Origin of the sequence: Actinomadura rubrisoli (genome assembly GCF_004349215.1) — a bacterium.
Classification (GTDB): Bacteria; Actinomycetota; Actinomycetes; order Streptosporangiales; family Streptosporangiaceae; genus Spirillospora; species Spirillospora rubrisoli.
Genome location: NZ_SMKU01000016.1, coordinates 1 through 57671, shown reverse-complemented (window position 1 = coordinate 57671; position 57671 = coordinate 1). Strand labels below are relative to the sequence as shown.

General features: G+C 73.8%; 34 protein-coding genes (1 of these 34 running past the window's edge). 20 read left to right on the top strand and 14 right to left on the bottom strand.

The features are described 5' to 3' along the window. A protein-coding gene (locus tag E1298_RS06210; RefSeq protein ID WP_131889842.1) for a TauD/TfdA dioxygenase family protein crosses the window boundary here: on the bottom strand, positions 1–671 show its 5' portion. Its footprint begins 238 nt before the window's first position; 671 of the gene's 909 nt are visible here — the first part of the coding sequence; its start codon is at positions 669–671; its stop codon lies off the left edge, out of view. 153 nt (positions 672–824) lie between these two features. On the opposite strand from E1298_RS06210, the gene E1298_RS51735 reads away from it, so the two are divergent. Genes E1298_RS51735 through E1298_RS06190 form a run of 5 tightly spaced genes read left to right on the top strand, consistent with a single transcriptional unit; the run spans position 825 to position 4192 of the window. Further along, positions 825–947, top strand: coding sequence for a putative leader peptide (locus E1298_RS51735; RefSeq protein ID WP_424923071.1), 123 nt, complete (start codon positions 825–827; stop codon positions 945–947). Beyond that, complete coding sequence (locus tag E1298_RS06205) at positions 944–1984, top strand: ABC transporter substrate-binding protein (RefSeq protein ID WP_131889840.1); 1041 nt, start codon at positions 944–946, stop codon at positions 1982–1984. The genes E1298_RS51735 and E1298_RS06205 overlap by 4 nt, the downstream gene beginning before the upstream one ends. After that, a complete protein-coding gene (locus tag E1298_RS06200) occupies positions 1981–2802 on the top strand; it encodes an ABC transporter ATP-binding protein (protein WP_131889838.1) in 822 nt (273 codons plus the stop codon). Before E1298_RS06205 ends, E1298_RS06200 begins: the two co-directional genes overlap by 4 nt. Continuing rightward, the gene (locus tag E1298_RS06195) at positions 2795–3643 is read left to right on the top strand and encodes an ABC transporter permease (protein WP_131889836.1); all 849 of its coding nucleotides are present in this window, start codon (positions 2795–2797) and stop codon (positions 3641–3643) included. Before E1298_RS06200 ends, E1298_RS06195 begins: the two co-directional genes overlap by 8 nt. A 54-nt stretch (positions 3644–3697) precedes the next feature. Then, on the top strand, positions 3698–4192 hold the full coding sequence (locus tag E1298_RS06190) for a beta-class carbonic anhydrase (RefSeq protein ID WP_131889834.1): 495 nt from the start codon (positions 3698–3700) through the stop codon (positions 4190–4192). Positions 4193–4198: 6 nt separating this feature from the next. On the opposite strand, the gene E1298_RS06185 is transcribed toward E1298_RS06190, so the two are convergent. The 4 genes from E1298_RS06185 to E1298_RS06170 all read right to left on the bottom strand — a co-directional run bounded on the left by E1298_RS06185 (position 4199) and on the right by E1298_RS06170 (position 8986). Next, positions 4199–4942, bottom strand: a complete 744-nt coding sequence (locus E1298_RS06185; RefSeq protein WP_131889832.1) for a DUF4097 family beta strand repeat-containing protein — start codon at positions 4940–4942, stop codon at positions 4199–4201. A gap of 52 nt (positions 4943–4994) precedes the next feature. Next, positions 4995–5639: a response regulator transcription factor gene (locus E1298_RS06180; protein WP_131889830.1), complete on the bottom strand. Its 645-nt coding sequence runs from the start codon at positions 5637–5639 to the stop codon at positions 4995–4997. Continuing rightward, complete coding sequence (locus tag E1298_RS06175) at positions 5627–6910, bottom strand: sensor histidine kinase (protein WP_207944472.1); 1284 nt, start codon at positions 6908–6910, stop codon at positions 5627–5629. The genes E1298_RS06180 and E1298_RS06175 overlap by 13 nt, the downstream gene beginning before the upstream one ends. A 294-nt stretch (positions 6911–7204) precedes the next feature. Then, a complete protein-coding gene (locus tag E1298_RS06170) occupies positions 7205–8986 on the bottom strand; it encodes an AfsR/SARP family transcriptional regulator (RefSeq protein ID WP_165975325.1) in 1782 nt (593 codons plus the stop codon). Positions 8987–9990: 1004 nt separating this feature from the next. Here E1298_RS06170 and E1298_RS06165 point away from each other — a divergent pair. The 7 genes from E1298_RS06165 to E1298_RS06135 all read left to right on the top strand — a co-directional run bounded on the left by E1298_RS06165 (position 9991) and on the right by E1298_RS06135 (position 36748). Continuing rightward, the gene (locus E1298_RS06165; RefSeq protein ID WP_131889826.1) at positions 9991–10203 is read left to right on the top strand and encodes an MbtH family protein; all 213 of its coding nucleotides are present in this window, start codon (positions 9991–9993) and stop codon (positions 10201–10203) included. A 28-nt stretch (positions 10204–10231) separates the two neighbouring features. Next, complete coding sequence (locus tag E1298_RS06160) at positions 10232–30148, top strand: non-ribosomal peptide synthetase (protein ID WP_131889824.1); 19917 nt, start codon at positions 10232–10234, stop codon at positions 30146–30148. A gap of 33 nt (positions 30149–30181) precedes the next feature. After that, positions 30182–31126, top strand: a complete 945-nt coding sequence (locus E1298_RS06155) for an ornithine carbamoyltransferase (RefSeq protein WP_131889822.1) — start codon at positions 30182–30184, stop codon at positions 31124–31126. A 1-nt stretch (position 31127) separates the two neighbouring features. Beyond that, positions 31128–32387, top strand: coding sequence for an MFS transporter (locus E1298_RS06150; protein ID WP_131889820.1), 1260 nt, complete (start codon positions 31128–31130; stop codon positions 32385–32387). 34 nt (positions 32388–32421) lie between these two features. After that, positions 32422–33333, top strand: a complete 912-nt coding sequence (locus tag E1298_RS06145; protein WP_131889818.1) for a TauD/TfdA family dioxygenase — start codon at positions 32422–32424, stop codon at positions 33331–33333. A gap of 143 nt (positions 33334–33476) precedes the next feature. Next, a complete protein-coding gene (locus tag E1298_RS06140) occupies positions 33477–34250 on the top strand; it encodes an ABC transporter ATP-binding protein (protein WP_131889816.1) in 774 nt (257 codons plus the stop codon). Beyond that, a complete protein-coding gene (locus E1298_RS06135; protein WP_131889814.1) occupies positions 34247–36748 on the top strand; it encodes an ABC transporter permease in 2502 nt (833 codons plus the stop codon). The genes E1298_RS06140 and E1298_RS06135 overlap by 4 nt, the downstream gene beginning before the upstream one ends. Positions 36749–36908: 160 nt before the next feature. On the opposite strand, the gene E1298_RS06130 is transcribed toward E1298_RS06135, so the two are convergent. From E1298_RS06130 to E1298_RS06100, 7 genes are read right to left on the bottom strand one after another with little or no spacing between them, the layout of a single operon-like run. Further along, positions 36909–38408: a class I adenylate-forming enzyme family protein gene (locus E1298_RS06130; RefSeq protein WP_131889812.1), complete on the bottom strand. Its 1500-nt coding sequence runs from the start codon at positions 38406–38408 to the stop codon at positions 36909–36911. A gap of 32 nt (positions 38409–38440) precedes the next feature. After that, a complete protein-coding gene (locus E1298_RS06125) occupies positions 38441–39286 on the bottom strand; it encodes a hypothetical protein (RefSeq protein WP_131889810.1) in 846 nt (281 codons plus the stop codon). An 11-nt stretch (positions 39287–39297) separates the two neighbouring features. Continuing rightward, positions 39298–40236 carry a 3-oxoacyl-[acyl-carrier-protein] synthase III C-terminal domain-containing protein gene (locus E1298_RS06120; protein WP_131889808.1) on the bottom strand — a complete coding sequence of 313 codons (939 nt, stop codon included), beginning with the start codon at positions 40234–40236 and terminating at the stop codon, positions 39298–39300. Next, a complete protein-coding gene (locus E1298_RS06115; RefSeq protein WP_131889806.1) occupies positions 40229–41338 on the bottom strand; it encodes an acyl-CoA dehydrogenase family protein in 1110 nt (369 codons plus the stop codon). The genes E1298_RS06120 and E1298_RS06115 overlap by 8 nt, the downstream gene beginning before the upstream one ends. 31 nt (positions 41339–41369) lie before the next feature. Beyond that, positions 41370–42050: an acyl-CoA dehydrogenase family protein gene (locus E1298_RS06110; RefSeq protein WP_131889804.1), complete on the bottom strand. Its 681-nt coding sequence runs from the start codon at positions 42048–42050 to the stop codon at positions 41370–41372. Positions 42051–42052: 2 nt separating this feature from the next. Further along, positions 42053–42307: an acyl carrier protein gene (locus tag E1298_RS06105; protein WP_131889802.1), complete on the bottom strand. Its 255-nt coding sequence runs from the start codon at positions 42305–42307 to the stop codon at positions 42053–42055. Next, positions 42265–43638 (bottom strand): type III PLP-dependent enzyme, encoded by a 1374-nt coding sequence (locus E1298_RS06100; protein WP_243725418.1) that lies wholly within the window; start codon positions 43636–43638, stop codon positions 42265–42267. Before E1298_RS06100 ends, E1298_RS06105 begins: the two co-directional genes overlap by 43 nt. A 46-nt stretch (positions 43639–43684) precedes the next feature. Between E1298_RS06100 and E1298_RS06095 the strand changes: the two genes are divergently transcribed. The 8 genes from E1298_RS06095 to E1298_RS06060 all read left to right on the top strand — a co-directional run bounded on the left by E1298_RS06095 (position 43685) and on the right by E1298_RS06060 (position 55409). Continuing rightward, complete coding sequence (locus tag E1298_RS06095) at positions 43685–44638, top strand: beta-ketoacyl-ACP synthase III (protein WP_131889800.1); 954 nt, start codon at positions 43685–43687, stop codon at positions 44636–44638. Positions 44639–44671: 33 nt separating this feature from the next. After that, positions 44672–44911, top strand: a complete 240-nt coding sequence (locus tag E1298_RS06090) for an acyl carrier protein (protein WP_131889798.1) — start codon at positions 44672–44674, stop codon at positions 44909–44911. Between the two features lie 2 nt (positions 44912–44913). Next, a complete protein-coding gene (locus E1298_RS06085; RefSeq protein WP_165975324.1) occupies positions 44914–46287 on the top strand; it encodes a condensation domain-containing protein in 1374 nt (457 codons plus the stop codon). Positions 46288–46366: 79 nt separating this feature from the next. Further along, on the top strand, positions 46367–47407 hold the full coding sequence (sbnA, locus tag E1298_RS06080; RefSeq protein ID WP_243725417.1) for a 2,3-diaminopropionate biosynthesis protein SbnA: 1041 nt from the start codon (positions 46367–46369) through the stop codon (positions 47405–47407). Between the two features lie 23 nt (positions 47408–47430). Next, positions 47431–52359, top strand: a complete 4929-nt coding sequence (locus E1298_RS06075; protein WP_131889796.1) for a non-ribosomal peptide synthetase — start codon at positions 47431–47433, stop codon at positions 52357–52359. Further along, positions 52356–53357 carry a TauD/TfdA family dioxygenase gene (locus E1298_RS51125; RefSeq protein ID WP_207944470.1) on the top strand — a complete coding sequence of 334 codons (1002 nt, stop codon included), beginning with the start codon at positions 52356–52358 and terminating at the stop codon, positions 53355–53357. Before E1298_RS06075 ends, E1298_RS51125 begins: the two co-directional genes overlap by 4 nt. A 13-nt stretch (positions 53358–53370) precedes the next feature. Continuing rightward, on the top strand, positions 53371–54306 hold the full coding sequence (locus E1298_RS06065) for a TauD/TfdA family dioxygenase (protein ID WP_131889794.1): 936 nt from the start codon (positions 53371–53373) through the stop codon (positions 54304–54306). A gap of 248 nt (positions 54307–54554) precedes the next feature. Next, a complete protein-coding gene (locus tag E1298_RS06060; RefSeq protein WP_131889792.1) occupies positions 54555–55409 on the top strand; it encodes a S1 family peptidase in 855 nt (284 codons plus the stop codon). A gap of 88 nt (positions 55410–55497) precedes the next feature. Here the strand turns inward: E1298_RS06060 and E1298_RS06055 are convergent, their stop codons facing one another. Together E1298_RS06055 and E1298_RS47760 are read right to left on the bottom strand one after the other, a co-directional pair. Beyond that, a complete protein-coding gene (locus E1298_RS06055) occupies positions 55498–56976 on the bottom strand; it encodes a DHA2 family efflux MFS transporter permease subunit (protein WP_243725416.1) in 1479 nt (492 codons plus the stop codon). A 105-nt stretch (positions 56977–57081) separates the two neighbouring features. Beyond that, the coding region (locus E1298_RS47760) for a hypothetical protein (RefSeq protein WP_207944469.1) at positions 57082–57671 on the bottom strand (590 nt) is incomplete at its 5' end.

Sequence of the window (57671 nt, the reverse complement as noted above, 5' to 3'; positions counted from 1 at the left end):
GCCTGGAAGATGTCCAGGACGGCCCTGCTCTCCCGGTCGGACAGCCCGACGATGCTTTTCGCGAACCCGCCGATGTACAGGTTCCGCTCGTCCGACTCCGGGTGCACCCGCACCACGGGGTGGGCCGTCTTCCACCTGCGGGACACGAAGATCTTCCGGTGCTCGCTCGCCTTCTCGGGGTCGACTCCGGAGTCCTTCGCCCGGACGTAGTCGTAGTCGTTGGAGTGCACGGCCCACAGGCGGTCGGCGAAGGCGCGCAGCTCGTCCGGCAGGTCGCGGTAGGCGGCGGCGGTGTTGGCGATCAGCGTGTCGCCGCCGTAGGGCGGAACGACGAGGCTGCGCAGCGTGCTGAGCTTCGGCGGGCTCTGGACGAAGGTGACGTCGGTGTGCCACTGGTTGGCCCGGCCGGTCTCGCTGTCGACCGGCAGGACCTGGGGCTGCCCGTCGACCGACGGCACCGTCGGGTGCGCGCCGGTGAGCGGCCCGAACCGGGCGGCGAAGGCGAGCTGGTCGTCGTCGGTCAGGCTCTGGCCGCGAAAGCCCAGCACCTTGTGCTCCAGCAGGGCGGCGCGGATCTCGGCGAACACCTTCGCGGACAGGTCGCGGACGTCGACGCCGACGACCTCGGCTCCGATACGGCCGCCGATCTTGCGGACATCGAACTCGGACACTGGGCTACCTCTTCTCCTGGGGCCTGGCGCGGGACGGGACGGGGACGAGGACGGAAGCCGGATGGCCGTAGCGAAGCACGAGGCCGGAGGCTAAATCAACTATTTCTACCGTTTAACTAGGAAATACCGCCGTTTCCCTTTAGGCTCCACCGCGTGAGCCGTCGCGTATCCCTCGTCACGCGCCTGCACGTCGACCTCCGGCGGCAGGCCAGCGCCCTGTGTCGGCCCGGGGACACCAAGCAGCGTCCAGTCCGTCCGGCCAGGGAGACCTCATGAGCACGACCGGCAGCACGTTCACGACAAGACGGCGATTCATCTCGATCCTCGCGCTGGCGACGGCCGGCACGGCCGCGGCCGCCTGCGGCAGCGCGGCGGGCAGCCCCGGGCGCACCTCCACGCTGCGCTACCAGGGCTCGGTCGGCCAGGTCACGCCGCCCGAACTCGCCCAGGACCTCGGCTATCTCGGCGGGGTCAGGCTGAAGTGGGTCGGCAACACCATCAGCGGCCCGCAGGACATCCAGTCGGCCGCCACCGGCCAGACCGACTTCGGCGGCGCCTTCAACGGCGCGGTGATCAAGCTCCAGGCGGCGGGCGCGCCGCTCACCTCGGTCATCGGCTACTACGGCGTCGACAAGGGCTACCACAGCGGCTTCTTCGTCCCGGACGACAGCCCGATCCGGGGCCCGCGCGACCTCATCGGCAAGAAGATCGGGATGAACACGCTGGGCGCCCACTCCGAAGCGGTGCTGGACATCTACCTCCAGCGCGGCGGGCTGTCCGCGTCCGACATCGAGCGGGTCGAGCCGCTGGTCGTGCCGCCGATCACCACCGAGCAGTCGCTGCGCCAGAAGCGCATCGACGTGGGCGTCCTCACGGGGATCTTCCAGGAGAAGGCGACCGCGGCGGGCGGGCTCCGCAAGGTGTTCAGCGACCACGACCTGCTCGGCTCGTTCACCGCCGGCACCTACGTGTTCCGCGACGACTTCGTCAAGCGCAACCCCGAGACCGTGCGGGCCTTCACCGCCGGGGTGGCCAAGGCGATCGAGTGGACGCGGACCACGCCGCGCGACCAGATCGTCGCCCGCTTCACGAAGATCATCCAAGCGCGCGGGCGGAACGAGAACGCCGCCGCGCTGAAGTACTGGAAATCGTGGGGCGTCGCGGGCAGGGGCGGCGTCATCGCCGACAGGGAGTTCACCACCTGGATCACCTGGCTGGAGCAGCAGGGCCAGATCCGCAAGGGCAAGGTCCGTCCCGGCGACCTCTACACCAACGCGTTCAACCCGTACGCGGCGGACGGGGGCCGGCGGTGACCGCGAAGATCAGCGTCTCGGGGGTCGGCAAGGACTTCCCGATCCGGGGCGGCGGCGCGTTCACCGCGCTCCACGACACCAGCATCGACATCGCCGACGGCGAGTTCCTCGTGGTCGTCGGCCCGAGCGGCTGCGGCAAATCGACCCTGCTGGACCTGCTCGGCGGCCTGACCAGGCCCACCACCGGCCGGATCCTGCTCGACGGGAGGGAGGTGACCGGCCCGGCGCTCGACCGGGGCGTCGTCTTCCAGCAGTACGCGCTGTTCCCCTGGCGCACGGCCCTGCGCAACGTCGAGTTCGGCCTGGAGGCCAAGGGGCTGCGGCGCCGCGAGCGGACGGAGGTCGCCGGGCACTACCTCGCGCTCGTCGGCCTGTCCGGCTTCGAGGACCGCTACCCCCACGAGCTGTCCGGCGGCATGAAGCAGCGCGTCGCGATCGCCCGCAGCCTCGCCTACGACCCCGACGTCCTGCTCATGGACGAGCCGTTCGCCGCGCTGGACGCCCAGACACGCGACCTGCTGCAGGACGAGCTGCTGCGGATCTGGGAGCGGACCGGCAAGACCGTCGTCTTCATCACCCACGGCATCGACGAGGCCGTCTACCTGGGCGGACGCGTGGCGGTGCTCACCTCGCGGCCCGGCCGGGTCAAGGAGGTCGTCGACATCGACCTGGGCCCGCGCCACGAGACCGAGGACCTGCGGTCGAGCCCGGAGTTCGCGGCGCACCGGCACCGCGTCTGGTCCCTGCTGCGCGACGAGGTCCAGGCCGCCCAGCGGCTCGACATCCCCAAGCCCAGAGAGGCGGTCCTCCGTGGCTAGCACCGTAGAGGCACCCGTCGTCGAGGCCGCGGCGGCACCGGCGCGTCCTCCGTCCAGGCATCGGGTCCGCCGCGTCGCCGGTGCGGCGGCCACCGTCCTGCGGCGCACGATCGCGGTCATCGCGTTCCTCGCCCTCTGGGAGCTCGCCCCCCGCGCGGGGCTGGTCGACCGGACGTTCCTGCCGCCGGTGTCGGAGATCGCCCCCGCGTTGTGGGAGCTGGCGCGCAGCGGGCAGCTCTGGAGCAACACCCAGGCCAGCCTGACCCGGTCGCTGACCGGCTTCGTCCTGGCGATTGCCATCGCGGTGCCGCTCGGGCTCCTCATCGGCTGGTACCGCCCGATCGCCGAGCTGCTGGGCCCGCTGCTGGAGCTGTTCCGCAACACCGCCGCGATAGCGCTGCTGCCGGTCTTCATCCTGATCCTGGGCATCGGCGAGACCTCGAAGATCTCGATCGTCCTGTACGCCTGCACGTGGCCGATCCTGCTCAACACGATCAGCGCGGTGCGCACCGTCGACCCGACCCTGGTCAAGTCGGCGCGGTCGCTCGGGCTGCCCGCGCCCCGCATCTTCCAGAAGGTGGTGCTGCCGGCCGCCGTGCCGACCGTGTTCACCGGCATCCGGCTGGCCGGCGCGACCGCGATCCTCATCATGGTCGTGGCCGAGATGGTCGGCGCCAAGGAGGGCCTCGGCTACCTGATCAACGCCTCCCAGCAGAACTTCGCGATCGACGACATGTACGCGGGCATCATCGCGATCTCGGCGATCGGGCTGGCGTTCAACCACCTGCTGGTCCTGATCGAACGCCGGCTCACCCGCTGGCAGACCCCCGTCCAGCGTTGACGCGGTACGTGACTTTTCCTATCGTTTCAGTTATCTACAGTGGGGAGCAGTCCGGTGACCGTCACAGATGAGCTGCTGCGGAACGCCCGGCGGTATGCCGCCGACTTCGACAAGGGGGACCTGCCGCTGCCTCCGGCGCGGCAGATCGCGGTCCTGGCCTGCATGGACGCCCGCCTCAACCCCTACGGCCTGCTCGGGCTGTCCGAGGGCGACGCCCACGTCATCCGCAACGCGGGCGGTGTCGTCACCGCCGACGAGGTCAGGTCGCTGTCGATCAGCCAGCGGCTGCTCGGCACCCGGGAGATCGTCCTGATCCACCACACCGACTGCGGGATGCTGACCTTCTCCGACGACGAGTTCCGCGCGCAGGTCCTGGCCGACACCGGCATCAAGCCCGAATGGGCGGCCGAGGCGTTCGCCGACCTCGACCAGGACGTGCGGCAGTCGATCGCGCGGATCAAGGCGAGCCCGTTCATCCCGCACAAGGACTCCGTCCGCGGCTTCGTCTACGAGGTCAAGAGCGGCGAGCTCCGCGAGGTCCATCCCTAGGACGCGCTAGTTGCTGTAGCCCACGCGGACGTCGCCCGCCGAGCTGCGCGCGATGATCAGGTGGCCGGCGGACGGCGACTGCGGGACCTGGACGCTGGTGCCGCCCTCCTTGGCGCCGGTCTGGACGAGGTAGCTCTGGCCGCGCGGCACGTTCACGTCCACCTGGCCGGCGGTGGAGACGGCCTCGACCCGGGCGGGGGCGCGGCCGAACGCCAGCTGGACGTTGCCGGCCCCGGTGGCCGCGGTGATCTGCGCCCCGGCGAGGCCGGTGCCGCTGATGTCGCCGGCGGAGGTGTTCATGGCGAGCGCGCCGGACAGGTTGTGCACGGTGATGTCGCCCTCGCGGGTGCGGGCGGTCACGGTCACGTCGGGCGGGAGCGCGACCGCGTAGGTGATCGAGCATTCCGCGTCGGACGGGCAGCGGTCGCCGACGTGGAAGGTGTCGCCGTTCCACCGCTCGTCGAAGACCGGCAGGGACCCCGACCACTTGATCTTGCGCTGGACCTGGAGGACGCCGGGGGCGCCGGGGGTCAGCGCGATGTCGCCGGTCGACAGGTCCAGGGCGAGCTGCCGGACCGGATGCCGGAAGGTCTGCCGCTGCGTCTGGTAGTGCGTCTTCCAGTTGTGCGGCCAGGACCGCATGCCCACCAGGACCCCCGCGGCCGCGAGCGCGATCAGCGTGACCCCGGCGGCCGTCCAGACCCGGCGCTGCCGCTGGTCGGCCGAGCGCCTTGCTTGCACCTTTGTCACTTGCGGGACTCCTGCCGCTTCGGGGGACGTACGGGTGGCCTGCGGGGACGCGTCAGGCTTCCAGGAACTGCAGGACCGCCAGCACGCGGCGGTTGTCCTGGTTGTCGGAGAAGGCCAGGCCGAGCTTGGTGAAGATGCTGTTGACGTGCTTGGCGACCGCGCTCTCGCTGACCGTGAGCGCGCCGGCGATGCCGGAGTTGGAGCGCCCCTCGGCCATCTGCGCCAGCACGTCCATCTCGCGGGGGGTCAGGGCGTCCAGCGGGCCGTGGTCCTGCCGGATGAGCAGCTGGGACACCACGTCCGGGTCGAGCGCCGTGCCCCCGGAGGCGATCCGGCGGACGGTGTCGAGGAACTCCTCCACATCGGCGACGCGGTCCTTGAGGAGGTAGCCGACCCCGCGGGTGTCGCCGGTCAGCAGCCGCCGCGCGTAGCGCTCCTCCACGTACTGCGAGAGCACCAGGACGGCCACCTCGGGACGGCGGACGCGCAGCTCCAGCGCGGCGCGGAGCCCCTCGCTGGTGTGCGTCGGCGGCATCCGGACGTCCAGCAGCGCGAGGTCGGGCCGGTGCTCCTCCACGGCGGCCAGCAGCGCCTCGGCGTCGCCGACCGCGGCCACGGGATCGAACCCGCCGCGCTCCAGCATGCGGATCAGCCCCTCGCGGAGCAGTACCGAGTCCTCTGCGATCACGACGCGCATGGCAGCTCCACTGAGAGAACGGTCGGTCCGCCGACCGGGCTGTCGATCCGCATCGTCCCGTCGACGGTGCCGACGCGGTGCCGCAGGCCGCTGAGGCCGCCGCCGCCCGTGACGGCGCCGCCCCTGCCGTCGTCGGTGACCGCGATGCTGAGGCGGTGCGGGTCGCCGTGCTCGACGGAGACGACGACCCGCCGCGCCTCCGCGTGCTTGGCCACGTTGGTCAGCGCCTCGGACACCACGAAGTAGGCGATGGCCTCCACCGGCTTGGGCGGGCGGTGCGGCAGGTCGATGCGGAGGGTCACCGGGACGGGCGAGCGGGCGGCGATCCCCGACAGGGCCGCGTCCAGTCCCAGCTCGTCGAGGACGGCCGGGTGCAGCCCCCGCACGAGGTCGCGCAGCTCGGTGAGGGCGCGCTTGGCGTCGTCGTGGGCCGTCCGGACGGCCTCCCGGAGCGAGTCCGGGGTGCCCTCGGGCAGCGACATCCGGATCAGCCCCAGGTTCATGGCCAGCGACACCAGGCTCTGCTGGGCGCCGTCGTGCAGGTCCCGCTCGATGCGCCGCCGCTCCTGGTCGGACGCCTGGACGGCGGCCGACCGGCTGGCCGCCAGCTCCTCGACGCGCCGTCCGAGGACGGCCAGCTGGTCGGCGCCGGACGGCTGGAGCAGCGCCTTCGCCGAGCGCACGTCCAGCGCCGCCGCCCCGCGCGTCACCCAGGACGCGGCGAGCAGGCAGGCCAGCCCCGCCGCGCTTCCGCTCAGCACGGCGGCCGGCGCCTGCGGGTGCAGGCCCGGGACCGGCCGGACGGGCAGCACCCAGACCGTCAGCGGCAGTGTGACGAGGACGAACCCCGTCACCCACAGCAGCAGGGCCAGAAGGAACCCGGCCACGCAGATGAGGCAGGAGAGCAGGTGGCAGCCGATCTGCCGCCACACCGGCCGCGAGATGAGCCGCGTCCCGAGGGGGCGCCGCCACCCGTCGCGCGGGCCGGTGACGGCCGAGTCCGGCGGGAACGGCGCCAGCCGCACGCCGAAGAAGATCCTGTGCCTGGTGCGCTGGAGGTCGGTGAGCCGCCGGGTGAGCCGCACCGTGGCGTTCGCGAACGGCACGGGCAGGACGGCGGTCACCGACAGGCTCAGCAGCACCGACAGCGGGCCGGTCAGCGCGGCGGTCGCCGCCACCCCGATCGCCGCACCGGTGCTCAGGTACGCGGACTCCGTGAAGGTGGTCCGCGACCAGCGTGCGGCGGCACGGCCCACCGTCATCCCCGCCATGCCACCACCGTATGGTCCGGGCGAGTCCGCGGGCCATGGCCGCAGTGCCCGGAGTAGGGGTGCAACTTTGTGCACCCCAAGTCGGAAGCCAGCGTTACAGACGCTGTCAGGCCCGCTGGGGGATGCTCTCTCATATGCGAACCCATACGGGACGCCGGGGGTCCGAGCCGCCTCCCGCCGGCGCCGGAACCGGGGCTGGGCCCGGTCTCCGGCGCCGGCGGAGGCTTCGCCGAAGTTCCGCCGCCGACCCGCCGCCGTCCTCGCTGGCCGGGTCGTTCTTCCTCCTCTGCCGGATCATGCGAGCTGCTCCTTGGCGAACATCATGAACAGGTCGTGGAACCGGTAGACCGGCTCGCGGCCCTGGTAGACCGAGTCCATGCTGAGCAGGCTCGCGTCGGCCAGCGACTCCACGATCTTCTCCGCCAGGCCGACGGTGACGCCGAGCGTCTTGGCCGCCGCCTGGACCCGGAAGGCCGACAGGCCGGCCGCCGCGAGCTCGCTGTAGGCGGCACGTTCCCGCTCGGGCAGCTCGCGGTAGCTGTACTCGACCCGTGAGCGCACGTCGAGGTCGCCGAGGACGAACCCGTCCAGGCTGTCGGCCTCGCTGAGCTGGTCGACGATCCGCGACAGCGACCAGTGGCGCTTGGCGATGAGCCGGGCGCCGACGATGCGGATCGCGAGGGGCAGGCCCCCGCACTGCTCGGCGATCCGGACCGCGTGGTCGGGCTCGGCGTCGAGCCGGGCGCGGCCGATGATCGCCCCGAGCATCTCCAGGGACTCGCCGGTGTCGAGGACCTCGATCTCGGCCAGGTGCACGCCGTCCAGCGCGGCGAGCGTCCGGCGGCTGGTGATCAGGGTCTGGCAGTCGTTCCCGCCGGGCAGCAGCGGGCGCACCTGCCGCTCGTCGACCGCGTTGTCGAGCAGGATCAGGAACCGCCTGTTCGCGATCTTGCTGCGGTAGAGCCGGATCCGCTCGTTGCGGTCGGCGGGGATCGCGTGGTCCGGCAGGCCCAGCGCGCGCAGGAAGCCGAGCAGGGCGTCCTCGGGGGCGACCCGCTCGCTGCCGTTCCCGCCGAGGTCGGCGTAGAGCTGGCCGTCGGGGAAGTCCCCCATCAGCGAGCGCGCCGCGCGGACGGCGAGGGCGGACTTGCCGATGCCCGCCATGCCCGAGATGAGGAACACGGGGGGACGGTCGGCGGAGTCCGGCGGCCGCGGGCCGCAGACCTCCGCCAGATGCTCCGCGCGTCCGACGAAGTCGGGGATGTCGGGCGGGAGCATGGCCGGAACCTCGGTCGCCGGCGGGGGCGGCGGAACGGCGATGAGGGGCGCCGGGCGCGGGTCGAGGGACGGGTGCCCCTCCAGCACCGCCTGGTAGGTCTCGCACAGGGCGGCGCCCGGATCGACGCCCAGCTCCTCCTTGAGGATCAGCCGGCCGTGGTGGAAGACGCCGACCGCGTCCGCCTGGCGGCCCACCTGGTACAGCGCGATCATCAGCTTCACCCGGAGCCGCTCCCGGAGCGGGTACTCGGCCACCAGCCGGGTCAGCTCAGGGACGATCCGGGCGGCCTGCCGCATCGCCAGGTCGGCCTCGATGCGGCCCTCCAGCGCCGCCATCCGCTCCTCCTCCAGGCGCGGCAGCTCCGCGTCGGTGAGGAACTCGGTGGTGCCGGCGAGCGCCGGCCCGCGCCAGAACGCCAGCGCCTCGCGTGCGTGCCGCGCCGCCTCCGGGTAGCGCCCCGTCCTGAGTTCCTCGCGGTATTGTGCCGTCAGCAGTTCGAATTGCTGGAAGTCCAGCCATGAATCGCCGAGCCGGATCATATATCCCGGTGGCCGGCGAACGATGCCGACTTCGTCGCCGAACTGCTTGCGCAGGCGTGACACATAGGTGTAAATCTGCGCGCTGGACGTTGTGGGCGGGGCCTCGCCCCACAGCAGCGTGCTCAGCCGGTCATCGGAGATCACCCAGCCGCCGGCCAGTATCAGGGCTGCCAGCAGGGTCTTCTGCTTTGCGCCCCCGAGGTCGGCGGCGACGCCGGCACGGCGCGCCTCCACCGGCCCAAGAATGAAGAACTCCATTCTTTGCCTCCCGAATCCTTCCATGCCTGTCAAGCTGTTGAGTCGTCTTGGACGAGCCATGGCCGTTGAGCTCCTGTCGAGCGGGCATCCGAGAAGTGCGCGCGGTGTCCGGAACGTTTCGGGGAGGCGTCCGGAACGTGCGCGCGCACGTCGGTTCTCGTGGTGCGGCGGGGGTCGCCCGCCATGATTTCCGCCTGTGGGGAGCCCGACGGGATATCGCTCGTGGGAGGAGACCGGATCAGAGCGGGGGGCCCGGCTTCACTCCTGTGATGCGAGCGCTCCGGCGAATCTCAGCCGGAGCGGGACTCGCCGCCCGCGAGCGGCGTGTCCTGACATCGTCCGCGGGGTGGAGACGTCATCGTGAAAAAGGCCCCGTCTGGCGGTGAATTCCCAGGTCGTGTCAAGCCGTCCCCCTGATTTGTGGCTTGGGATGCGCGGATGCCGAGAGGGTAACTCGGCGTGTCCAAGTTCGGGCAGACCCTTCTTTGCTGACTCTGTGTGATCATCTACTCGGTCTGCGTGGTGCTGAGGCGAGTTGTCCCAGGAAGGCGCTCCAAGATCGCCCCGTGGTGACTCCATTGTTGGACGACCGTGCGTCATCCTGGTGCCATCGCTGGCCGGAAGCGGACAATTTCGGTCACGAGATCGGACGTTGCGGACACCGGGATGGTTCTCTCGAACTAGTTCCCTGGCACCCGCCCATGGGCCGCGACCTGCGCCGTGACGTGCGGACGGGCGTGACCCGGGCATGGCGGGACGGTTAAGCGAAGGAGACCGGCGGCCCGCCGGCGGGGGCGCCGGCCCGGCCCCCCGCGCGCTATGCCCGGCCGGTCGGAAGGGCGGCGGCGCCCCGTCCCGCGGCCCGGGCGAACCGGGCCGCGGGGGCGAATATAGGACAGCTATAGGTGCCCGGTGAACACTCGTGATCGTTAAAGGCCGGAGCCTTGCCAATGGTCACGGCCGTGCCGAATGACATTCCGGTAATGGTCTTGTGGAGTGAGCGCATGAGCGAGCAGGATGCCGCGGTTCAGTATCTCGTCGTGCTGAACGACGAAGAACAGTACTCGATCTGGTGGGCCGACCGTGAGTTGCCCGCGGGCTGGCGCGCGGAGGGATTCGAGGGCGTCAAGGACGAGTGCCTGGCCCATATCGACGAGGTGTGGACGGATATGCGGCCGCTGAGTCTGCGCCGTTCCATGGAGCAGGCGAATTCCTGAATCCGCGAGAAGCTGAGGGGGCGGGACGATGGGTGAGGGGCTGACGGACTCGGCCGAGGCGCGGCGCGAGGCGCTCGTCCAGGCCAGGCTCTCGGGGCGGGCACGGGGCGCCGCCCGCAGGCGGTTCCCCACGGCCGACCGGTCGGGGCCGATCGCGCTGTCGCGGGGGCAGCAGCAGCTCTGGGCCCTCTCGCAGATCGACCCGGACAGCGTCGAGTACCTCGTGCCGCTCGCGCTGCGGCTTCGGGGGCCGCTCGACGCCGGGCGGCTCCGCCGCGCGTGGGAGCTGGTCTGCGCCCGGCACGAGATCCTGCGGACCCGCTACGGCACCGCGGACGGCCGCCCGGTCCAGCTCATCGATCCCCCCGGCACGCCGGCCTTCGAGGTCCTGGAGGTGGCGGGCGAGGACGAGGCGCGCCGCGTCCTGGACGAGGAGCTGGCGCGCCCGTTCGACCTCGCCGCCGAGTGGCCGGCCCGCGCGCGCCTGCTGAAGCACGCGGACGACGACCACATTCTCCTCGTCGTCTGCCACCACATCGCGTGCGACGCGTGGTCCATGCAGATCATCTGCCAGGACCTCGGACGGGCCTACAACGACGGTGCCCTGCCCGCGCCCGAGGGGCCGCAGTACGCCGACTACGCCGAGTGGGAGCGGGCCGAGCTCGCGGGACCGGCGCTCGACCGCAAGCTGGGCTACTGGCTGGCGGAGCTGGACGGGCTGGAGCCGACCGAGCTGCCGGCCGACCGCCGCCGCCCCGCGATCCGCGGCCACGCCGGCGGGAAGGTCGACTTCGCGCTCGGCCCCGAGCTGATGGACGGCGTCCACAAGATCGCCGAGATCGCCGAGGCCACGCCGTACATGGTGCTCCTCGCCGCGTTCCAGGCGCTCGTCTCCCGCTACACCGGCCGCGCCGACGTCCCCGTGGGCACGGTCGTGACGGGCCGGGACCGGCCCGAGCTGCTGAACGTCGTCGGCTACTGCCTCAACTCGCTGGTCATGCGGGGGCGCTGGAGCGGCGACCCGGGCTTCCGCGACCTGGTGGAGGCCACCCGGACCAAGGTCCTGAACGCCTACGACCACCAGCAGGTCCCGTTCGCCCGGCTGGTGGACGAGCTCGACCCCGAGCGCGACATGTCCCGGACGCCGCTGTACCAGGTCGCGTTCACGATGCACGAGGACCGGGCGCCGCACCTGGCCGTCCCGGGCATCGAGGTGGAGCAGTTCGGCGACGACGACGCCGTCGCCAAGTGCGACCTCGCCCTCCAGGTGCGCCGGGACACCGGCGGCGGGATGAGCGCCCGGTTCCAGTACGCGACCGCGCTGTTCGACGAGGCGACCGTCGAGCGGTTCGCCGGCCACTTCCGCCGCCTGCTCGCGCAGGTCACCGCCGACCCGGACCTGCGGCTGTCCGGGCTGCGGCTGCTGGACGACGACGAGCTGGCGATCGTCAACCGGCCCCGGCCGGACGCGGCGGCCCGCGCGGGCGCGACGCTCCACGAGATCTTCGAGGAGACCGCGCGCCGGACCCCGGACGCGCCCGCGGTGGCCGCGGGCGGGACCACCCGGACCTACGCCGAGGTCAACGCCCGCGCCAACCGGATCGCACGGCGGCTCCGCGCGCTCGGCGCGGGTCCGGAGCGGCTGGTCGGCCTCTGCCTGACCCGCGGCGACGACCTCATCCCCGCCCTGCTCGGCATCCTGAAGTCGGGCGCGGGCTACCTGCCCCTCGATCCGGTCCACCCGGCCGACCGCCTCGGGTTCATGCTGTCCGACGCGCGGGTCGACGTCCTGGTCACCGCGGGGGAGCCCGCCGAGCGGCTCGCCCCGGTCTTCACCGGGCGGGTGCTGGCGGTGGACGCCGACGATCTCCGGGCGGACGTCCGGGCCGAGGACGCCGGCGACCTCGAACCGGTCGCGACCGCGCAGAACCTCGCCTACTCGATCTACACCTCGGGCTCCACCGGCGTGCCCAAGGGCGTCATGGTCACCCATGACAACGTCGCCCGCCTCGTCTCCACCGCGCAGGAGCACTTCGCGTTCGGCCCCGGCGACGTGTTCAGCATGACGCACTCCCCGGCCTTCGACGTGTCGGTGTTCGAGATGTGGGCCGCGTTCGCGCACGGCGCGAAGCTGGTCGTCGTCCCCGCCGAGGTGACCCGCTCGCCGGAGGAACTGCGGGAGCTGCTGGTGGCCGAGCGCGTCACCGTCCTCTCGCAGACCCCGACCGCGTTCAGCGCGCTGGCGGCCGATGGCCCGCTCGACCTCCGGGCGGTCGTGTTCGCGGGGGAGAAGCTGGACCTGCCCGAACTGCGGCCGTGGGCCGAGGCGGCCGGGCTCGACCGGCCCATCCTCGTGAACATGTACGGGATCACCGAGACCACCGTGCACACCACGTTCCACAGGATCATCGAGGACGACCTCGGGCCCGAGGGCGGCAACCCGATCGGGCTCCCGCTCTCCGACCTGACCGTCCGCCTGCTCGACGAGTGGGGACAGCTCGTGCCCGTCGGCGTGCCCGGCGAGATCCACGTGGCCGGCCCCGGCGTGACCCGGGGCTACGCCAGGCGGCCCGGCCTGACCGCGAGCCGCTACCTGCCCGACCCGTTCGGGCCCCCCGGAAGCCGGATGTACCGCAGCGGCGACCTCGCGCGGTGGCGCCCGGACGGCCGGCTGGACTTCCTCGGCCGGGCCGACCAGCAGATCAAGATCCGCGGCTACCGGGTGGAGCTGGGCGAGATCGAAGCGGTGCTCGCCGGGCATCCCGGCGTGCGCGAGGCCGTCGTCGTCAAGGAGGACCGCCCGTCCGGCGCCCGGCTCGTCGGCTACCTGGTCCCGGACGGGGCCCCGCCGCCGCCGGCCGAGCTGGCGGCCTACTGCGCCGGCTTCCTGCCCGACTACATGGTCCCGTCGGCGTTCCTCGCGCTGGAGCGCATCCCGATGAACGCCAACGGGAAGCTGGACCGCAAGGCGCTCCCGGCCGTGGACCGCGCCGCGCTGCGGGCCGGCGGCGAGCGCGTCGCCCCGAGCACGCCCGCCGAACGCGCGATGGCGGCGGTCTGGCAGCGCGTCCTGGACGTGCCCGAGGTCGGCGTGCGGGACGGCTTCTTCGAGCTCGGCGGCGACTCGATCCGCGCGGTCGCGCTGGTGGGCGAGCTGCGCGCCGAGGGCTTCGCCGCGTCGGTGCGGGACGTGTTCGCGCACCGGACGATCGCGTCCCTGCTGGACGCGCTGCCCGACCGGGAGCCCGGCGGCGCCGAGCTGGACGTGCTCGTCCAGCCGTTCGAGCTCATCTCGGACGCGGACCGGGCGCGGCTGCCCGAGGGGGCGCAGGACGCCTACCCGCTGTCGCAGAACCAGATCGGCATGCTGGTGGAGATGCTCGTCGACTCGGGCGACAACCTCTACCACAACGTCTCGGCGTTCGAGGTCCACGACGGCCACCCGTTCGACGCGGACGCCTTCCGCGCGGCGGCGGCGACGCTGGCCGCGCGCCACGAGGTCCTGCGCACCTCCATCGACCTGGAGCGCTACTCCGTCCCGATGCAGGTGGTGCACGCGTCGGCCGCCCTGGACACCCGCGTGTTCGACCTGCGCGACGTCTCCGACCCGGCCCGGCTCGCAGAGCTGCTGGAGGAGCACTCGCGCGGCGAGCGGGCGCGGCTTTTCGACCTCGGCGTGCCGGGGCTGCTCCGCCTGCACGTCCACCTGACCAGGGCGACCGGGTACCGGGTCGCGGTGACCGAGTGCCATCCGATCCTGGAGGGCTGGAGCCACCACTCGCTGGTGATGGAGCTCATCGGCCTCTACGACCGGTACCGGGACGGGCTGCCGATGGAGGAGCCCGAGCCCGTCGCCGTGCGGTTCGCCGACTTCGTCGCGGCCGAGCGGCGGATCCTGGCGTCCGAGGAGTCCGCCGGGTACTGGCGGGACGTGCTGGAGCGCAACGCCCGCTTCCAGCTGCCCGCCGGATGGCAGGACCCCGACGCCGCGCCCGGCGACCGCTACCAGGTCTCCGTCCTGTGGTCCGACCTTGAGGCGGGGCTGCGGGAGCTGGCGACCGAAGCCGGGGCGTCGCTCAAGGCCGTCATGGTCAGCGCGCTGCTGAAGGTGATGAGCCAGCTCACCGACGAGGAGGGCTTCTACCTCGGGCTGGTCTGCGACGGCCGGCCCGAGGTGCTCGGCGCGGACCGCGTCTACGGCATGTACCTGAACACGGTCCCGCTCGTCGCCGAGCGGTCGGCGGGCACCTGGCGAGAGCTGGTGCGGGCGACGTTCGCCCGCGAGGTCGAGCTGTGGCCCCACCGCGGCTACCCGACCGCCGCGATCCAGCGGGCCGCGGGCGGGCGCGAGCGGCTCTACCAGGTCATCTTCAACTACCAGGACTTCCACCAGGTCGACCTCGGCACCGTGGCGCCCGCGGGCGACGACAGCCCGACCGAGTTCCCGCTGACGATCTCCTCGCGGGGCGGGCAGGTCGTGCTGACCGCCGACCCGAGGGTCCTGGGCAGGGAGCACGGCGAGCGCATCGGCGCGATGTTCCGCGCCGTCCTGCGGGCGATGGCGACCGGGGAGGGCGGCCCCCGGGACGTCTGGCTCCCCGAGGCCGAGCGGGCCCGGCTGACCGGCGAGTGGGCGGTCGGCGACCGGGACCCGGGTCTCGGGCACACGCTCGCGCTCATCGAGGCCCGCGTCGCGGCCTCCCCGAACGCGACCGCGGTCATGGCGGGCGCGGAGCGCCTCACCTTCGGCGAGCTGGACCGCGCGGCGAACCGCCTGGCGCGCCGGCTGGCCGAGGCGGGCGCGGGGCCGGACTCGATCGTCGGGATCCTGCTGGACCGCAGTCCCGCGCTGCTGGTCAGCGTGCTCGCCGTCTGGAAGACCGGCGCCGCCTACCTGCCGCTCGACGGCGCGGTCCCCGCCGACCGGATCCGCGGCATGCTGGACGACTCGGACGTGCGGCTCCTGGTCACCGCCGAGGGCCGCGACGGCTTCGGCCGCCACGTCGTGACGCCGGAGGACGGCTTCGGGGAGCCGACGGCGGCCGTCCCCACGGCGCCCGCCGACCTCGACCGGCTCGCCTACGTCATCTACACCTCGGGTTCCACGGGCAAGCCCAAGGGCGTCCGGGTCAGCCACCGGAACCTGGCCACCTACCTGAACTTCGCCGTCATCGACTACATGGGCCGCTCGGCGGCCCCCGAGCCCGGCGGCGCGCCGCTGTTCTCGGCGTTCGGCTCCGACCTGGTGGTCACCACGCTGTTCGCGCCGCTGATCTGCGGCCGTCCCGTGCACGTCCTGCCGCCCGATCTGGACCCGGCCGACCTCGGCGCGGCCATCGCCGCGTCCGGCCCCTACGACTTCATCAAGCTCACCCCGAGCCACCTCGACGTGCTCGGCAGGCAGCTCGAACCCGCGCAGGTCGCGGGCCTGGCCTCGGCCGTCGTGCCGGGCGGGGAGGCGCTGGCCGGGGACGCGGCCGCGCGCTGGGCGGACATGCTCGGCCCCGGCGGCCGCGTCATGAACGAGTACGGGCCCACCGAGATCACGGTGGGGAACTCGACCTTCGAGGTGGACGGCCCCTGCGCCGACCAGGTCGTGCCGATCGGGCGGCCGATGCCGGGCACCACCATGCTCGTCCTCGACCGGAACCTGGAGCCGGTCCCGGTCGGCGTCCCCGGCGAGCTGTGCGTCGGCGGCTCGGGTGTCACCCACGGCTACGGCGGGCGCCCCGGCCTGACCGCCGACCGCTACATGCCCGACCCGTACGGCCCGCCCGGGTCCCGCCTCTACCGGACGGGCGACATCACCCGCTGGCGCTCGGACGGGGTCGTGGAGTTCATCGGCCGCCGCGACGAGCAGGTGAAGCTGCGCGGCAACCGCGTGGAGCCCGGCGAGATCGAGGGCGTGCTGAGCCGCCATCCTGCGGTGTCGGCCGCCCGCGTCGTGGTGGTCGAGGGCCTGCTCGTCGCCTACTACGTGCCCGCGGAGCAGGCGGCGGAGACCGACGGCGACGAGCTGCGGCGGCACTGCGCCGCCCTGCTGCCCGAGTACATGGTCCCGGCCGGGTACGTGCCGTTGGAGCGGATCCCGCTGACCCCGGTCGGCAAGGTCGACCGGGCCGCGCTGCCCGCCTTCGACTCCGGCGCGCTGTCGGGCGGCGATCTCGTCGAGCCGCGCACGCCCGCCGAGGAGCGGGTCGCCGCGATCTGGCGGGACGTGCTGGACCTGGAGCGCGTCGGCGTGCACGACAGTTTCTTCGACCGCGGCGGCGACTCGATCAGCGTGGTCTCGCTGGTCGCCGCGCTCCGCCAGGACGGCCTGGACGTCGGCGTCCGCGACGTGTTCGCGAGCCCGACCGTCGCGGAGCTGTGCGAGCGGCTGACCGGGCGCGCCGCGCCGGCCGAGGCCGCCCCGCCGGTCGAGCCGTTCGCCCTCCTGGACCCGGCGGACCGCGCCGCGCTCCCGGACGGCCTCGCCGACGCCTACCCGCTGTCGCGCAACCAGCTCGGGATGCTGATCGAGACCCAGCTCAGCGCGGAGGCGCACTACCACGACATCTCGTCGTTCCTCATCGACGACGGGCAGCCGTTCGACATGGAACGGTTCCGGCGGGCCGTCCGGGACACGGCCCTGGCGCACGACGTGCTCCGCACCTCGGTCGCGCTGGAGGGCTTCTCCCTGCCGCTCCAGCTCGTCCACGCCGAGGCGGAGATCGAGTGCGGGCTGCGCGACCTGCGGGGCCTCGGCAAGGCCGCGCAGGACGCCGAGCTGGAGGCGTTCGTCGCCGCCGAGCGCGGCAGGCTCTTCGACCTCGCCGCGCCCAAGCCGCTGATCCGCGTCGTCGTCCACGTGCAGTCCGACGACGCCTGGCGCTGCACCTTCGTCAAGAGCCACGCGATCCTGGACGGCTGGAGCTACCACCTGCTGCTGGAAGAGCTCCTCGACCGCTACCGCGACGCGGGCCACGCGCCGCCGCCCGTGCCGGTCAGGTTCGCCGACGTGATCGCCGCCGAGCTGGCGGCGCTGGAGTCGGCCGAGGACCGCGACCACTGGCGGGACGTCACGGGCCGCCCCCGGTTCACGCTCCCGGCGGACTGGCACGGGGACCTGGACGCCCCCGCCGTCCAGATCCGCTCCGGTATCCCCTACCGCCACCTGGACGCCCGGCTCCGCGTGCTCGCCGCCGACGCCGGAGTCCCGATCAAGAGCGTGCTGGCCGCCGCGTTCGCCAAGGTCCTCGGCCTGCTCACCGGCGAGGCGGAGTTCTTCGCCGGGACCGTCGCGCACACCCGCCCGGAGGTCGTGGGCGGCGACCGCGTCCTGGGGACCTTCCTCAACACGCTGCCGCTTCCGATCGACCGCACCGCGCGGACGTGGGGGGAGCTGGCCCGGCGGATGCTCGCCGAGGAGCAGCGGGCGTGGCCGCACCGCGACTACCCGCTGGCCGCGATGGGGTCGCTGGGGGCGGCGGGGGACGGCACCGACCGGCTCATCGACGTGTTCTTCAGCTACCTGGACTTCGGCGGGACCGGCGCGGGCGAGGGCTCGGACCACGTCGTGGACGAGGGGAACGGCCTCAACCGGAGCTCCACCGAATTCGCGCTCGGCGTGACCGCGCTACGCGGCTACCTGAGCCTGCGCACGCACTCGCACGCGCTGACGCAGGCGAACGCGGACCGCATCGCCGGGCTCTTCCGCACCGTCCTGGAGGACATGGCGGAGAACGGCGCGGACGGCGCGGCCTGGGGCACGCCGGACGACCAGCGCGGGGCCCCGGCCTCCTGGGACGCCTCCGCCGGCGCGCTCGACGGCGACGACGCCGTCCTGCGGGTGACCGCCGACCCGTCGAGCATCGCGGTCGTGCACGGTGACCGGGAGCTCGACTACGGGTGGCTGGACGTCGCCTCGTCGTGGGTCGCCGAGCAGGTCGCCGTGCACGCGGGACCGGGCGGCGTCGTGGGCGTCCGCATGGAGCGCTCGCCGGAGATGGTCGCGGCGCTGCTGGGCGTGGTGAAGGCGGGCGCCGCCTACCTGCCGCTCGACCCGGCCTACCCGGCGGAGCGGCTGGAGTTCATGCTCCAGGACTCCGGCGCCGCCGCGCTGCTCACCTCCGCGGAACCGGACGGCACCCTGCCCGCGTGGGCCGGGCCCACGGTGGTCGTCGAGCCCACGGTGCTGGACGGGCGGCGCGACGCCTCGTCGCGTCCGGACGAGGCGCCGCGTCCCGGCCCCGCCGCGGTCACGCCCGAGCACCCCGCCTACGTCATGTACACCTCGGGCTCCACGGGACGGCCGAAGGCGATCGTCGTCCCGCACCGGGCGGTCGTCCGCCTCGTCCGCGGCGCCGGATACCTCGCCCTCGGGGCCGACAGCCGCTTCGCCCACATCAGCAGCACCTCGTTCGACTCCTCGACGCTGGAGGTGTGGGGGCCGCTGCTCAACGGCGGCCGGATCGTCATCCTCGACCAGGAGACCGTCCTCACCCCCGCCGCGCTGGCGCAGGCCCTGCGGGCGACCGGGACCACGCACCTGTGGATGACGGCGACGCTGTTCAACCACACGGTCCGCGAGGAGCCCGCGGCGGTGGCCTCGGTGGGCACCGTCCTCATCGGCGGCGAGGCGCTCGACCCCGCCACCGTGCGCAACGTCCAGCGGACGGGCGCCCCGGGACGGCTGCTCAACGGCTACGGCCCGACCGAGAACACCACCTTCTCCACCGTCCACGACATCGGCGAGGTGGCGCCCGACGCGGCGTCGATCCCGATCGGGCGGCTCATCCCCGGCACGACGGGGCACGTCGTCGACGCCGACCTCGAACCGGCCGTCGCCGGGGTGCCCGGCGAGCTGGTGGTCGGCGGCGCGGGCCTCGCCCACGGCTACCTCGGCAGGCCCGCCGAGACCGCCGAGCGGTTCGTCCCCGACCCGCACGGCCCGCCCGGCGCGCGCCTCTACCGGACCGGCGACCTGGTCCGCCGTCTGCCGGACGGGACGCTCGACTTCCTCGGGCGGCTCGACCAGCAGATCAAGCTGCGCGGCTACCGGATCGAGACCGGCGAGATCACGGCGGCGCTGACCGCGCTGCCCGGCGTCGCGCAGGCGGTCGTCACCGTCATCGATGACCGGCTCATCGCCTACTACGTCCCGGACACCGAAGGCTCGCAGGGACAGGACGGGCGGGACGGTGTGGACGCCGTCACGCCGCGCGGCCTGCGCGCCGGGCTGGACCGGGCGCTTCCCGCGCACCTGGTGCCCGCCGGGTACGTCGCGGTCGACGCCATCCCGGTGACGGTCAACGGCAAGCTCGACCGGGACCGGCTGCCCGAGCCCGGCGCGGCCGCCTTCACGACCGCCGTCCAGCCCCGCACGGCCGCCGAGCGGTCGGTCGCGCAGGTGTGGTCGCGCGTCCTCGCGGTGGCGGAGCCGGGCGTGGAGGACGACTTCTTCGCCGCCGGGGGCGACTCGATCCGCGCGGTCGCGCTGGTCGGCGCGCTCCGCGAGGCGGGCTACGCGGTGTCGGTCCGGGACCTGTTCGAGCTGCGGACGATCGCCCGTGTCGCCGCGCACGCCGGCGCGCCCAGGGGCGACGTCGCCGACGCGCTGGTCGAGCCGTTCGCCCTGGTGCCCGAGCAGGACCGGCCCCGGCTCCCCGCCCCGCTGGACGACGCCTACCCCGTCGGCCAGGTGCAGCTCGGGATGCTGGTGGAGATGCTGGCGGGCGGCGACGGCAACCGGTACCAGCACTGCGCCTCCTTCATGATCCGCGACGATGTCCCGTTCGACGGCGACGCGCTGCGGGCGGCCGTGGAGCGGGTCGTGGCCCGCCACGAGACCCTCCGCACGTCCTTCGACCTGTACTCCTTCTCGGTCCCGCTCCAGCTCGTCCACCCCGCCGTGCACGTCCCGGTGCGGATCGAGGACCTGCGGGCCCGGTCCGCCGCCGAGCGCGAGCGGCGGATCCGGTCCTACATCGACGGGGAGCGGCGGCGGGGCCTCGACCCGGCCATCGCGCCGCTCCTGCGCGTCGCGGTGCACCTGGAGCCGGACGGCTGGCGGCTGGCGTTCACTCAGTCGCACGCCCTGACCGAGGGGTGGAGCCAGCACTCCCTGCTGATGGAGGTGGTCGAGGAGTACCAAGCGATCAGGGACGGCGCCGCCACCCCCGCGCCCGCCGCCCCGGCCGTGCGGTTCGCCGACACCATCGCCGCCGAGCTGGACGCGCTCGCCGACGCCGAGCAGCGCGGGCACTGGGAGCAGGTGACCACCGGCCGCCGTCCGTTCACGCTGCCGCCCGGCTGGGCGGGCGACGGGCCCGCGACCGACTACCGCGTCGAGGTGCCCCTGGCCGACCTGCGGGCGAGGCTGGTGGAGGTGGCCGACGAGGCGGGCTTCCCCGCCAAGACCGTCCTGCTCGCCGCGCACCTCGCGGTGCTGTCCGCCGTGGCGGGCGAGGGCGCCGTGCACACCGGGCTGGTGTGCGACACCCGCCCGGAGATCGCCGGAGCGGACCTCGTCCACGGCATGTACGTCAACACGCTGCCCGTCCCGGTGCCGAGGGGCCCGGCCACCTGGCGCGAGCTGTGCGCCGAGGTGTTCGCGGCCGAGCTGGCGCTGTGGCCGCACCGCCGGTTCCCGCTGCCGGAGATCCAGCGCGTGGCCGGCGGCGGCCGCCTGATCAACGTCATCTTCAACTACCAGAACTTCCACGTCGTGGACGAGGAGCAGGTCGACGTCGCGGCCGGGATGGGCGGCGGCGCCACCGAGTTCGACCTGGAGGTCAACACCTCGGGGAGCGGCCTGGCGATCAAGAGCAACACGCGGGTGCTGGGCCGGGACCGCGCCGAGCTGCTCGCCGCGATGCACCGCGCCGCGCTGGAGGCCATCGCCGCGGACCTCGACGGCGATGCCAGGACGGGCCTGCTCCCGGCGGCCGAGCGGGACCGGCTGGCCGCGCTGAACGAGACCGCGCGCCCGGCGCCCTGGACCTCGTTCGAGGAGCGGTTCGCCGAGGTCGCCGCGGCGTACCCCGACCGGATCGCGGTCGGTGGGCTGACCTACGCCGCCCTCGACGCCGAGGCGAACCGGCTGGCCCGCTACCTCCGCGGGCTCGGCGCGGGACCGGAGACCGTGGTCGGCCTGTACGCCGCGCGCTCGGTGTCGTCCGTGCTCGGCGTGCTCGCGGTGCTCAAGGCCGGGGCCGCGTACGTGCCGCTGGCGGCGGACCGGCCGCTGGACCGCCTCGCCTTCATGGCGGACGACGCGGGCGTCTCGCTGCTGCTGACCGAGTCCGGCGCCCCTGAGCTGCCGGGCGATTACACGGCGGTCCCGCTGGACCGTCCGCAGGCGTGGGCCGGCCAGAGCCCGGACGGCCTCGCGGCCGCGGACCCCGCCCACCTCGCCTACGTCATCTACACCTCCGGCTCCACCGGCAACCCCAAGGGCGTGCTCGTCCACCGCGCCGGGATGGTCAACCACCTGCACGCCAAGATCGAGGACCTGCGGATGGACGGCGCCACGGTGCTCGTCCACAACGCGTCGCTGGCCTTCGACATCTCCGTGTGGCAGATGCTGGCCGTGCTCGCGACCGGCGGCCGCCTCGTGGTCGCCGACGACGACACGGCGCTGGACCCGCTGGAGCTGTTCGCGCTGACCCGGGACCAGCACGCCACCGTCCTGGAGGTCGTCCCGTCGCTGCTGCGGGCCGCGCTGGACGCCTGGGAGGTCGGCGCGGACGCGCCGCACCTGCCGGAGCTGCGGTTCCTGGTGGTGACCGGCGAGGCGTTCCCGCCCGACCTGGTGAACCGCTGGCTGGCCAGGTACCCGCACGTGGAGCTGGTCAACGCCTACGGCCCGACCGAGTGTTCCGACGACGTCACCCACGCGTTCGTGCTGTCGGCCGGGCAGGACGAGGGCGGCCGGGTGCCTATCGGGCGGCCGGTGCGCAACACCCGCCTGTACGTCCTGGACGAGTGGTCCGAGCCCGTCCCCGGCGGCGTCGCGGGCGAGCTGTACGTCGGCGGCGCGGGCGTGGCACGCGGCTACGCGGGACATCCCGGACGGACGGCCGCGACCTTCCTGCCCGACCCCTACGGCCCGCCCGGGTCGCGGCTCTACCGGACCGGCGACCTCGTGCGCTGGACCGACGACGACGAGCTGGAGTTCCTCGGCCGCGACGACGGCCAGGTGAAGATCAGGGGCGCCCGGATCGAGCTGGGCGAGGTCGAGACCGCGCTGCGCGCCCGTCCCGAGATCGCCGACGCGGCCGCCGCCGTGCACCGCGACGCGGCCGGGACGGCGCTGCTGACCGGCTACGTCGTCGCGGCCCCGGGCCGGACGATCGACGCCGCCGCCGTGCGGACGGCCCTGGCCGGGACGCTGCCCGCCGCCGCCGTCCCCGGCGCGCTGGTCGTCCTGGACGCGCTGCCCCTGACGCCCAACGGCAAGATCGACCGGAAGGCGCTCCCCGCCCCCGCCCCCGGGCAGGGGTTCCCGGAGGCCGCCCGCACGCCCGGATCCGCCGCGACCGGCGCGGGGCAGGAGTGGGTCGCCGGGATCTGGCGCGAGGTCCTCGGCATCGCCGAGGTCGGCGCGGACGAGAGCTTCTTCGACCTCGGCGGCGACTCGATCAGGGCCGTCGCGGTCGTCGGCAGGATGCGCGCCGCCGGCGTCGCCGTCACCGTCCGGGACGTGTTCGAGCGCCGCACGGTCGCGGAGCTCGCGGGTCTCGCGGGACGCGTGGGCGCCGCGGCGCCGCCGCCCGCCGCCGTCGAGCCGTTCGCGCTGCTGTCGGACGAGGACCGCGCCGCCCTGCCCGAGGGCCTGGACGACGCCTACCCGATGTCGCAGCTCCAGCTCGGCATGATCTCGGAGTTCATGGCGGGCGGCGAGCGCAACGTCTACCACAACGTGGCGAGCACCCGGATCAAGGACGACGCCGCGTTCGACGCCGGCGCCTTCCACGCGGCCGTCGCCGAGATCGTGGCCCGGCACGAGATCCTGCGGACCTCGCTGCACCTGACCGGCTACTCCGTCCCGATGCAGCTCGTCCACGCCGAGGTGGAGGCGCTCAGCGCCGTCCACGAGCCCGGCGACCTGGACGACTTCATGCTGCGGGAGCGGGCCGACGTCTTCGACTTCACGCGGGCCCCGCTGCTGCGGGCCGCCGCGCACGCCGGGACCGGCGGGGACTGGTGGCTCACCCTCACCTTCTCCCACACGATCCTGGACGGCTGGAGCCAGCACACCCTCCAGATGGAGCTGATCACGACGTACCGGCGGCTCCGCGACACCGGCGAGGCCGGGCCGCGCGAGCGGGGCGTCCGCTACGCCGACTTCGTCGCGGGCGAGCTGGCCTCCCTCGCGGGGGAGGAGGACCGCGCCTACTGGCGGCGGATCGTCACCGACTACCGGCCGTTCACCCCGCCCGCGCCGACTGCGGCCGAGCTGGCCGATGCCGGGCCGGGCTCCTACAACATCGAGGTCCCGCTGGACGACCTCGGCGAGCGGCTGCGCGCCAGGGCCGCCGAGGCGGACGTGCCGTTGAAGACGGTGCTGCTCGCCGCGCACCTGACCGCGCTCGACGCCCTCGCGCCGGGCGGCCGGTTCCACACCGGGCTCGTCCAGCACGCCCGCCCGGAGGTCGTGGGCGCCGACCAGGCGATCGGGATGTTCCTCAGCACGCTTCCGATCCCCTTCGACGGCGCCGCGGGCACCTGGCGCGAGCTGCTGGCGCGGACGTTCGAGGCGGAGCTGGAGACCTGGGCGCACCGGCGCTACCCGGCGCCGGCGGTGCAGGCGCTGTGGAAGGGCGGCGGGCGGCTGGTCCCCGCCTACTTCAACTACATCGACTTCCACCAGACCGACGACCGCGCGATCGACACCGAGGCCAGGGCCACCGAGGCGCCCACCGAGTTCGGCCTGGCGGTGCACGCCTTCGGCGACCGCCGGGTGGTGCTCACCGCCGACGCCCGGACGATCTCCGAGGACACCGCCCGGCGGCTGGCCGGGCTCGAACGGCAGGTGCTGGAGGCCGTCGCGGACGGGCTGGACGGCGACGCCCGCCGCTTCGCCGCCCCGCCGCAGACCGGCGACTGCCTGCACGACCTGTTCGCCGAGCAGGCCGCCGCGACACCGGACGCCACCGCGGTCATCGCGGGCGGCGCGCGCCTGTCCTACGCCGAGACCGAACGGCGCGCCGCCCGGCTCGCCGCCCACCTGACCTCGCTCGGGATCGGGCCCGACGACCTGGTCGGCGTCTGCCTGGAGCGGGGCGAGAACCTGCTGCCCGCGCTGCTCGGCGTCCTCAAGGCCGGGGCCGGCTACCTTCCGCTGGACCCGGAGAACCCGCTGGACCGGCTCGCCTACATGGTGGCGGACGCGGACGTGCGGGTCGTGGTCGGCGACGACCGCGCCGCCGCCCTGCGGGAGCGCTGCGGCGCGATCTTCATCGGCACGGACGGCATCGACCCGGGCGAGGGTCCCGCCGGAGGGGCGCGCGCGGTCCCCGACAACCTCGCCTACGCGATCTACACCTCGGGCTCCACCGGACGGCCCAAGGGCGTGGCGGTCACCCACCGGAACGTCGTGCGGCTGATCACCACGGCCCAGGAGCACTACGCCTTCGAGGACACCGACGTCTTCAGCATGACCCACTCCTACGCCTTCGACGTGTCGGTGTTCGAGATGTGGGGCGCGCTGCTGAACGGCGGCGCCGTCCTGGTCGTCCCGCCGGACGTGACGCGGATGCCCGACGAGCTGCTCGACGAGCTGATCGAGCACGAGGTGACCGTCCTGTCCCAGACGCCGACCGCGTTCCGCGCGCTGCTGACCGCCGGGGACCTCGACCGCAAGCTCAAGCAGGTCGCGCTGCGCGCGGTCGTCTTCGCCGGGGAGCGCCTGGAGTTCTCCGACCTCGCGCCCTGGGTGGAGCGCCGCGGCCTCGGCCGGACGGCGATGGTGAACATGTACGGGATCACCGAGACCACCGTGCACACCACCTACCACCGGCTGTCCAAGCGGGACCTCGCGCCCGACGCGCCCAACACCGTCGGCCGCCCGCTGTCGGACCTCACCGTCGACCTGCTGGACGAGGACGGGCACCCGGTGCCGCCCGGCGCGGTCGGGGAGATCCACGTGTCCGGCCCCGGCGTCGCCCGCGGCTACCTCGGCCGCCCCGGGCTGACCGCCGCCCGCTTCGTCCCCGACCCGCAGGGTCCCCCGGGGGCGCGGCGGTACCGCAGCGGCGACACAGCGCGCCGCACCCGGGACGGGGTGCTGGAGTTCGTCGGCCGCATCGACGACCAAGTGAAGATCCACGGCTACCGGGTCGAGCTGGGCGAGGTCGAGGCCGCGCTGGCGGCCAGCCCCGGGGTGCGGCACGGGGTCGTCGCGCTGCGCCGCGACGCCTCGGGCGAGCCGCGCCTGATCGGCTACGTCGTCCCGGACGGCGACGCCGCGTTCGACCCGGCCGCGCTGCGCGAGCGGCTGCCGCACTACATGGTGCCCTCGGCGTTCGTGGAGCTGGAGGCGCTGCCGCTGACCGTCAACGGCAAGCTCGACCGGCGGACGCTGCCCGAGCCGGCCGCCCGCCGGGACGGCGACGCCGTGGAACTGCCCTCGCCGTTCCACGAGCGGATCGCCGCGCTGTGGCGGACGGTCCTCGGCGTCGAGCGGGTCACCCTGGACGACCGGTTCTTCGACCTCGGGGGCGACTCCATCCGCGCCGTGGTGCTCGTCGCGACCCTCCGCGAGGAGGGCTACGGGATCACCACCCGCGAGCTGATGGAGCACGAGGGCTTCGCCGAGCTGTGCGCGCTGCTGGCCGCCCGCGCGGGCACCGCCGAGGACGCGCCGCGCACCGAGCCGTTCGCGCTGCTGTCGGCCGCCGACCGGGAGCGGCTGCCGGACGGGCTGACCGACGCCTACCCGGCCACCCGCAACCAGGTCGGCATGCTGATCGAGATGCTGGCCTCCAGCGAGTCGGGCCGCCCCGGCTACCACCAGGTCAGCTCCGTCCGGATCCGGGACGGCAGGCCCTTCTCCGCCGGTGACTTCCGGCGGGCCGTCGCCGCCCTGGCCGAGCGGCACGAGGCGCTGCGGACGTCGTTCGACGCCTACGGCCACTCCGAGCCGCTCCAGCTCGTCCACGAGCACGTCGAGATCCCCGTCGAGATCACCGGCCCGGACGTGCCGGACGAGGAGATCGAGGCGCATGTGGCGAGCCGCCGCGCCATGGTCTTCGACCCGGCCGAGCCTCCGCTGCTGAGCCTCCACGTCCACCTGTGCGGGGACGACGGCTGGCAGCTCACCGTCGCCTACGCCCACGCGATCCTCGACGGGTGGAGCCTGCGCCTGCTGCTCCGGGAGCTGATCGAGACCTACCAGGGGCTGCCTGCGCGCCCGGCGCCCGCCGAGCGGTTCGCCGACACGGTCGCCGCCGAGCTGCGGGCGCTGGGGTCGGCCGACGACCGCGCGTTCTGGCTGGAGACGCTCCGCACGCACGCCAAGTTCGAGCTTCCGCCCGCGTGGCTGGACCGGGACGCGGTAAGCGAGTCCTACGACCTCGACATCGACCTGCGGCCCCTGGACGAGGGGCTCCGCCGCCTCGCCAGGACCGTGCGGGCGCCGCTGAAGAGCGTCATGCTGGCCGCCCACCTCACCGTCCTGCGGGCGCTCACCCCCGAGCCGGCCTTCCACAGCGGGCTCACCACCCACGTCCGGCGGGAGGCGCACGACGCCGAACGGTCGCTCGGCATGCACCTGAACGTGCTGCCGTTCCCCTCGCCGCCCGCCGCCGCCACCTGGCGGGAGCTGGTGCGCCTGGTCTTCGACCGCGAGGCGGCCCAGTGGGCGCACCGCCACTTCCCGATGCCCGAGTTGCAGCGCGCGTCCGGCGAGGCGGGACGCCTGGTGGACGTCTACTTCAGCTACCAGGACTTCGCCGAGACCGACCGGGACTCCGGCACGACCGAGGTGACGGGCACCGGCGGGTTCGCCGTGAACGAGTTCGTGTTCTCGGTCGCGACCGCGCCCGGCAGGCTCGTGCTCCGGTTCGGGGCGGCGGGCGTGACGCCCGAGCACGCGGCGCTGCTGGCCGAGCTGTACCAATCCGTGCTGGAGGCCATGGCCGCCGACCCGGACGGCTCCACCGACGCCGTCCTGCCCGCCGCCCGCGTGGCCGAGCTGGCGGGCCGGGAGCAGGGGGCGGCGCCGTCCGCGTCCGCGTCGGTGCTCGAACGGTTCGAGGCGCAGGCGGCCCGCACGCCCGAGGCGGTCGCGGTCGTCCAGGGCGCCGAGGAGCTGACCTACGCCGAGCTGGACGAGCGCGCCGAGCGGCTCGCCGGGCGGCTGCGGGAGCTGGGCGCGCGGACGGAGTCGGTCGTCGGCATCGTCCTGGACCGCGGCCCCGGCCTGCTCGCCGCGATGCTCGCGAGCTGGAAGGCGGGCGCGGCCTATCTGCCGATCGACCCGGCCTCCCCGGCGGCGCGGATCGACGACCTGCTGCGCGAGTCGGGAGCGGCGGCGGTCGTCACCACCGACGGCGCGCGGGCCCTGCCCGGCGCCGTACCCCCGCCGCGCGCCGTGCCCCCGGCGCCAGGGGCGGCCGAGCCGCCGGACCGGCTGGCCTACCTCATCTACACCTCGGGCTCCACCGGACGCCCCAAGGGCGTGGCCGTCACACACCGGTCGCTGGCCAACCACCTCGACTGGGCCGCCCGCGAGCTGGTGGCGGCCGGGCCGGGCGGCGGCGCGCTGTTCTCCTCCACCGCCTTCGACCTGGTGGTGCCGAACCTGTGGGCGCCGCTGCTGGCCGGGGAGCGCGTCTGGATGCTGCCCGCCGGCGACGACCTGACGCGCCTCGGCGAGCGGCTCGCCGAGGCCGGGCCGTTCGGCTTCCTCAAGCTCACCCCCGGCCATCTGGAGATCCTGACCCGGCAGCTCACCGCCGAGCAGGCTGGCGCCCTCGCCGCCACGATCGTGGTCGCGGGCGAGGTGTTCCCGGTCCCGCTGGCCGAGCAGTGGCGGGGCATGCTCGGCGACGGCCGGGTCGTCAACGAGTACGGGCCGAGCGAGGCCACGGTCGGGACCTGCGTGCACCCGCTCGACGGACCCGTCAGGGAGCAGGGCGTGCCGATCGGCGCCCCGCTCCCCGGCATGGTGATGCGGGTGCTGGACGGCCGGATGCGCCGCGTCCCGGCCGGCGTCGACGGAGAGCTGTTCGTCGGCGGGACCGGGCTGGCGCGCGGCTACCACCGCAGCCCGGCCGGCACCGCCGCCGCGTTCGTCCCCGACCCCTACGGCCCGCCCGGCGCCCGGCTCTACCGGACCGGGGATCGGGCCCGGTGGCTGCCGGACGGCACGGTGGACTTCCTCGGCCGCGACGACGACCTGGTCAAGATCCGCGGCTACCGGGTGGGGCTCGGCGAGATCCAGGCCGTGCTGGCCGAGCACGCGTCGGTCGAGGAGGCGGCGGTCGCCGTCACCGAGACCGGCGACATCGCGGCCTTCCACGTCGGCGCGGCGGACCCGGCCGAGCTGGAGCGGGCCTGCGCGGAGCGGCTGCCCGCCTACATGGTCCCGGCGAGCTTCACCGAGGTCGCCTCGATCCCGCTGAACCGCAACGGCAAGGTCGACCGGGCCGAGCTGCTGCGCCACCGCACCGGAGGGCACACGCGCGCCTACCTCGAACCGGCCACACCGGCCGAGCGGGCGCTCGCCGCGATCATCTGCGAGGTCCTCGGCGCGGAGCGCTGCGGCCGCGACGACGGGTTCCACACGCTCGGCGGCCACTCGATCCAGGCGATCCAGGTGACCGCCGCGGCCCGGGACGCCGGCTTGCCGCTCACCCTGCACATGCTCTACCAGCACGAGACGCTGCGGGAGCTGGCCGCCGCGGTGGATCAGAAGAACCCCGCGCCGCCCGCTTCCGTCCCGACGGTGCCCGCGCGGGCCGCCTCCCGGTACCGCGAGGTGCTGGAGCGGGCCCTGGCCGAGAGCACCGTGCCCGGCGCGAGCCTGGCGCTCATCGAGAACGGCGAGCTGGTCGAGCTGGAGGCGTTCGGCTTCGTGGACGCGGCGCGGACCGCGCCCGTCCGCGCCGACACCGTCTTCCAGGTCGGCTCGCTGAGCAAGCACGTCACGGCGCTCGCCGCGCTCAAGCTCGTGGACGAGGGCCTGGACCTCGACGGGGACGTCAACCACTACCTGGAGTCGTGGCGGGTGCCGGGCCCGGCCGACGCGGTCCCGGTGACGCTCCGGCACCTGCTCGGGCACCGGTCGGGCCTGACCCCGAACGAGGGCAAGGGCTTCCTCCCCGGGACGGGAGCGCCGCCCGTCGCCGAGATCCTGGCGGCGGACGTCACCCGCGAGCTCGTCCCCGGCGAGGCGTTCCGCAGGGCCAACGTCCACTTCCTGGTCGTCCAGCAGCTGCTGGAGGACATGACCCGCACGCCGTTCGCCGAGCTCGTGGACGGGCTCGTCATGCAGCCGCTCGGGCTGCGGCACAGCGGCTTCGACCAGAACCTCCCGCTCGCGGCCGGCCGTTCGGCCGCCTGGGGGCACGACGAGCTGGGCGCGACGATCGAGGGGCGCTACCGGGTCAGGGCCGACCAGGCCGCGGCCGGGCTGTGGGCCACCGCGGCCGACCTGGCCGAGGTGGTCATGGAGGTCCGCCGCGGCCGCCTCGGCAGGCCCCGCGCGCTGCTGTCGCGCGAGACCAGCGCGGCGATGCTGACGCCGGAGGCCGACAGCGGCTACGGCCTCGGCACGATCGTCGAGGTGTCCGAGGGCGACGTGCACTACGGCCACGGCGGCACGCCGATCGGCTACCACGGCTTCGCGCTCGGCCACCTGCACGCCGCCTCCGGGTTCGTCCTGCTCACCAACGGCGACCTCGGCCCCGGGATCGTCAAGGCGCTCACGCTCGCCCTCGACCGGAAGCCGGCCTGAGCCCCATCCGCCCCACCAACGAAAGGACGGGCCTTGACCGCACGCCATGTCATCTCCCTCAGCGACCTCTCGGATGAGGACCTGCACTCCGTCATGGTGCGCGGCGCCCGCTTCGCCGGCCGTTCCGGGGCGGACGGGGCGCCGCTCGCCGGCACGGTGACGGGGATCCTCTTCCGCCGCACCTCCACCCGCACCAGGACGGCGTTCTCCGCGGGCGCCCAGCGGCTCGGCGGCGGCATCGTCACCTTCCGGCCCGAGGAGCTCCAGCTCGCCACCGGCGAGACGGCCGAGGACACCGGCGCCGTGTTCGCCCGGATGCTCGACATCATGGTGGCGCGCACCGCCGACGACCAGGCGGAGATGCGCGCCTGGGCGGCGCTCGGCGGCATGTCGGTGGTGAACGCGATGAGCGCCCAGGAGCACCCGACGCAGGGCCTGACCGACCTCACCACCCTCCACCGGCGCTTCGGCCGGATCGAGGGCCTTCGCGTCCTCTATGTCGGCGAGGGCAACAACACCGCCGCCGCGCTCGCCCTCGGCCTGACCCGCTTCCGCGACGTGCACCTGCACCTGGCCACGCCGCCGGGATACGGGCTCAGCGCCGAGATCGGCACCCGCGCCGCGAAGCAGGCCGCCGCCAACGGCTCGACCCTCACCGAGAGCCAGAGCCTGGAGGACGTCCCCGAGCGGATGGACGTCGTCTACACGACCCGCTGGCAGACCACGGGGACCAGCAAGGCCGATCCCGACTGGCGGCGGCTGTTCGAGCCGTTCCAGGTGACCGGCGACCTGTGGCGCGCCAGCCCCGACGCCCTGTTCATGCACGACCTGCCCGCCCACCGCGGCGACGAGGTCACCGCCGAGGTCCTGGACGGGCCCAGGAGCATCGCATTCGAGCAGGCCGAGAACAAGATGTGGAGCGCGATGGCCGTCCTTGAGTGGTGCGCGAACGGCGTCGTGGAACGGCGGGGGGCCTGACATGAGCGTCATCGAGGACCTCCCTCCGAGCCAGGACGGCGGCAAGCCGGTCCCGCTGCGCCGCAACCGCGACTTCCTCCTGCTGTGGACGAGCGCGGGCCTGTCCACGCTCGGCATGCGCGCCGCGGCCGTCGCCTACCCGCTGCTGATGGTCTGGCGCGGGGACACCGTCGGCGCCGGCCTGGTCGGGTTCGCCGCGCTGCTGCCGCAGCTGCTGGTGCAGATCCCGGCGGGCGTGCTGGTGGACCGGGTGCCCCGCCGCCGCCTGATGATCTACTGCGACCTCGCCGGGGTCCTGTCGATGCTCGGCGTCGTGCTGGTCCTGGCGTCCGGGCATATGTGGCTGCCGCAGATCATGGCCGCCGCCTTCATCGAGGGCACCGCCGCGATCGTCTACCGGCTGGCCGAGCGGGCCGCGATCCGGCACGTCCTGCCCGAGGACCAGCTGTCGGCGGGACTGTCGCAGAACGAGGCGCGAGGGCAGGCGTCCGGGCTGCTCGGGCAGCCGGTCGGCTCCGGGCTCTTCGCCGTCACCCGCTGGCTGCCGTTCGGGCTCACCGCGCTCACCCACCTGGCCGCGCTGGTGCTCCTGCTGATGATCCGCCGCCCGTTCGAGGACCCGCGCGACGAGGAGGAGGAGAAGAGCGGCCGCAAGAAGGGCAAGTTCCGCAGGGACATCGCCGAGGGCCTGCGATGGGTCTGGCAGGACAAGGTGCTCCGGGTCGCCATCGCCCTCATCGCCGGGAGCAACATCGTCTTCCAGGTGCTGGCGATCGCCATCGTCCTGGTCATCAAGGAGCGGGACGGCTCGCCCGCCCTGGTCGGCCTCATCGGCCTGATCGCGGGCCTCGGCGGCGTCGCCGGGGCGCTGGTGGCCCAGAAGCTGCTCAAGTGGTTCGGCATGCCCGTCCTGTTCACCGGGACGTTCTTCGTCTGGGGGATCTTCCTCACCGGGATCGCCTTCACCGGCAACCCGGTGGCCCTGGGCGTGCTGTTCGGCGCGATGGTGTTCGCCGGCGCCGTGATGAACGTGGCGGCCGGCATCTACCAGGTGAAGACGACGCCGGACCGCCTCCAGGGGCGGGTCGGCAGTGTCCTCGGCCTGGTCGCGTCCGGGATGAACTCCGTCGGCTCGCTCGTCGGCGGGTTCTCCCTCCACCTGTTCGGGGCGCGCGACACCCTCCTGGTCTCGGCCGTGGCGATGGCCGCCTTCGGCGTGATCGCCGTGGCCACGCCCGCGATCCGCCGCGCCAAAATGTGATCCGCATAGCCAACGACGACGAAAGGTGCCCGTGATGGGACAGGCCGACTGGAAGCCGCGCGAGGTTCCGGTGGACGGGGGCCAGGGACTGAAGGAGTTCCTCGCCGACAACGACCTCGGCACGGTGCTCGTGGGCGACAAGGCGCTGGTCTTCCGGGGCCTCGACGCCACCGAGGAGACCCTGCCGGAGGTCCTGGACCTGCTGCTGCCGCGCCGGCTGGCCTACGTGCACGGCAACTCGCCGCGCACCAAGGTCGGCGCCAACGTCTACACCTCCACCGAGTACCCGGCCGATCTGACGATCTCCATGCACAGCGAGATGTCGTACGCGCACTCCTGGCCGGACCGCCTGACGTTCTTCTGCGCGGTGCCGCCCGGCAGCGGCGGCGCGACGCCCGTGGCGGACACCGCGCGGTGGCTCGCCGAGCTGGACGACGAGCTGGTCGCCGACTTCTCGGAAGGCGTCCGCTACACCCAGAACCTGCACGGCGGGTCCGGGCTGGGCAAGAGCTGGCAGGACACCTTCGAGACCACCGACCGGGACGAGGTCGAGGCGTTCCTCGGCGAGACGCAGGCCGAGCACGAGTGGCTGCCGGGCGGGACGCTGCGGATCGCGCAGACCCGCCAGGCCATCGTCCGGCATCCGGTGACCGGCGCCGAGGTCTGGTTCAACCAGGCCGACCAGTGGCACCCGGCCGGTCTGGGCGAGGCCGGGAAGGCGCTCGCCAAGATCCTGCCAGAGGAGGAGCTGCCCCAGTCGGTCCGCTTCGCCGACGGCCGCCCGATCCCCGACTCCTACATCCACCAGATCATGGAACGGGGCCTGGCGTGCGCCGTGGACGTCGACTGGCGCCGCGGGGATCTGCTGATCATCGACAACGTGCTGACCGCGCACGGACGCCGCCCGTTCACCGGCGACCGCCGCGTCCTGGTGGCGATGGCGTAGGTCTGTTTCGCCAGCCTGCACCCAGCTACCGGATCAAGAGTGTACTTAGCGCCAGCGACACGGACACGGCCCTTCACTAGCGTCGTAAGCGTTGGGCCCCGCACCCCACGCCTCCCCCCAGAAGCCGACGACAGGACCCGTTCATGTTCACTCTGCGAAACCGGACCACCGTGAAGGAGTCCCAGGTCGGCGAGGCCGTCGAGCTGGTCGAGGTGCACAAGGAGTACAGCACCGACGCCGGTGTGGTGAAGGCGCTGGCGGGAGTCTCGGCGGTGTTCGAGGCCGGTACCTTCACGGCCGTGATGGGGCCGTCGGGGTCGGGCAAGTCCACGCTCCTGCAATGCGCCGCCGGCCTCGACACCGTGACCTCCGGGCAGGTGCGCGTCGCCGGCGCGGAGCTGAGCGGCCTGTCGTCCAACGCGCTGACGATCCTGCGCCGCGACCGGATCGGCTTCGTCTTCCAGGCGTTCAACCTGATCCCCTCGCTGACCGCCCGGCAGAACATCGAGCTGCCCCGGCGGCTGGCGGGGCGGCCGGCGCCACCCGGCGACGTCGACGCGGTGCTGGAGTCCGTGGGCCTCACCGACCGGGCCGGGCACCGCCCGAGCGAGCTGTCGGGCGGCCAGCAGCAGCGCGTGGCCATCGCGCGGGCGCTGGTCACCCGCCCGGACGTGGTCTTCGCCGACGAGCCGACCGGGGCCCTCGACTCCGCCTCGTCCCGCGAGGTGCTCAAGCTCGTGCGCGGCCTCGTGGACGGGCCGGGCCTGACCGTCGTCATGGTGACGCACGACCCGAGGGCCGCCTCGCACGCCGACCGGGTCCTGTTCCTCGCCGACGGCCGGATCTCCGGCGAGCTGGCCGATCCGACCGCCGACCTGGTGGCCGCGCAGCTGGCCGCCATGGAGGCCGGCGCGTGAGCGGCGAGCAGTCCACCGCCGCCGTCCTGCGGCTGGCCCTCGCCACGATCCGCACCCGCTGGATCAGCTTCGTCGGCGCCTTCTTCGCCCTCGTGGGCGGCGTCGCCATCGTCGTGCCGATGCTGCTCACGCTGGCGGCCGCGCTGCAGACCCCGTTCCCCGGGCCGCAGCGCTTCGCCGAGGCGCCCGTCGTCGTGACGCCCCACGACACCCTGCCGTTCAGGTACGAGGGCATCCAGCTCGACATGAAGCTCCAGCGGCCCGCGCCGCTGCCGCCCGAGCTGGTGACCAGGCTCTCCTCGGCCGGACGCACCGTCCCCGACCGGACCTTCGACGTGCGGACGGCCGGCGGCCCGGCCAAGCAGGTCGGGCACGGCTGGTCGGCCGCCGCGCTGGGCCGCTACCGGCTCACCGCCGGGCGCGCGCCCGGCGCCGACGACCAGATCGTCCTCGCGAGCGGCTCCGCCGCCGACGTCGGCCGCAAGCTGAGCGTGGACACCGGCGCCGGCCGGCAGACCTTCACCGTGTCGGGCGTCGTCAAGCCGCAGTGGTTCGAGAGCGCGGTCTTCTTCACCGACCAGGCGGCGGCCAGGATCGAGCCGTCCACCGCGGCGGCCGCGGTGTTCGCCTCGCCGGAGGCCGTCCGGCAGGCGGTCGGCAACGCGGCGAACGTCCTGACCGGATCGGACCGCAAGAAGGCCGACCCCGACCCGAGCGGCGGCAAGGACCTGCTCAACGGCACCGAGATCACGGCCGAGACCACCACCGCCGTGGTCAGCTTCGTCGCGATCTTCGTGGTGATCGCCACCTTCGCGTTCGTCGCCGACCTGCGGCGCCGGGAGATGGCGCAGCTGCGGATGATCGGCGCGACGCCGCGGCAGATGCGCCGCATGATCATCGGCGAGGCGGCGCTGATCGGCGTCGTGGCCTCGCTCGTCGGCTGCGGGATCGGGGTCTTCGGCGGCAGGCTGGTCGGGGAGTGGCTGGTCGACGCGGAGGTCGCGCCCGGCTGGTTCACCGTCGGCGTCTCCTGGTGGCCCCTGCCGGTCGGGTTCGCGACCGGGCTGCTCTCCGCGCTCGGCGGCTCGTCCGTCACCGCCTGGCGGGCGGGACGGGTCGCGCCGGTCGAGGCGCTGCGCGACGCCGCCGTCGACAAGCGGGTGATGACGCCGACGCGCTGGCTGCTCGGCATCGCCGCCCTCGGCTCGGCCGTGGCCGTCGCCGCCTCCACGATCAGCGGCTCGCCGACCGCGATGACCAACCTGCGGAAGGTCATCGACATCCCGCTGCTGTTCGTCGGCGCCTTCGCGCTGCTGCTGCCGGTGATGGCGGGGCCGCTCGTGCGCTGGCTGACCTGGCCGCTGACCCGGATGGGCACGGCCTCCATGATCGTCAGAGCGAACGCCATGGCGGCCGCGCGCCGCACGGCCGCCACCGCCGGGGCCGTGGTGGTCGCGGTCGGCGTCGCGGCGACGTTCTTCATCATCCAGGACAACTCCGAGAGCGCGGTGACGCACCAGACCGCCCAGACCGTCCGGGCCGACTTCGTGGTCCTGCCCGGGAACGGGCGGACGCTGCCCGACGCGACGGTCGCCGCGCTCCGCCAGGTCAAGGGCGTGCAGGTGGCGCCGGTCCGCGAGGCCCAGGTCTACGTCGGGAGCCGGAACGGCGACTTCATCGACGCGCTCAACGCTCAGGTGGTGGACCCCGCCGACGTGCCGAACGTGGAGGCGCCCGCGCTGCGGTCCGGGTCGCTGCGCGACTTCGGCCCCGCATCGCTGATCGTGGACCAGAAGGCTTCCGGCGGTGGCGACCTGGAGCCGGGCACGCAGGTGTCGATCTGGGGCCCGGACGGGACGAAGCGGGACGTGACCGTCAAGGCGGTCGCCCGTACCGGCCTGGCCAACGACCTGTGCTTCCTCAGCTCCGACGCGGTCACCGGCGGCTCCCCGCGCCGGGTGGACGTGCGGGTGCTTCCGGGCACCGCCCCCGCCATGGCCGAGCAGGCCCTGCGGACGGCGATGGCGGGCCAGCCGGCCAAGGTGGTGTCCCGGACCCAGGCCCTGGAGGCCAAGACGTCCGACTCGAACGAGTCGAGCCGCACCACCACGTTCCTGGTGCTGGGCATCGCGCTGATCTACTCGCTGGTCGCGGTGGCGAACACGATGGTGATGGCCAGCACGGGACGGCGCCGCGAGCTGGCCGCCCTCCACCTGGCGGGCGCGACCCGCAGGCAGATCCTCTGGTGGGTCGCGGCGGAGTCGGCCATCGCCGTCGCGCTCGGCGCGATCGTCGCCTGCTTCGCGGGACTGTCGGTCCTGCTGGTGCAGGGCATCGCCATCCACAGCCTGATCGGGAGCTTCCCGGTCACGATCCCCTGGCTGTCCACCGGCGCCGTCATCCTCGCCTGCGCGGGGATCGGCGTCCTGGCGGCCACCATCGCGGCGGCGAACGCCATGCGCGGCCGCGTGACCGAGCTCGCCGGAATCCGGGAGTAGAGAGCAGGGGAGCAGAGGAACAGGGCTCCCGCGATGCGCGGTCCGCGGGCCGCGCATCGCGGGTCGGTGCCCCGCAGGCCACAGGCCGGCGGGGCACTGCCGCGCGGAGCGGTGGTCCGCGCGGCAGCACTCCGCGGACGGCGGGTCAGTGTTCAGCAGGTCAGCGCTCAGCGCGCGGCGCGGGTATCAGGGCCTTGAGCGCGGAGCGGTCGGTCTTCCCGTTGCCGTTGAGCGGAAGCCCGTCCACGATGACGCAGCGGCCGGGCAGCTTGTAGGGCTCCAGCTCGTCCCGCAGCCCCGCCATCACGGCGGACGGCTCCAGGCCGGTCACCGCGAACAGGACCGCCTCGGGCCTGCCGTCCCCCGGCGGGAGGACCGCCGCCCCCGCCACGCCCGGCACCCGGTGGGCCGCCGCCTCGACCTCCAGCGTGCTGACCCGGATGCCCCGCGACTTGTAGACGTCGTCGTCGCGGCCGTCGAAGTAGAGGTACCCGTCGGCGTCCAGGTGGCCCCAGTCGCCGGTGCGCAACTCGGGGAAGAGCCCGTCCCGGCGCGGGAAGCGCTCGGCCGTCAGCTCCGGCCGCCGCCAGTAGCCGCTCATCACGTGCGGGCCGCGCACCACGATCTCGCCGCTCTCGCCGGGCGGCAGCGGCGTCCCGTCCGGCGCCACGACCAGCAGCTCGGTGCCCGGCAGGGCCCGCCCGCTGGAGCCCGGGCGGCTCAGGTCCCCGTCCGGCGGCATGATGGCCGCGCGCTTGCACTCCGTCAGCCCGTACATGAGCTGGACCCGCAGGTCCGGCAGGTGGCGGCGGAGGACGGCGAGGGTCGCGGCGGGCATCGCCGCCCCGGTGTTGGTGAGCAGCCGCAGCGGCGCCGTCCCGCCGTACCGCTTGAGCATCGTCGCCAGGTTCGCGGCCATGGACGGCACGGCCGGGAGCACGGTCGCGCCGCTGCGGCGCAGTGCCCGCAGCAGCGCGGGCCCCGCGTCGGACGGCTCGCCGAGCCACACGTGCGCGCCCGCCTGCACGGCCAGGAAGAGCTGGTAGAGGCCGTAGTCGAAGGACAGCGGGAGGGCGACGAAGACCACGTCCCGCTCCCGGTAGCGCAGGACCTGCTGGATCGCCCGCGCGGCGAACACCACCTGCGCGTGCGTGGACACGACCGCCTTGGGCGTCCCCGTGCTCCCCGAGGTGTAGATGAAGCAGACCGGGTCGACGGGCAGCACCCCGGACCGGTCCAGGGGACCGGCCGGGGTGTCGGCGACGGCGTCGGCCACCTCCTTGCCCGGGAACACCGGCACCCCTCGCCGCTCGGCCTCCGCCGCGGCCTCGGCGCCGTCGGCGACCAGCAGCCGGGGCTCGGCGTCGTCGAGCACGTGCGCGAGGCTGCGCGGCGTGGTCTGCTCGTGCAGGATCGAGAAGACCCCGCCGATGCGGGCGCAGCCGTACACCAGCGCCGCCGTGACCGTCCCGTGCGTCCCGAGGAGCACGACCCGGTCGCCGCGCCCGACGCCCTGCGCGGCCAGCCAGCGGGCCGCGCGCTCGCTCAGCTCGGCCAGCTCCCGGTGGCCGGCGGTGCCGTCCGCCGTGGTGAGCGCGGGCGCGCCGGGAGACCGCGCGGCGGCCTCGTCGAGCAGATCGTGCAGCAGGACGGGTGACATGCGGACTCCTTCAGCGGATCTTCGGCAGACCTTCAGCAGACATGTCCGGCCGGCACGTCGCAGGCCGTCAGGGACAGGTGCCCGAGGGCGGGCTCGTACTCGGCGACGAGGATCGTCCGGTCGGCGGGGCAGGGCTTGGCGAGCTGCTCCGCCAGGTCGCTCCAGACCGAGGTGCACAGGCGGTCGGCGGGCGCGCGCCGGACGGTGCCGGGCAGGCCGCGCGGCAGGCACGCCCCGGCCGTCACGGTCACCGGGCCCGGGCCCAGCTCGCGGACGGCCTCGGCGACCAGGTCGGCGACCCGCTCGGGCGCCACCGCGTGGTGCTGGACGGGCGGGCCGACGCGGACGGGACCGTCCGGGGTGAACAGCAGGCCGACGGCGTGGTCGGTCGCGGTGTCCAGGCCGCTCAGCGCGGGGTCGTCGTAGAACAGGGTGCCCTGGTCGAGGACCAGCACCGCCATGGTCCGGGGCCCGTCCTCCGCACCGGCCGGTGTGTGCGCGCGGACGAGCCGCAGCGCGGCGAAGGGGGTGCCCCGGCCCTGCTCGGAGACCGCGAAGATCGTCGGATCGCCGTCGAGGGCCTGGGCGAGGTAGCCGCCCGCCGAGACGCTCATGTCGCAGTCGGGTAGCGCGTGCGCGAGGACGACGAGGTCGGGGGCGCCGGGCAGCTCGGCCAGCAGCCGCTCGCCCATCCGCGCGTAGCCGTTCCGGTTGCCGCGCGGCGGGCGGGCGGGCGCGGTCACCGCACCGTAGCCCGTCAGGCGCTCGGCGAAGTACTCGGCCTGCACGGACAGCTCGGGCCGCTCCGGGTTCGCCCCGAATCGGACGTGCCGGACGGCGGCCAGCCGCAGTGGGCGGTCACGGAGCAAGACGGGCAAGGAGAACCCCTTCAGTGCCGCAGGACCATCGCCGAGAACGTGGCTCCGAGACCGACGCTGACCATCAGGTAGTGGTCGCCGGGCCGCAGCGTCCCGTCCTGGACGGCGCCTGCGAGGTTGATGAACGGATCGGCGCAGAAGCAGTGGCCGGTGACCGGGACGTTGTCCAGCCACAGGCGTTCCAGCGGCAGCCCCGTCGACCGGCACGTCCGGACCCAGGAGATCCGGTTGACGTTGTGCGGGAGGATCACCCGGATGTCGTCCAGGTCCAGGCCCGCCCGGCCGACCGCGGTGCGGATCAGGCCGGCGAGCGTCTCCGGGTACGCCTTCTCGAAGGCCGCCGCCGCGTCCCCGTCCCGCCCGGTCATCTGGTGGAACTCGCCGAGCGTGACCGTGGCGTAGGACAGGAGCCGGTCGCGGTCCCCGCCCTGGCCGACCAGGCAGGCGGCGGACGCCTCGCCCATCACCGTGGTGGCGGGGATGTAGCGGGTGACGTGCGGATAGGTCTTCTCGCCCGTGAGCACCAGCGCGAGGGCGGCGGGGTCGCCGCAGTCGGCCAGCAGCCGTCCGGCGAGGTCCACCGCGAGCAGCCCGGACGCGCAGGCGTGCTGGCTCACCGCGAAGGCCGTCGCGTGCTCCAGGCCCAGCGCGGCGGTCACCCGGCGCAGCGGGCCGCCGGAGTAGGGGCCGGTGGCCTCCAGCGTGCGGGCGTGGATCACGAACCGGACCCGGTGCTCGTTCCCGGGCAGCGCGGCGAGGCCCCGCCCGGCGGCCAGCAGGAGGTCCGCGACCTCGCGGCCGGGGCTCCAGCGGACGCCCTCCAGCCCGAAGAAGCGGCGGTAGCGCCGCACCTCGCGGTCGGTGAGGCCGATCTCCGCGGCGATCTTCTCCAGCGGCAGGCTCTCGTCGGCGAGATGCGCCGCGGTCTCGACGAGCGTCGTCTCAGCCAACCCCGGCCTCCCGCGCCGCCGCGGCCCCGCCGCGCTGCCTGCGGTGGGCCACGTTGAGCCGCTGGATGTGCGAGGTCCCCTCCATGAACTCCAGCGCCGCCGCGTCCCGCCACCACTTCTCCAGCAGCGGATGGTCGAGCAGCGCCCCGGGCCCGAGCAGCTCGGGCAGCCGGTCGCAGACCTTCCTGGCCAGCGCCACCGCCGCGAGCTTGGCGACGGACGCCCGGTAGCCGTCGCCCGTGTCGGCCTCCACGTCGGCGGCCGCGCGCAGGACCAGCCGCCGCGCCGCGTCGATGCGGGCCTCCGCGCTCTCCAGCGCGGCGGACGGCCCGGCCTCGGCCAGCACCACGTCGTGGACGGCCGCCGCCGTGCCGATCGCCATCGCGGCCACGTAGACGCGGACGATGTTGAACGCCTTCACCGCGCCCAGCAGCCCGCGCCCCGTGGCGGGCAGGTGCCCGCCGAGCAGCGCGTCGCCCGGCACGGGGACGTCCACGAAGACCATCTCGCTGATCCCGGCGCCGCGGAGCCCGACGGCCCCGAGCGGGACGGCGGACAGGCCGGGGGAGGGCGCCTCGACCAGCGCGGCGCGGATCGACAGCGGCGAGGTCCCGGTCCTGGCGAACACCACGCCGATCCCGCCCCTGGCCCCGTTGCCGATGTAGCGCTTGCAGCCGGACAGCAGGTAGCCGCCGTCCCCGTCCGCGCGCAGCCGCGCCTGGAGCCGCGCGGCGTCGCTGCCCGCGTCCGGCTCGGTGATCGCCATGAAGGCCCAGGTCCGCCCGTCCCGCACGGCCTCGGCGAGGCGCCGGGCGTGCGCGGGCCCGCCGAGCAGGCCGACCACGACTCCGGCCAGCGCGGGCCCGGGGGCGGCGAGCACCATCCCGGCGTCGCCGCGCGCCAGTTCGAGCAACGCGACCGTGACCCGCCGGACGCGCCGCGGCTCGCCGAGCAGGTCCCGGACGAGCCCGAGCCCGGGGCTGCGCAGGTGCGGCTCCAGGTCCAGCGGGGCCGCGTCCACGGCCAGGGCGCGCTCCCGCAGGTCGGCGGCGTACTCCCGGGCGGTGTCCCGGATCTTCAGCAGGTCGTCGTCGAGTTCCATGCTCGCCCCCCATCCGCTCGTTCCCATCCGCTCACCCCCATCTGCCGGGGTCGGCCGGGGCCGCCCACGTGTCGGCGACCAGGCGGGCCAGGTGCAGGGGCCGGGCTGGGCCGTCGAGCAGGTAGCCGCCGCCGCCGAACAGGCACGCGATCGACCACTCCACCTCCGACAGCCTCCGGTGGACGTCGGCCGAGCCGCTCCGGTCGGCGGCGCACAGCTCCAGCTCCGTGGCGGCGTCGGCGACCGATCCCTGCACGAGCTGGCGCCTGATGAGCTGCGACCCGTCCGACAGCCGCTCGCCCAGGTAGGCGGTGGCGCGGTCGAGCGCGGCCTCGGCCACCCCGATCCGCACGCCCGCCAGGTCGAGCGCGGCCGCGGCGTCCAGCCCGCCACCGGCCGGCCCGCCACTCTCCAGTCCGCCACCGTCCGGCGACGCGGCGGCAGGGGTGTCGCCCGCCGCGGTGACCTCGACCAGTTCCAGGTCCTCGGCGGCGGCCAGCCGGTGGGGGAGCCGCCGGATCCGGGCGGCCTCGCGGGTCCCGGCGCGGCCGGGGAAGCGCCAGGCGGGCACCGCCTCGGCCCACCCCGAGGGCAGGACGGCGCGTCCGCGCGCCGAGCAGGGGACCGGCCGCCCGGCGCCGAGCATGCACCGCAGTCCGGCGGCGAGGCCGTCCGCGCGGGCCGCCGCGCGCGCCCGCTCCGGGGACGCCACGCTCAGCCCGCCCCGGTCGCGTTCGCCACGTACCCGGCCAGGCTGCCCAGCGTCTGGAACGCCGACGGCTCCAGCTCGTCCACGTCGACCTCGAACCCGATGGACTGCTCCAGCTCCATCAGCAGCTCCAGGATCCCGGTGGAGTCCAGGCCGAGGTCCTCCACGAGCCGCGTCGAGGCCGTCATGTCGGCGCTCTCGTGGGGCGCCACCTTCTTCACGACGATGGCGATCTGGTCGAGGGCCGCTGTCGGCTCCATGGTCTCTCCTTCTCGAAGGGAAGCGGCAGGCGTTGCCTGTCCAGCAGGTCCGCGGGCTCGTCCCGGACGCGGACCAGGTGGGCGGTGCCCTCGTGGACCAGCACCTCGGCGGGGAACCCGTGGCTGAGGAACAGGCCGGGGGAGGCGGTCGGCCCGTAGGCCCCCGACCGCTCGATCCCCACCAGGTCGCCGGGGGCCGGATCGGGCAGCGGGACGTCCTTGGCGATCAGGTCGTGCGGCGTGCACAGGGGCCCGGTGAGCTGCCACGGGCCGTCGGCGGGCGCGCCGGGACGGCTGAGGAGCCGCACGGGGAAGTTGCGCTTGACGTACGAGCCGAGGCCGACCGCGGCCATGTGGTGGTGGGTTCCGCCGTCGGTGACCGCGAACCGCTTGCCCATCGAGTCCTTCACGTACCGGACGCGGACGACGTACGTCCCGGCCAGGGCGGCGAGGAAGCGGCCCGTCTCGAACAGCAGCCGCGTCCCCGGGTGGCGGGCGCGGAACGGCGCGACGGCGCCCGCCATGCCCTCGCGCAGCGCGTCGAGGTCGGGATCGGCCTCGCCGTCGAAGTAGGCGACGCCCAGGCCGCCGCCGACGTCCACGGCCTCAAGCCCGATGCCGGTGGCCTTGGCGATCCGCTCGGCCATGTCCAGCACCAGCGCGGTGTTGGCGACGACCGTGCCCGCGTCCAGGATCCGGGTGCCGAGGTAGGCGTGGATGCCGGCCAGCTCCAGATGGGGATGCCGGTCCCCGAGCGGCCCGGCCTCCAGCAGCGCCTTCTCGTCGATGCCGAACTGGCGCGGCTTGCCGCCCATGGTCAGCCCGGACCGTCCGGCACTGGTCGAGGGGTTGACCCGCAGCAGGACGCGCTGGCGGGTGTTCGCCGCGGCGGCGACGCGGTCCAGCTCGTCCAGCTCCTGGAAGGACTCGACCACGACCGCCCAGATGCCGGTCGCCACGCACGCCGTCAGCTCGGCCGGGCTCTTGCCCGGGCCGAGGAAGACGATGTCGTCCGGTGCCACCCCGGCGCGCACGGCCGTCATCAGCTCCACCAGCGACGACACCTCGGCCCTGGCGCCGTGCGCCGCCAGCAGCGCGCACACGCCCAGGTTCGGGTTCGCCTTCAGCGAGTAGAAGACCTCCATGCCGTCCGGCAGCGCCCTGTGCAGCCGGTCGAGCGCGCCGGCGAGGACCTCGCCGTCGTAGACGTACAGCGGGGTGCCGTACTCCGCTGCCAGCCGGTCATAGCCGTCGGCGTCCAGCATGATGTCGCCCCCCAGTTCCGTCAGCCGCAGCCTGAGGAACCCGGCTATACATTCTCTATAATTCATGAGGGCGATATAGAAGCGGTATAGCCGGGTTTCACATTATCGATCCATGACGGGAATTCAGGGCTCAGCCATTACCGGTGTCGGGACGTACCTGCCGGCCCGGATGGTCGGCAACGAGGAACTGTCGGGGCGGACGTCGGTGACCCCCGAGTGGATCGAGGAGCGCACCGGCATCCGCACCCGTCACTTCTCCGGCGAGGACGAGGACGTGGCGGCGATGGCCGTCGAGGCCGGGAAGAAGGCGATCGCCGCCGCGAGCGTCGACCCGGCCGAGATCGATCTGGTCGTGCTGGCCACCGCGACGCGGCACCAGCGCATCCCCGGCGCGGCGGCGCAGGTCGCCTTCCGCATCGGGCTGCCCGCGGCGGGGGCGTTCGACGTCAACGCCGTCTGCGCGGGCTTCGCGTACGCGCTGGCGCAGGCGTCCAATGCGGTGAAGGTCGGCGACGCGCGCAACGTGCTGGTCATCGGCGCCGACCAGACCAGTGGGATGATCAACCCGGACCGCGCCGACACCTACGCCATCTTCGGGGACGGGGCGGGCGCCGTCGTGGTGTCCCGCGACGTCGAGCAGTCCATCGGCCCGGTCGTGTGGGGCAGCGACGGCGCCCGCGCCACGGCGCTGGAGACACTGCCGGAGAACGGCGACGAGGCCATCTTCATGAACGGTCCCGCCGTCTACAAGTGGTCCACCAGCACGATGCCGAAGGTCGCGGCGCTCGCCTGCGAGCGGGCCGGGACCTCGCTGGCGGAGATCGACTGGTTCATTCCGCACCAGGCCAACCTGCGGATCATCGACACGCTCATCCGGCTCACCGGGATCCCCGCCGAGCGCGTCTCGCGCGACGTGATCGAGATGGGCAACACATCAGGGGCCTCGATCCCGCTCGCCTTCGGACGCCTGCACGAGAGCGGGCGCGCCCAGCCCGGCGACCGGGTGCTGCTGCTCGGCTTCGGCGCCGGCCTCACCTACGCGGGCCAGGTCGTCCGCATGCCCTGACCGTCCCGGTTCCCGACACGAAAGGACCCTGCGATGCCACGCGAGGAAATCGTCGCGCAGATCGACAAGCTGATCCGCCACCTCATGCCCGAGCTGGAGGCCGACATCACCCCGACCACCACCTTCGAGGAGCTGGGCATGGACTCCCTCGGCCGGGTGGACCTGTTCACCGACGCCGAGGCCGCCTTCGGCGTCGTCGTGCCCGACGAGGAGCTGGCGAACATCCTGGGCGTCGACGATCTGGCCGAGTTCGTGGCCGAACGGGTCTCCTGACCGTGCTCGCGCTCTCAGTCGGCCAGGAGTCGCTCTGGACGCTGTACCGGGTCGCGCCGGACAGCGCCGCCTACAACGACGCCGACGGCCTGGCCTTCCGGCCCGCGCCGGACGAGGCGGCGCTGCGCGCGGCGCTGCGGGACCTCGCGTCCCGGCACGACCTGCTGCGCTCCCGGTTCCACGACGGCCCGGGGCACGCGGTCCGGGAGGTCCGCGACCCCGGCCTGGTCGACCTGGAGGTCCGGGACGTGCCCGGCGGCGGCGATCCGCGGACGGCGCTGCGCCGGTCCGTGCGCGCCATCGCGGCCGAGCCGCTCGACCTCGAAGGCCGCGGGCCGCTGCGCGCCGTCCTGCTGCGCCGCCCGGCGGACGCCGTGCTCGTGCTGGTCTGCCACCACATCGCGGGGGACGCCACCTCGCAGCGGATCATCTGGCGGGACCTGCTGGAGTTCTACCGGGCCAGGATCGCGGGGGACGCGCCGGCGCTGCCGGCGCTCCGCTCGACCTACGACGACTTCGTCCGCGCGGAGCGGGAGATGCTCGGCTCCGAGCGCGGCGCCGAGCTTGCCGGCTACTGGCGGGACGAGTGCGCGGGAGCGCGGCCCGCCGAGCTGCCCACGTCCCGGCCCCGGCCGGACACGCCGGGCTTCCGCGGCAGCACGGTCGACCGCCGCCTCGACGACGACCTCGCGGACCGCGTGCGGGAGGCCGCGCGCACTCGCGGGATCACCCCGTTCGCGCTGACGCTCGGCGCGTTCCAGGCGCTCGTCCACCGCTACGTCGCGGGCGGTGACCTGCTCATCGGGTGCCCGACCACGCTGCGGCGCAGCCTCGCGACCCGCGATCTGGTCGGGCTGCTGGTCAACACCGTGCCGCTGCGCTCGGGACTGGCCCCGTCCACCACGTTCGAGGAGGTCGCGGCCGCGGCCGCCGCCCGACTCGGCGCCGCGTCCCGGCGCGCCCGCTTCCCGTTCGCCCTGATGGAGGGCGGCGGGGAGGCGGGCAAGCCGGGACGCGCACCGGCGCTGCGCATCGGCATCACGATGGTCGGCGGCCGGGGCGACCCGCTGCTGGACCTGGCGGCGTCCGGGGAGTGGATGGAGCACGCCGGCCACCGGATCGCCGTGCTGGACCTGCCGAGGCTGGAGGGGCAGACCGACCTGACCGTGGAGATCGGCCAGTCCACCGGCGGGCTCTCGGTGGCCTTCCGCTACGACGTGGACCTGTTCACCGGCGAGGCCGTCACGCGGCTGCTGGAGCGCTTCCTCCGGTTCGTCCGGGTGAGCGTGGACGATCCGGCCGCCGAGGTGGGGCGGGTCCCGCTCGCCGAGGACGCCGGCGAGATAGCGAGCCTGCTGGCGCTCGGCAGCGGATGAGGACATCCGACATGGAACAGAACTGTTGCGAATCAGTTTCGTGCCGCGTGCGCGCGGCACGGAATTCGGGGGGGAAGTGGTGGCTCTTTCCGGCCTGACCGGGATCCTGTCCACGATCGGCGGGACTCCGCTGGTGGAGCTCACAAGGCTGCTGCCGGAGCCGAAGTACCGGATATTCGCCAAACTCGAACGCTTCAATCCCGGTGGCAGCATCAAGGACCGGACGGCCCTGAACATGCTGCGCGGACGGATCGAGAGCGGCGCGCTGCCGCCGGGCTCGATCGTGGTCGAGTCGAGCTCGGGGAACCTCGCGGTGGGGCTCGCCCAGATCTGCCGCTACCACGGGCTGCGGTTCATCTGCGTGGTGGACGCCAAGACCACCGCGCAGAACCTGGAGATCATGCGCGCCTACGGCACCGAGGTGGAGGTGGTCACCGAGGGCGACCCGGCGACCGGCGAGTTCCTCCCGGTGCGCCTGCGGCGCGTCCGGGAGCTGCTGGCCGAACTGCCGGGCGCGTACTGGCCGAACCAGTACGCCAACCCCCTCAACCCCCGGGCCCACGGGCAGACGATGTCGGAGATCCTCCGCACGCTGGACGGCCCGCCCGACTACCTGTTCTGCACGACGAGCACGTTCGGCACGCTGCGCGGCTGCTCCGACCACGCCCGCGCCAACGGGCTGCCCACCACGATCGTCGGCGTGGACGCCCTGGGCAGCGCGATCTTCGTCGAGCCGGACGAGCCCGTCCCGCCGGTCCGGCGGCTGATCCCGGGCCACGGCGCGTCCGTGCGGTCGGCGCTCGTCGACACCTCCGCCGCCGACACCGTCGTCCACGTCACCGACCAGGAGTGCGTGGTCGCCTGCCGCAGGCTGGTGACGCGCGAGGCGATCCTGGCCGGCGGCTCCTCGGGCGCCACCGTCGCCGCGCTGGAGCGGCTCACCGCAGACGACGCGATCCCGCCGGGTTCCAGCTGCGTGCTGATCTTCCCGGACGGCGGCGACCGCTACCTCGGGACGATCTACAACGACGAGTGGGTCACCGCCCACTTCGGCGAGATCTCCCACCTGTGGAAGGCGCCGCCGTGGGAGCCGTCCGCGCCGCTCGTCGAACAGACCTGACCTGACCCCGTCCAAGGAGCACCATGGACCAGCTGTTGCCCGAACTCGTCGCCCGGCAGGCCGGGCGGACGCCCGACGCCGTGGCGGTGGTCGAGGGGAAGCGCACGCTGAGCTACGCCGATCTGAACGCGCGGGCCGACCGGCTCGCCGGCCGGCTGCGCGAGCTCGGCGCCGGCCCCGGGGCCTTCGTGGCGGTCTGCATGCACCGGCGGATCGGCCTGGTGACCGCGCTGCTGGCGGTGTGGCGGGCGGGCGCGGCGTACGTGCCGATCGACCCCGCCTACCCGGCCGAGCGGATCCGGCTGATCCTGGAGGACACCGGGACCAAGGTGCTGCTCACCGAGAAGGCGCTGGCCGATGGCCTGCCCCAGGGCGCGGCGACCCCCTTCGTCGTCCGCCCGGACGGCACCGTCCCGGCGCGGCGGGGCACCCCGGCGGACGCCGGGCCGTTCGAGGCCGTCGCCGTGTCCGGCGCGGACGCCGCCTACGCGATCTACACCTCGGGCTCGACCGGCCTGCCCAAGGGCGTCGTGGTCACCCACGCCGGGATCGCCAACCGGGTCGGTTGGACGGTCGAACGGCACGGCCTCGGCCCCGCCGACCGAGTGCTGCAGAAGACCTCGCTCGGGTTCGACGCCGCCGTCTGGGAGTTCTTCGCGCCGCTGGTGAGCGGCGGCACGGTCGTGCTCGCCCCGATCGGCGCCGAACGCGACCCCGCCGCGCTGGTCGCGGCGGCCGCCCGGCACAAGGTCACCGTGCTCCAGGCAGTGCCCTCGGTCTACGCGGCGCTCGTCGAGCAGCCGCGCTGGACCAAGTGCACCTCGCTCCGGCTGCTGTTCAGCGCGGGGGAGGCGCTGCACGGCGGCCTGGCCGCCCGGCTCACCGCGCACCTGGACGCGGACCTGTGGAACACCTACGGGCCTACCGAGTGCGCGATCGACATCACCGCGCACCAGTGGGACCCGGACCGCGACACCGGTCCGGTGCCGATCGGCCGTCCGATCACCGGGCTGCGCGTCCGGGTGATGGACGAGCACGGCGCGCTCGCCCCGGTCGGCGTGCCCGGCGAGCTGTTCGCGGGCGGGCCCGCCGTCGCGCGCGGCTACCTCGGGCGCCCCCGGCAGACCGCCGAGCGCTTCGTCCCCGACCCCTACGGCGCCGAGGGCGAGCGGCTCTACCGCACCGGCGACCGGGTCAGGTGGCGCGAGGACGGGGCCCTTGAGTACCTGGGGCGGCTCGACGACCAGGTCAAGGTCAACGGCGTGCGGATCGAGCCCGCCGAGATCGAGGCCGTCCTCGCGGGCCACCCGGAGGTCAACGGCGTCGTGGTCGCGGCGCGGTCCGGGCCCGGCGAGACCGGCCGCCTGCTGGCGTTCCTGCGCGGGACGGGCGCCCCCGCCGCCGGGCTGCGCGCCTACCTGTCCGAGCGGCTCCCGGAGACCCACGTGCCCTCGGCGTTCGTCACGGTCGAGGACTTCCCCCGCACCGCCAGCGGGAAGGTCGACCGGAACGCGCTGCTCGACGCCGCCGCGAGCAAGGCGCCCGAGCGTCCCGCCTACGTCGCGCCGCGCACCGCCGCCGAGCGGACCGTCGCCGAGGTCTGGCAGGACCTGCTGGGCATGGACGGGATCGGCGTCCACGACGACTTCTTCGCGCTCGGCGGCTCGTCGCTGCTGCTGACCCGGCTCGCGGGCAGGCTGCCCAAGTCCGGGGACGGGCAGGTGGTGCTGCGCGGGCTGTTCGCCGCGTCCACCGTGGAGGAGCAGGCCGCGCTGCTGGACGGCGCGGGCGAGCGGGTCCCCGCGATCCGCCCGGTGCCGCGCGACGCGCCGCTGCCCCTCTCGTCCGGCCAGCACCGGCTGTGGTTCCTGGACCGGATGAGCCCCGGCAGCCGCGAATGGGTGGCCCCGCTCTTCCTCCGGCTGCCCGCGGACACGGCCGAGGCCACCGTCCAGGACGCGCTGGCGACCGTCGAGGAGCGGCACGAGGCGCTGCGGACCCGCTACGCCGAGCAGGGCGGCGAGCCCCTCCAGACCGTGGTCGAGCCCGGACCCGTCGAGCTGCGCGTCGAGGACGCCGCCGCCGGGGACCTGGAGCGGCTCTTCGGCGAGCAGTTCGAGCGGGGCTTCGACCTGGAGAACGGCCCCCTGTGGCGGGCGCTCCTGGTCCGGATCCCCGGCGAGGACCACGTCCTGCTGGTGACGACGCATCACATCGCGTCCGACGGCTGGACGACCGTCATCCTCGAACGGGAGATCCGCGCGCTGTGCACCGGCGGCCCCGTTCCCCCCGTCCCGCCGGTGCAGTACGCGGACTACGCGGTCTGGCAGCGCGAGCGCCTCACCGACGAGGTCATGGAGACCGAGCTGGACCACTGGCGGCGCACCCTCGACGGGATGCCCGCGCTGGCGCTGCCCACCGACCGCCCGCGCCCGCCCGTCCGGGACGGCCGCGGCGCGGGGGTGGCCGTCGAGATCCCCCACGAGCTGTCCGCCCGCCTGGACGAGCTGGGCCGGCGCTGCGGCGCCACGCCGTTCATGACGCTGCTGGCCGGGTTCGCCGTGCTGCTGGCCAGGCACGGCGGCGAGTGGGACGTGCCCGTCGGGACCCCGGTCGCGGGCAGGTCCCGCCCGGAGGTGGAGCAGGTCGCCGGGTTCTTCCTCAACTCCCTGACGCTGCGGTGCCGGCTGGAGGGCGGGCTCGCCTTCGAGGACGCCGTCCGACGCGTCCGGGAGGTCGCCGCCGACGCCTTCGCCCACCAGGACCTGCCGTTCGAGCGGCTCGTGGACGAGCTGGCCTCGGCGGGCGACCTGTCCCGCACGCCCCTCTACCAGGCGGCCTTCGACCTCGCGGAGGAGGGCACGACCAGCGTCGTCACGGGCGACGACGCAGCGCTCGGGGCGTTCCAGCGGGCCTGGCGGGTCGCCAAGACCGACCTCACCCTCTTCCTGTGGCGGCGGCCGGACGGCGCGCTCGCGGGCGCGTTCGAGTACGCCACCGCGCTGTTCGAGGAGGACACCGTCCAGCGGCTCGCGGACCGCTTCGTCCGGCTCCTCACCGCCTTCGCCGACGACCCGGGGACCCGGCTCGACGCCGTGGACCTGCTGGCGGGGGAGGAGCTCGCCGAGCCCTCCTCCGGATGGAACGACACCGCCCGCGCATGGGAGCCGGACGGCGAGCCCGCCCTGACCGTGCCCGCCCTGATCGAGACGGCGATCGCGGACCACCCGGACGCGGAGGCGGTCGGCTGCGGCACCACGACCCTCAGCTACGCGCGGCTCGGCGCCGCCGCCGACCGGACGGCCCGCGCGCTCGTCCGGGAGGGCGTGCGGCCCGGAGACGTGGTGGGCGTGCTCGCCGAACGGTCGGCCGACATGGTGGTGGCCATGCTCGCGGCGTGGAAGGCGGGGGCGGCCTACCTGCCGATCGACCCCACCGTCCCCGACGAACGCGCCGCCGTCATGCTGGAGCAGGCCGGCGCCGTGCTCACCCTCGCACCGGAGGCGCACCACGCACGGCTGAGCGGCCGAACCTTGACAGTATCCTCTGACGGCCCCGATGGCACCGAACCGCTGTGGGTCCACACCGACCCCGACAGCGCGGCCTACGTCGTGTTCACCTCCGGCTCGACAGGGACGCCCAAGGGCGTGGTCGTCACCCACCGCGGGCTGGCCAACCACGTGCTGTGGGCCGCCGAGGAACTGGCCACCCGGGGCTCGGGCGGCGCGCCGATCTTCTCGTCCGTCGCCTTCGACCTGGTCGTGCCGAACCTGTGGGCGCCGCTGGTGTCCGGGCAGCGGGTCTGGCTGATGCCGGCCTCGGCGGAGCTGGACGAGATCGGCGCGCGGGTCGTCCCGGCGGGGCCGTTCAGCTTCGTCAAGCTGACCCCGGGCCACCTGGACGTCCTGCTCCACCAGGTCTCCGCCAAGGAACTCGCCGGAATGGCGGGAATCTGGGTCGTCGCGGGCGAGGCGTTCCCCCGGGACCTGCTGCGCCGGTTCCAGGACCTCGCGCCCGCGGCCGTTGTCCTGAACGAGTACGGCCCCACGGAGGCGTCGGTGGGAACCTGCGTCTACCCCGTGACCGAGCCGTTCGCCGGCGAGGTCGTGCCGATCGGCCGTCCGCTGCCCAACATGGCGATGCACGTCCTGGACGGCGGGATGCGGCCGGTGCCGCCCGGCGTCGTCGGAGACCTGTACGTCGGCGGCACGGGCGTGGCGCGCGGATACGCGGGGGCGCCCGGCATGACCGCCGACCGCTTCGTCCCCGACCCGTCCGGCCCGCCGGGCGCGCGGATCTACCGGACCGGCGACCTCGTCAGGCGCCGCGCCGACGGCGTGGTGGAGTTCGTCGGCCGCGCGGACGACCAGGTGAAGATCCGGGGATTCCGGGTCGAGCCGGGCGACGTGCGCGCCGCGCTGCTCGCCCATCCCGGGGTGCGCGAGGCGTTCGTGGCCTTCCGCGACGGCCGGCTCGTCGCCTACCACACCTCCGAGACGGCGGCGGAGGAGCTGGTCGCGCACTGCGCCGGACGGCTCCCGGAGTACATGGTGCCCGGGGCGTTCGTCCGGCTGGACCGGCTCCCGCTCAACGCCAACGGCAAGGTCGACCGGAGCGCGCTCCCGGCGCCGGAGGCGGCGACCGAGGACGACGCGCCGGTGCCGCCGGGCAACGAGGTCGAGGAGCACATCTCGTCGATCTGGTTCGACCTGCTCGGCCACGACGCGGGCGTCCGCAGGAGCTTCTTCCAGAGCGGCGGCCACTCCATCCTCGCCATCAGGCTGATCGCCCAGCTCCAGGACGACTACGGGATCGACCTGCCCATCCGGGTGGTGTTCGAGCGGCCCACGGTCGCCGAGCTCGCCCAGGAGATCGAAGACAGGGTCCGCGCGGAGATCGACGAACTCGTCGACCAGCCGGCGGGGGCCAACGACGAAGGGGGGACACGGTGACACAGGGGACCGACACGGAACCCGCACCGGTCACGGACGTGATGCGATGCGACCTGACCGGGCAGGAGCGCGCCGTCATGGAGGACCTGGCCGGGCGCCTGGCCAAGACGCCGCCCGGCCTGGTCGACGACCCGGAGTGGCTGGAGGAGGCGCGGGCGCTCTGCTGCCACCTGCCCGTCCGGCTGCTGGAGACCGTCCGGCGCTACCGCCACGACCCCGGCCCGGAGGGCGTCCTGGTGATCGGCAACCTGCCGGTGGACACCGCGACCCTGCCGCCGACCCCGACCGTCCCCGGGTCCGTGGAGCGGACGGCGACCGTCCCCGCCTCCCTCGCCGTGCTCGTGACGCTCACGCTCGGCGAGCTCGTCGCCTACCGCGAGGAGAAGTCGGGCGCCCTCGTGCAGAACGTGGTCCCCGTGCTCGGACGGGAGAGCTCGCAGAGCAACGCCGGCTCCGTCCCGCTGGAGATGCACGTGGAGAACGCCTTCCACCCGCACCGTCCCGACTACGTGGGCCTGCTCTCCCTGCGCCACGACCAGGACGGGACGGGCGGGACCATCACCTCCTCGATCCGCGAGGCCCTCCCGCTGCTGTCGGACCACGACCGGGACGTCCTCGGCCGCCCGCGCTTCGCCACCGAGCCCCCGCCGTCCTTCCAGGCGTCCTCCCACGACGCCGCGCCCGCCGGGCACCCCCTGCTCGACGGGGACCCGGGCGACCCCAACCTCAAGGTCGACTTCTTCGCCACCACCGCGCTCGACGCCGAGGCCGCGCAGGCCATGAGCCGGCTCCGGACCGCGTTCCTGGAGACCTCGCGCGAGCTGATGCTGGCCTCCGGCGAGATGGTGCTCGTCGACAACCGCGTCGTCATCCACGGGCGCGCGTCGTTCACCCCCCGCTACGACGGCCACGACCGCTGGCTGCACCGCACCTTCGTGTCCCTGGACAACCGGCGGACCCGGGCGCACCGGCCGGGCAACGGCCCCGTCATGAACTGAGAGGACGGCGACAATGGCACAGGCACTCCCGTTCGTGGTCGAGGCCGAGGGACCCGACCTCACCAAGCTGATCGAGCACGACCGGCCCCGCCTGCGCGGGCTGCTGAGAGAGCACGGCGCGATCCTGTTCCGCGGCTTCCCCATCGGCGGCGTCGACGGCTTCCAGCCGGTCGTCGAGGCCCTGTCGGGCGAGCCCCCGCTGGAGTACGCCGAGCGGTCGTCGCCGCGCAGCGCGATCAAGGGGAACGTCTACACCTCCACCGACTACCCGCCCGACGAGGAGATCTTCCTCCACAACGAGAGCTCCTACCAGCTCTCCTGGCCCAGGTTCCTGTACTTCTGCTGCGTCCGCCCGCCCGAGACCCAGGGCGCCACCCCGCTGGCCGACTCGCGGCTGATCCTGCGGTCCGTGGACCCGGCCGTCCGCGAGGAGTTCGACCGGCGCGGCTGGATGGTCGTCCGGAACTTCCAGGCGCCGTTCGGCATCCCCTGGCAACAGGCGTTCAACACCGATGACCGGTCGGCCGTGGAGGAGTACTGCCGCGACCACGGGATCGAGTACGAATGGCGCGGCGACGACCACCTGCGGACGCGGGCCGTCCGCAAGACCACGCACCGGCACCCGGAGACGGGGGCCGAGGTGTGGTTCAACCACGCCACGTTCTTCCACCACACGACCCTGCCCACCGACGTCCGCGAGGGCCTTCTCGCCGTCCTGGACGTGGAGGACCTGCCCACCAACACCTACTTCGGCGACGGCGGCGCGATCCCGCCCGCCACCCTGGACCACCTGCGCTCCTGCTACCGCTCCAACACGGTCCGATTCGACTGGCGGCAGGACGACATCCTGGTGATCGACAACATGCTCACCGCGCACGCCCGCGAGCCCTACACCGGCCCGCGCCGCATCGCCGTGGCCATGGCCGAGCCGTACGAGCCGTCCGTCTGACCGCGCGGTCCGAGGTGCGCGCCCGGGGCGTCCCCCACCCGCCCCGGGCACAAGTAGGCAATGCGTGCCAGGTTGCTTCCGTTCCCGCAGGTCCCGGCAAATCGGGTCTTCTCGGGCATCGGTTCCGTGGTTAGCATCACGCAGCCAGGATCTTCGGCACCAACGTGGGCCATGCCGGCCGCGAGACCCGCACCGGTGTGCCCTCGTTCGCTTGCCCGCTCGTCCACCCCAGCGAGAGGACCCCCCGCATGTTCAGACGCATTCTCGGCGTCGCCACCGCGGCACTGATCGGCGCCGCCACGCTGACCGCGCCCGGCTCGTCCACGGCGCTCGCCGCGCCGGCGCCGCCCAAGGTCGCGGTCGACTTCACCGGCATCGTCGCCCTCAACAACTGCTCGGGCTCCCTGGTCCGCACCCCGAGCGCCGCCGACACCGACCCGGCGCTCGTGCTGACCAACGGCCACTGCTACGAAGGCGGCCAGCCCGGCGCCGGGCAGGTCATCACCAACCGCGCGTCCAGCCGCACGTTCAGCCTGCTGGACCCCAGCGGCAGCCGCACGCTCGCCACCCTGCGCGCGACGACGCTGCTGTACGCGACCATGACCGACACGGACGCGGCCATCTACAAGCTCAACACGACCTACGCCGCCATCCAGCAGTCGTACAAAACGCCGGCGCTCCAGCTCCTGACCGACCACCCGACCAGCGGCGCTGACCTGCGGGTCGTCTCCGGCTACTGGAAGCGGATCTACTCCTGCCGTCTCGACGGCTTCGCCTACCGCGTCCGCGAGGCCGCGTGGACGTGGAAGGACTCGCTGCGCTACACCTCCGAGTGCAACGTCATCGGCGGCACCTCGGGCTCCCCGGTCATCGACGCCGGCACCGGCAAGGTCGTCGGCGCCAACAACACCATCAACGAGAGCGGCGGCCGCTGCACGCTCAACAACCCGTGCGAGGTCGACGAGGCCGGCAAGGTCACGGTGCGTCCGAACATCGGCTACGCCCAGCAGACCTACACCCTGGCCAACTGCATCGCCCCCGGCAGCACGCTCGACCTGAACCGGGCCGGCTGCACCGTCCCCAAGAGGCGCCCCGCCGCCTGACCGGCGCCGCCCCATAGCCGATGGCCCGCCCCGCGAGCCGGCGCGACACGAGTCCGCGCCGCCCCGTGAGGGCGGGCCGTTTCGGTTCCTACTCCGCGTGGGCGGGACTCTCATCGGACGCGGGCACCGCGCGCACCAGCGCGATCCCGATGGCGATGGCGGCCACGACGAGGCCGGCCGCGATCCAGAACGCCAGGTGGTAGCCGCCGTTCAGGGCCTCCGCCGCGGACTTGCCCTCCCCGCGCAGGCCGTCGGAGTGCGAGGCCGCCAGGGTGGCCAGCACGGCCAGGCCCAGCGCGGCGCCGACCTGGGCCGTGGTGTTGATCAGGCCGGACGCCAGCCCGGCGTCCTCCGGCTTCGCGCCGGACATCGCGAGCGTCATCAGGGCGGGGAAGCAGGTCCCGGCGCCGGTGCCGAGCAGGATCATCACCGGCAGGACGTGCGTCAGGTAGTCCCCGTCGACCGGGGCCCGGGTGAACAGGACCAGCCCCGCCATGATCAGGACGAGCCCCGGGTACAGCGTGTTGCGGGCGCCGAACCGCGTGATCAGCGGCTCGGAGAAGCGGATCGACATGAGCCCCATCGCGATCGTGACGGGCAGGAAGCCCAGCCCGATCTCCAGGGCGTCGTAGTGCAGGATGCGCTCCAGGTAGAGCGAGCCCAGGAAGAACATCGCGAACATGCCCGACACCATCAGCGCCTGGACCAGGTTGGCGCCGCTGACGTTGCGCGACCGGAAGATCCGCAGCGGGATCAGCGGGTTGGCGGCCGTCGCCTCCCGGACGACGAAGGCCACGAGCAGCAGCACCGAGACGGCGCCCAGCCCCAGCGTGCGCCCGGCCGTCCACCCGTCCTCGGCGGCCGGCTTGACGATCGTGAAGACGGTCAGCATCAGCGCCGCGGTGATGAGGACCGCCCCAGGCACGTCCGCGCCCCGTCCGAACCCGAGACCGGCGTCCTTGTCCAGGTAGCGCACGGCGAGCAGCGCCGTCGCGACGCCGATCGGCACGTTGACGAAGAAGATCCAATGCCAGTTGATCGACTGGGTGAGGACACCGCCGGCCAGCAGGCCCACCGAGCCCCCGGCGGAGGCGACGAAGGCGTACACGCCGATCGCCTTCGCCTGCTCACGAGGCTCGGGGAACATCGTCACGATCATCCCCAGGATCACCGCGGACGTCAGCGCCCCGCCGACGCCCTGCAAGAACCGGGCCGCGACCAGCATCTCCTGGCTCTGCGCCACTCCGCACAACACCGATGCCACCGTGAACACGGTCAGCCCGATCAACAGGATCCGCCGCCTCCCGACCAGATCCCCCAGCCGTCCGGCGAGCAGCAAAAGCCCCCCGAACGCGATCAGGTACGCGTTGACCACCCACGCCAGGCTCGACGCCGTGAACCCGAGATCGTCCTGGATCGCCGGCAGCGCCACGTTCACCACCGTGACGTCCAGCACGATCATCAGCATCCCGACGCACAGCACGTACAGCGCGATCCACCGCGACCGATCGCTCTTCCCCTGCGCACCCTCGCGCCCGGCGGGCCGCCTCATAGTCTGTTCGTTCATCGAGTCCTCTTCACAGAGCGGCCCCCGTCGAGGGCTCACGACACATCGAATCGACCCCGACTCCCGGGCGCCGACGAGTACTCAGACCGTCCCCGCCCCCAAAACTCATCGCTCCGTCCGCAAGAACCTTCCCGCTCGGGAAAGAGGGCCGGCGCACAGCACGGCCAGCGCTATGAAGGAGACCGCCACGATGATGCGGACGGCGTCGTACTGGGCCGGAACGGTGCCGATGCCCGGCAGGAGCACGCAGCTCAACAGTGCGATGCGGACCGTCAGCACCTCGTCGAAGAGGCTCGGGCGGAGCAACGCAAGCAACGGGAGGAACGCAGCGTCGTACCACGGGTACTGCACAGGCGAAACCACGACGCACGCGATGGCGAACGCCGCCGCCGGGCGGATGTCCAGAGGACCGGGCAGCGCGAGCGCGGCACGGACCCCGCCGGCGATTCGCCACCAGATCAGGAGCGCGACGATCCCGGTCGCCACGATGACGGCCGCGCTGTAGAGGCCGGGCCGCTCCAGTAACGCCCGTGGGATCGGCAGGACCAGGTCGCCGTCATGGGCTATCCGCTTGGTGAGCGCGGTGATCGCCGAGTTCCCCGCGCTCAGGTAGGAGACCCCAGTCGCAAGGCCGTCGAAGAGGCCGGCGACCCGGTGGGCAGAGAAGGCCCCGCCGCCCAGGCCCCACCCGACAC

Bases quoted from the DNA above. Each gene is read 5' to 3' on its own strand.
- E1298_RS06130 (WP_131889812.1), bottom strand. From the start codon at position 38,408: ATGTCACCCGTCCTGCTGCACGATCTGCTCGACGAGGCCGCCGCGCGG.
- E1298_RS06150 (WP_131889820.1), top strand. From the start codon at position 31,128: ATGAGCGTCATCGAGGACCTCCCTCCGAGCCAGGACGGCGGCAAGCCG.
- E1298_RS06160 (WP_131889824.1), top strand. From the start codon at position 10,232: ATGGGTGAGGGGCTGACGGACTCGGCCGAGGCGCGGCGCGAGGCGCTC.
- E1298_RS06095 (WP_131889800.1), top strand. From the start codon at position 43,685: ATGACGGGAATTCAGGGCTCAGCCATTACCGGTGTCGGGACGTACCTG.
- E1298_RS06205 (WP_131889840.1), top strand. From the start codon at position 944: ATGAGCACGACCGGCAGCACGTTCACGACAAGACGGCGATTCATCTCG.
- E1298_RS06065 (WP_131889794.1), top strand. From the start codon at position 53,371: ATGGCACAGGCACTCCCGTTCGTGGTCGAGGCCGAGGGACCCGACCTC.
- E1298_RS06060 (WP_131889792.1), top strand. From the start codon at position 54,555: ATGTTCAGACGCATTCTCGGCGTCGCCACCGCGGCACTGATCGGCGCC.
- E1298_RS06105 (WP_131889802.1), bottom strand. From the start codon at position 42,307: ATGGAGCCGACAGCGGCCCTCGACCAGATCGCCATCGTCGTGAAGAAG.
- E1298_RS06175 (WP_207944472.1), bottom strand. From the start codon at position 6,910: ATGGCGGGGATGACGGTGGGCCGTGCCGCCGCACGCTGGTCGCGGACC.
- E1298_RS06170 (WP_165975325.1), bottom strand. From the start codon at position 8,986: ATGGAGTTCTTCATTCTTGGGCCGGTGGAGGCGCGCCGTGCCGGCGTC.
- E1298_RS06100 (WP_243725418.1), bottom strand. From the start codon at position 43,638: ATGAATTATAGAGAATGTATAGCCGGGTTCCTCAGGCTGCGGCTGACG.
- E1298_RS06075 (WP_131889796.1), top strand. From the start codon at position 47,431: ATGGACCAGCTGTTGCCCGAACTCGTCGCCCGGCAGGCCGGGCGGACG.
- E1298_RS06140 (WP_131889816.1), top strand. From the start codon at position 33,477: ATGTTCACTCTGCGAAACCGGACCACCGTGAAGGAGTCCCAGGTCGGC.
- E1298_RS06145 (WP_131889818.1), top strand. From the start codon at position 32,422: ATGGGACAGGCCGACTGGAAGCCGCGCGAGGTTCCGGTGGACGGGGGC.
- E1298_RS06115 (WP_131889806.1), bottom strand. From the start codon at position 41,338: ATGGAACTCGACGACGACCTGCTGAAGATCCGGGACACCGCCCGGGAG.
- E1298_RS06180 (WP_131889830.1), bottom strand. From the start codon at position 5,639: ATGCGCGTCGTGATCGCAGAGGACTCGGTACTGCTCCGCGAGGGGCTG.
- E1298_RS06165 (WP_131889826.1), top strand. From the start codon at position 9,991: ATGAGCGAGCAGGATGCCGCGGTTCAGTATCTCGTCGTGCTGAACGAC.
- E1298_RS06090 (WP_131889798.1), top strand. From the start codon at position 44,672: ATGCCACGCGAGGAAATCGTCGCGCAGATCGACAAGCTGATCCGCCAC.
- E1298_RS06055 (WP_243725416.1), bottom strand. From the start codon at position 56,976: ATGAACGAACAGACTATGAGGCGGCCCGCCGGGCGCGAGGGTGCGCAG.